The sequence below is a fragment of the Streptomyces tauricus genome, assembly GCF_014650955.1.
Classification (GTDB): domain Bacteria; phylum Actinomycetota; class Actinomycetes; order Streptomycetales; family Streptomycetaceae; genus Streptomyces; species Streptomyces tauricus.
Window position 1 is genome coordinate 1 of the sequence record NZ_BMVY01000035.1, and the last position, 57470, is coordinate 57470.

General features: G+C 71.9%; 48 protein-coding genes, 1 other RNA gene and 6 pseudogenes (1 of these 55 running past the window's edge). 29 read left to right on the forward strand and 26 right to left on the reverse strand.

Annotated elements, in window-relative coordinates; translation table 11 throughout:
* The 3 genes from efeB to IE278_RS34360 form a co-directional block, all read left to right on the forward strand.
* A partial coding sequence (efeB, locus tag IE278_RS34350; protein ID WP_189778246.1) for an iron uptake transporter deferrochelatase/peroxidase subunit occupies positions 1–1183 on the forward strand: 1183 nt, incomplete at its 5' end.
* Between the two features lie 3 nt (positions 1184–1186).
* Complete coding sequence (gene efeU, locus IE278_RS34355) at positions 1187–2035, forward strand: iron uptake transporter permease EfeU (RefSeq protein ID WP_189778248.1); 849 nt, start codon at positions 1187–1189, stop codon at positions 2033–2035.
* 126 nt (positions 2036–2161) lie between these two features.
* Positions 2162–3184, forward strand: a complete 1023-nt coding sequence (locus IE278_RS34360; protein ID WP_189778250.1) for an SCO2278 family lipoprotein — start codon at positions 2162–2164, stop codon at positions 3182–3184.
* A gap of 70 nt (positions 3185–3254) precedes the next feature.
* Here IE278_RS34360 and IE278_RS34365 read toward each other — a convergent pair whose 3' ends face one another.
* Positions 3255–3986 (reverse strand): bifunctional DNA primase/polymerase, encoded by a 732-nt coding sequence (locus tag IE278_RS34365; RefSeq protein WP_189778252.1) that lies wholly within the window; start codon positions 3984–3986, stop codon positions 3255–3257.
* 168 nt (positions 3987–4154) lie between these two features.
* Between IE278_RS34365 and IE278_RS34370 the strand changes: the two genes are divergently transcribed.
* On the forward strand, positions 4155–5039 hold the full coding sequence (locus IE278_RS34370) for a glycerophosphodiester phosphodiesterase (RefSeq protein WP_189778254.1): 885 nt from the start codon (positions 4155–4157) through the stop codon (positions 5037–5039).
* Here the strand turns inward: IE278_RS34370 and IE278_RS34375 are convergent.
* The 4 genes from IE278_RS34375 to IE278_RS34390 all read right to left on the reverse strand — a co-directional run bounded on the left by IE278_RS34375 (position 5018) and on the right by IE278_RS34390 (position 9421).
* Complete coding sequence (locus tag IE278_RS34375; protein ID WP_189778256.1) at positions 5018–5632, reverse strand: TetR/AcrR family transcriptional regulator; 615 nt, start codon at positions 5630–5632, stop codon at positions 5018–5020. The genes IE278_RS34370 and IE278_RS34375 overlap by 22 nt on opposite strands.
* Positions 5633–5890: 258 nt before the next feature.
* Positions 5891–6877 (reverse strand): small ribosomal subunit Rsm22 family protein, encoded by a 987-nt coding sequence (locus IE278_RS34380; RefSeq protein ID WP_189778258.1) that lies wholly within the window; start codon positions 6875–6877, stop codon positions 5891–5893.
* A 22-nt stretch (positions 6878–6899) separates the two neighbouring features.
* Entirely contained in the window at positions 6900–8018 is a 1119-nt protein-coding gene (locus IE278_RS34385; protein WP_373312171.1) for a serine hydrolase domain-containing protein, read from the reverse strand.
* 11 nt (positions 8019–8029) lie between these two features.
* A complete protein-coding gene (locus IE278_RS34390; protein WP_189778260.1) occupies positions 8030–9421 on the reverse strand; it encodes a multidrug effflux MFS transporter in 1392 nt (463 codons plus the stop codon).
* A 123-nt stretch (positions 9422–9544) separates the two neighbouring features.
* Between IE278_RS34390 and IE278_RS34395 the strand changes: the two genes are divergently transcribed.
* Positions 9545–10546, forward strand: a complete 1002-nt coding sequence (locus IE278_RS34395; protein WP_189778262.1) for a Gfo/Idh/MocA family protein — start codon at positions 9545–9547, stop codon at positions 10544–10546.
* Between the two features lie 126 nt (positions 10547–10672).
* On the opposite strand, the gene IE278_RS34400 is transcribed toward IE278_RS34395, so the two are convergent.
* Positions 10673–12319, reverse strand: a complete 1647-nt coding sequence (locus IE278_RS34400) for an alkaline phosphatase D family protein (protein WP_189778264.1) — start codon at positions 12317–12319, stop codon at positions 10673–10675.
* 152 nt (positions 12320–12471) lie between these two features.
* Here IE278_RS34400 and IE278_RS34405 point away from each other — a divergent pair, with 152 nt between their 5' ends.
* The 5 genes from IE278_RS34405 (at position 12472) to IE278_RS34425 (ending at position 16974) form a co-directional block, all read left to right on the forward strand.
* Positions 12472–13281, forward strand: a complete 810-nt coding sequence (locus tag IE278_RS34405) for an SDR family oxidoreductase (protein ID WP_189778267.1) — start codon at positions 12472–12474, stop codon at positions 13279–13281.
* Between the two features lie 206 nt (positions 13282–13487).
* On the forward strand, positions 13488–14975 hold the full coding sequence (locus IE278_RS34410; RefSeq protein WP_189778269.1) for an ABC transporter permease: 1488 nt from the start codon (positions 13488–13490) through the stop codon (positions 14973–14975).
* A 56-nt stretch (positions 14976–15031) separates the two neighbouring features.
* A complete protein-coding gene (locus IE278_RS34415) occupies positions 15032–15724 on the forward strand; it encodes an ABC transporter ATP-binding protein (RefSeq protein WP_189778270.1) in 693 nt (230 codons plus the stop codon).
* Between the two features lie 273 nt (positions 15725–15997).
* Positions 15998–16558: a DoxX family protein gene (locus IE278_RS34420; RefSeq protein WP_189778272.1), complete on the forward strand. Its 561-nt coding sequence runs from the start codon at positions 15998–16000 to the stop codon at positions 16556–16558.
* Positions 16559–16563: 5 nt separating this feature from the next.
* Positions 16564–16974 carry a MazG-like family protein gene (locus IE278_RS34425; protein WP_246571083.1) on the forward strand — a complete coding sequence of 137 codons (411 nt, stop codon included), beginning with the start codon at positions 16564–16566 and terminating at the stop codon, positions 16972–16974.
* A gap of 260 nt (positions 16975–17234) precedes the next feature.
* On the opposite strand, the gene IE278_RS34430 is transcribed toward IE278_RS34425, so the two are convergent.
* Entirely contained in the window at positions 17235–17762 is a 528-nt protein-coding gene (locus tag IE278_RS34430) for a YceI family protein (protein ID WP_189778275.1), read from the reverse strand.
* A 91-nt stretch (positions 17763–17853) separates the two neighbouring features.
* On the opposite strand from IE278_RS34430, the gene IE278_RS34435 reads away from it, so the two are divergent.
* The gene (locus IE278_RS34435) at positions 17854–18381 is read left to right on the forward strand and encodes a MarR family winged helix-turn-helix transcriptional regulator (protein ID WP_189778277.1); all 528 of its coding nucleotides are present in this window, start codon (positions 17854–17856) and stop codon (positions 18379–18381) included.
* 61 nt (positions 18382–18442) lie between these two features.
* Here the strand turns inward: IE278_RS34435 and IE278_RS34440 are convergent, their stop codons facing one another.
* Together IE278_RS34440 and IE278_RS34445 are read right to left on the reverse strand one after the other, a co-directional pair.
* The gene (locus IE278_RS34440; RefSeq protein WP_246571086.1) at positions 18443–19795 is read right to left on the reverse strand and encodes an SGNH/GDSL hydrolase family protein; all 1353 of its coding nucleotides are present in this window, start codon (positions 19793–19795) and stop codon (positions 18443–18445) included.
* Positions 19792–21126, reverse strand: coding sequence for an extracellular catalytic domain type 1 short-chain-length polyhydroxyalkanoate depolymerase (locus IE278_RS34445; protein WP_246571089.1), 1335 nt, complete (start codon positions 21124–21126; stop codon positions 19792–19794). Before IE278_RS34445 ends, IE278_RS34440 begins: the two co-directional genes overlap by 4 nt.
* 453 nt (positions 21127–21579) lie before the next feature.
* Between IE278_RS34445 and IE278_RS34450 the strand changes: the two genes are divergently transcribed.
* The gene (locus IE278_RS34450; protein ID WP_189778281.1) at positions 21580–22251 is read left to right on the forward strand and encodes an enoyl-CoA hydratase-related protein; all 672 of its coding nucleotides are present in this window, start codon (positions 21580–21582) and stop codon (positions 22249–22251) included.
* Positions 22252–22374: 123 nt separating this feature from the next.
* Here the strand turns inward: IE278_RS34450 and IE278_RS34455 are convergent, their stop codons facing one another.
* Positions 22375–23142 (reverse strand): SDR family NAD(P)-dependent oxidoreductase, encoded by a 768-nt coding sequence (locus tag IE278_RS34455; RefSeq protein WP_189778283.1) that lies wholly within the window; start codon positions 23140–23142, stop codon positions 22375–22377.
* A 151-nt stretch (positions 23143–23293) separates the two neighbouring features.
* Between IE278_RS34455 and IE278_RS42560 the strand changes: the two genes are divergently transcribed.
* From IE278_RS42560 to IE278_RS34470, 3 genes are all read left to right on the forward strand, one after another.
* A complete protein-coding gene (locus IE278_RS42560) occupies positions 23294–24091 on the forward strand; it encodes a TetR/AcrR family transcriptional regulator (RefSeq protein WP_189778285.1) in 798 nt (265 codons plus the stop codon).
* Positions 24092–24359: 268 nt separating this feature from the next.
* Entirely contained in the window at positions 24360–25031 is a 672-nt protein-coding gene (gene xynA, locus IE278_RS34465; RefSeq protein WP_189778287.1) for an endo-1,4-beta-xylanase XynA, read from the forward strand.
* On the forward strand, positions 25028–25744 hold the full coding sequence (locus IE278_RS34470) for a polysaccharide deacetylase family protein (RefSeq protein ID WP_189778289.1): 717 nt from the start codon (positions 25028–25030) through the stop codon (positions 25742–25744). The genes xynA and IE278_RS34470 overlap by 4 nt, the downstream gene beginning before the upstream one ends.
* An 80-nt stretch (positions 25745–25824) precedes the next feature.
* Here IE278_RS34470 and IE278_RS34475 read toward each other — a convergent pair.
* Positions 25825–25992: pseudogene (locus IE278_RS34475) on the reverse strand (dihydrofolate reductase family protein); the annotation flags it as partial.
* Between the two features lie 138 nt (positions 25993–26130).
* Here IE278_RS34475 and IE278_RS34480 point away from each other — a divergent pair.
* On the forward strand, positions 26131–26580 hold the full coding sequence (locus IE278_RS34480; RefSeq protein ID WP_189778291.1) for a spore-associated protein: 450 nt from the start codon (positions 26131–26133) through the stop codon (positions 26578–26580).
* 64 nt (positions 26581–26644) lie between these two features.
* On the opposite strand, the gene rnpB is transcribed toward IE278_RS34480, so the two are convergent.
* From rnpB to IE278_RS34495, 3 genes and pseudogenes are all read right to left on the reverse strand, one after another.
* Positions 26645–27051, reverse strand: an RNA gene (rnpB, locus tag IE278_RS34485) — RNase P RNA component class A.
* A 67-nt stretch (positions 27052–27118) separates the two neighbouring features.
* Positions 27119–27949: pseudogene (locus IE278_RS43300) on the reverse strand (DMT family transporter); the annotation flags it as partial.
* A gap of 19 nt (positions 27950–27968) precedes the next feature.
* The gene (locus IE278_RS34495; protein ID WP_189778293.1) at positions 27969–28937 is read right to left on the reverse strand and encodes an AraC family transcriptional regulator; all 969 of its coding nucleotides are present in this window, start codon (positions 28935–28937) and stop codon (positions 27969–27971) included.
* A 146-nt stretch (positions 28938–29083) separates the two neighbouring features.
* On the opposite strand from IE278_RS34495, the pseudogene IE278_RS34500 reads away from it, so the two are divergent.
* A pseudogene (locus IE278_RS34500) lies at positions 29084–29869 on the forward strand (MerR family transcriptional regulator); the annotation flags it as partial.
* 125 nt (positions 29870–29994) lie between these two features.
* Positions 29995–30660, forward strand: a complete 666-nt coding sequence (locus IE278_RS34505) for a hypothetical protein (RefSeq protein WP_189778296.1) — start codon at positions 29995–29997, stop codon at positions 30658–30660.
* On the opposite strand, the gene IE278_RS34510 is transcribed toward IE278_RS34505, so the two are convergent.
* Positions 30611–32194: an RNB domain-containing ribonuclease gene (locus IE278_RS34510; protein WP_189778299.1), complete on the reverse strand. Its 1584-nt coding sequence runs from the start codon at positions 32192–32194 to the stop codon at positions 30611–30613. The two genes, IE278_RS34505 and IE278_RS34510, sit on opposite strands and share 50 nt — an antisense overlap.
* A 90-nt stretch (positions 32195–32284) precedes the next feature.
* On the opposite strand from IE278_RS34510, the gene yaaA reads away from it, so the two are divergent.
* The gene (gene yaaA / locus IE278_RS34515; protein WP_189778301.1) at positions 32285–33103 is read left to right on the forward strand and encodes a peroxide stress protein YaaA; all 819 of its coding nucleotides are present in this window, start codon (positions 32285–32287) and stop codon (positions 33101–33103) included.
* Between the two features lie 80 nt (positions 33104–33183).
* On the forward strand, positions 33184–33864 hold the full coding sequence (gene eda, locus IE278_RS34520) for a bifunctional 4-hydroxy-2-oxoglutarate aldolase/2-dehydro-3-deoxy-phosphogluconate aldolase (RefSeq protein ID WP_373312168.1): 681 nt from the start codon (positions 33184–33186) through the stop codon (positions 33862–33864).
* A gap of 172 nt (positions 33865–34036) precedes the next feature.
* On the opposite strand, the pseudogene IE278_RS34525 reads toward eda, so the two are convergent.
* The 3 genes and pseudogenes from IE278_RS34525 to IE278_RS34535 form a co-directional block, all read right to left on the reverse strand.
* Positions 34037–34708: pseudogene (locus IE278_RS34525) on the reverse strand (histidine phosphatase family protein); the annotation flags it as partial.
* Between the two features lie 312 nt (positions 34709–35020).
* Complete coding sequence (locus IE278_RS34530; protein WP_189778397.1) at positions 35021–35764, reverse strand: zinc ribbon domain-containing protein; 744 nt, start codon at positions 35762–35764, stop codon at positions 35021–35023.
* Entirely contained in the window at positions 35761–36600 is an 840-nt protein-coding gene (locus tag IE278_RS34535) for a Nif3-like dinuclear metal center hexameric protein (RefSeq protein ID WP_189778310.1), read from the reverse strand. Before IE278_RS34535 ends, IE278_RS34530 begins: the two co-directional genes overlap by 4 nt.
* 429 nt (positions 36601–37029) lie before the next feature.
* Between IE278_RS34535 and IE278_RS42565 the strand changes: the two are divergent.
* Positions 37030–38208 (forward strand): annotated as a pseudogene (locus tag IE278_RS42565) (hypothetical protein); the annotation flags it as partial.
* Between the two features lie 1569 nt (positions 38209–39777).
* Complete coding sequence (locus IE278_RS34540; protein WP_189778419.1) at positions 39778–39954, forward strand: hypothetical protein; 177 nt, start codon at positions 39778–39780, stop codon at positions 39952–39954.
* Positions 39955–40056: 102 nt separating this feature from the next.
* On the opposite strand, the gene IE278_RS34545 is transcribed toward IE278_RS34540, so the two are convergent.
* The 3 genes from IE278_RS34545 to chsH3 all read right to left on the reverse strand — a co-directional run bounded on the left by IE278_RS34545 (position 40057) and on the right by chsH3 (position 43062).
* Positions 40057–41031, reverse strand: a complete 975-nt coding sequence (locus IE278_RS34545; protein WP_189778312.1) for a 3-oxoacyl-ACP reductase — start codon at positions 41029–41031, stop codon at positions 40057–40059.
* A gap of 10 nt (positions 41032–41041) precedes the next feature.
* Positions 41042–42118 (reverse strand): Zn-dependent alcohol dehydrogenase, encoded by a 1077-nt coding sequence (locus IE278_RS34550; protein WP_189778315.1) that lies wholly within the window; start codon positions 42116–42118, stop codon positions 41042–41044.
* A gap of 68 nt (positions 42119–42186) precedes the next feature.
* On the reverse strand, positions 42187–43062 hold the full coding sequence (chsH3, locus tag IE278_RS34555) for an enoyl-CoA hydratase ChsH3 (RefSeq protein WP_189778317.1): 876 nt from the start codon (positions 43060–43062) through the stop codon (positions 42187–42189).
* Positions 43063–43509: 447 nt separating this feature from the next.
* Here chsH3 and IE278_RS42570 point away from each other — a divergent pair.
* Positions 43510–43879 (forward strand): annotated as a pseudogene (locus IE278_RS42570) (ATP-binding protein); the annotation flags it as partial.
* A 104-nt stretch (positions 43880–43983) separates the two neighbouring features.
* A complete protein-coding gene (locus IE278_RS34560; RefSeq protein ID WP_189778400.1) occupies positions 43984–44616 on the forward strand; it encodes a response regulator transcription factor in 633 nt (210 codons plus the stop codon).
* Positions 44617–44942: 326 nt separating this feature from the next.
* Here the strand turns inward: IE278_RS34560 and IE278_RS34565 are convergent, their stop codons facing one another.
* Positions 44943–46472, reverse strand: a complete 1530-nt coding sequence (locus tag IE278_RS34565; protein WP_189778319.1) for a DHA2 family efflux MFS transporter permease subunit — start codon at positions 46470–46472, stop codon at positions 44943–44945.
* A 120-nt stretch (positions 46473–46592) separates the two neighbouring features.
* The gene (locus IE278_RS34570; protein WP_189778321.1) at positions 46593–47849 is read right to left on the reverse strand and encodes a lipid-transfer protein; all 1257 of its coding nucleotides are present in this window, start codon (positions 47847–47849) and stop codon (positions 46593–46595) included.
* Between the two features lie 224 nt (positions 47850–48073).
* Between IE278_RS34570 and IE278_RS34575 the strand changes: the two genes are divergently transcribed.
* The 5 genes from IE278_RS34575 to IE278_RS34595 all read left to right on the forward strand — a co-directional run bounded on the left by IE278_RS34575 (position 48074) and on the right by IE278_RS34595 (position 54168).
* A complete protein-coding gene (locus IE278_RS34575) occupies positions 48074–49831 on the forward strand; it encodes an MFS transporter (protein ID WP_189778323.1) in 1758 nt (585 codons plus the stop codon).
* Between the two features lie 493 nt (positions 49832–50324).
* Positions 50325–50969: a class I SAM-dependent methyltransferase gene (locus IE278_RS34580; RefSeq protein WP_189778325.1), complete on the forward strand. Its 645-nt coding sequence runs from the start codon at positions 50325–50327 to the stop codon at positions 50967–50969.
* Positions 50970–51030: 61 nt separating this feature from the next.
* Positions 51031–52008 (forward strand): N-acetylmuramoyl-L-alanine amidase, encoded by a 978-nt coding sequence (locus IE278_RS34585; protein WP_189778327.1) that lies wholly within the window; start codon positions 51031–51033, stop codon positions 52006–52008.
* Positions 52009–52166: 158 nt separating this feature from the next.
* A complete protein-coding gene (locus IE278_RS34590; protein WP_189778329.1) occupies positions 52167–53021 on the forward strand; it encodes a hypothetical protein in 855 nt (284 codons plus the stop codon).
* Positions 53022–53148: 127 nt separating this feature from the next.
* Entirely contained in the window at positions 53149–54168 is a 1020-nt protein-coding gene (locus tag IE278_RS34595; RefSeq protein ID WP_189778331.1) for an LLM class F420-dependent oxidoreductase, read from the forward strand.
* 418 nt (positions 54169–54586) lie between these two features.
* Here the strand turns inward: IE278_RS34595 and IE278_RS34600 are convergent, their stop codons facing one another.
* The 3 genes in view from IE278_RS34600 to IE278_RS34610 are tightly spaced (each overlapping or abutting the next) and all read right to left on the reverse strand, a layout consistent with a single transcriptional unit that may run on beyond the window.
* Positions 54587–55366: a hypothetical protein gene (locus IE278_RS34600; RefSeq protein ID WP_189778333.1), complete on the reverse strand. Its 780-nt coding sequence runs from the start codon at positions 55364–55366 to the stop codon at positions 54587–54589.
* Positions 55353–56936: a VWA domain-containing protein gene (locus IE278_RS34605; RefSeq protein ID WP_246571111.1), complete on the reverse strand. Its 1584-nt coding sequence runs from the start codon at positions 56934–56936 to the stop codon at positions 55353–55355. The genes IE278_RS34600 and IE278_RS34605 overlap by 14 nt, the downstream gene beginning before the upstream one ends.
* A protein-coding gene (locus IE278_RS34610) for a hypothetical protein (protein WP_246571115.1) crosses the window boundary here: on the reverse strand, positions 56933–57470 show its final stretch. 752 nt of this gene lie beyond the right edge of the window; 538 of the gene's 1290 nt are visible here — the last part of the coding sequence; its start codon lies beyond the right edge, outside the window; it ends in the stop codon at positions 56933–56935. The genes IE278_RS34605 and IE278_RS34610 overlap by 4 nt, the downstream gene beginning before the upstream one ends.

The following is a 57470-nucleotide window of genomic DNA, read 5'->3' on the forward strand; positions in this document are numbered from 1 at the left end:
GGCCGGGGGCGAGGTGGCCGTGGCCCGCGCGGGCGACGACGCCGGACCGGCCGCCGCCGGGGCGGGCGGCGAGGTCCCCTTCCACGGCAGCCATCAGGCGGGTATCGCCACCCCCGTGCAGGACCGGCTGCACTTCGCCGCCTTCGACGTGAAGACCGACGACCGGGCCGCGTTCGTCCAGCTGCTGAAGGACTGGACCGAGGCGGCCCAGCGGATGACCGCCGGACGGGCGGTCGGCGAGGGCGCGTACGGCGGTCTCGCCGAGGCGCCGCCCGACGACACCGGGGAGGCGCTGGGCCTCACACCGTCACGGCTGACCCTCACCCTCGGCTTCGGCCCCTCCCTCTTCGAGAGGTTCGACCTCGCCGGCCGGCGGCCCGAAGCCCTCGTCGACCTGCCGAAGTTCGCCGGCGACAACCTCGACAGGACCCGCAGCGGCGGCGACCTGTGCGTCCAGGCGTGCGCCGACGACCCGCAGATAGCCGTCCACGCCATCCGCAACCTCGCCAGGATCGGCTTCGGCAAGGTCGTCATCCGCTGGTCGCAGCTGGGCTTCGGCAAGACCTCCTCGACGACCCCGGACGCCCAGACCCCACGTAACCTCATGGGGTTCAAGGACGGCACCCGCAACATCGCCGGGACCGAGACGGACCGGCTGAAGAAGTTCGTGTGGGTGGAGGAGAAGGACACCGACGCGGACTCGGCCTGGATGGCCGGGGGTTCGTACCTGGTGGCCCGGCGCATCCGGATGAACATCGAGACCTGGGACCGCACCTCGCTGCAGGAGCAGGAGGACATCTTCGGCCGGGACAAGGGCGAGGGCGCGCCCGTCGGCAAGGCCAAGGAGCGCGACGAGCCGTTCCTGAAGGCGATGCTGCCCGACGCGCACGTGCGGCTCGCGCACCCCGACACGAACGCCGGGGCCACGCTCCTGCGCCGCGGCTACTCCTTCACCGACGGCACGGACGGGCTGGGCCGCCTGGACGCGGGCCTGTTCTTCCTCGCCTACCAGCGTGATGTGCGCCAGGGCTTCATCCCGGTACAGCGGAGCCTCGCGGCGGACGCCCTCAACGAGTACATCCAGCACGTGGGTTCAGCGGTGTTCGCGATCCCGCCCGGCGTCCGCGACGAGGACGACTGGTGGGGCCGCGCGCTGTTCTCGAAGAACCCCAAGGAGGCGTAGGCCGTGTTCGGCAACTATCTGATCGGCCTGCGCGAAGGCCTTGAGGCCAGCCTCGTGGTCTGCATCCTCATCGCCTATCTGGTGAAGACGGACCGCAGGGACGCCCTGAAGCCCATCTGGATCGGCATCGCGGTCGCCGTCGTCCTCGCCCTCGGCTTCGGTTTCGCGCTCGAATTCGGCTCCCAGGAGCTGACGTTCGAGGCGCAGGAGGCACTCGGCGGCTCCCTGTCGATCATCGCGGTCTGCCTGGTGACCTGGATGGTCTTCTGGATGCGGCGCACCGCCCGCCACCTGAAGGCCGAACTGCACGGCAAACTCGACACGGCCCTGCAGATGGGCACGGCCGCGCTGGTCGCCACCGCGTTCCTGGCCGTCGGGCGCGAGGGCCTGGAGACGGCCCTGTTCGTCTGGGCGTCCGTGCGCGCGTCGAACGACGGCACCCAGGGCCCGCTGATCGGTGTACTGCTGGGCATCCTGACCGCGGTCGTGCTCGGTTACCTCTTCTACCGGGGCGCGGTCCGCATCAACCTCGCCAAGTTCTTCACCTGGACCGGCGGCATGCTGGTCGTCGTCGCCGCGGGCGTCCTCGCCTACGGCGTGCACGACCTCCAGGAGGCCGACTTCCTGCCGGGCCTGACGAACAAGGCCTTCGACATCAGCGGGACCGTCCCCCCGGACAGCTGGTACGGGACCCTGCTGAAGGGCGTCTTCAACTTCCAGCCCGACCCGACCGTCGTCCAGGTCGTCGTGTGGGTCCTGTACCTGGTGCCGACGCTGGCGTTCTTCCTGGCGCCTTCACGCTCGGGCGGGAGCGGGGCCAAGTCGCCCGCCCCGGTGCGCGAAGAGGCGTGAGACCGGCTCGCGGCGGGCGCGGTACGTCGGCCCGCCGCTCGGGCGCCTTCCGGCCCCGGTAGGGTTCGCCTCCGGGAAACCGTCGAGCGGGAACCGGGATCGGGACGGGGAAGGTGAAGGGACTCGATGAGCAGGGATCGCAGCCCTCGTAAGTCTTCTGGGCCGCGCAGGCCTCGCGGACTCGGCCGGAGCGCGCTGACGGCGGCCTCCGTGACCGTGCTGTCGGTGACGGCGAGCGGGTGCGTGGTCGTGCACGGGGAACGCGAGGTTCTCCCCGGGGCCACGAAGAGCGAGGCCGCACGTGCCCTGCGGGACTTCACGGCCGCCTACAACAAGGCGAACGGCGCCAACGACCCGTCCCTGGACGCGGACCGGGTCACCGGCGCGCTCGGGGACATCGACGGGGCGAAGCTGAAGGCCGGCGGCAGGAACCAGCCGGGCGGCAACCCGAACTATGTGCCCCTCAAGCTGACCGACACCGAGTTCACGATCCCGCGGAAGGCCGGCTGGCCGCGCTGGTTCGTCACCGACTCGAAGGCCAACAAGGGCCGTGCCGAGGACCGTTGGCTGATGGTGTTCACGCGGAGCGACGCGGACGAGGTGTGGCAGGTCTCGTATCTGACGATCTCCTCCGCCGAGGAGATACCGGCGTTCAAGAAGAACGCGGACGGCTGGGCGGAGCCGGTCACGGCGAACGCGGCGGATCTGGCGGTCGCGCCCGGGAAACTCCCCCAGCAGTACGCGACCTACCTCAAGGACGGCGGCAGCACCTTCGCCGACGGCGCCCACACCACGAAGTGGCGTGCCGACCGGGCGAAGAGCGCGGCGCGTCCGGGGCTCGCCCAGCAGTACATCGACGAGCCGCTGACGTCCGGGGACTACGCCCCGGTCGGCCTGCGTACGGCGGACGGCGGCGCCCTCGTCTTCTTCACCACCCGCCACTACCAGAAGCAGACCGCGGCCCAGGGCGTCCCGATCAACATCAGCAACGCCGACGTCGAAGCGCTGATGACCGGCGACCCGAAACAGTCCCTGACCCTGGAGTCCGTCTCGAACCAGGCGGTCCTGGACCCCCCGAAGTCAGCATCGGACCAACGCATAAAGTTCCTGAGCAGAATCCAGGGCCTGACAGCCGCAAAGGGCGAGTAAGCCTTTTCGCTTTTAGGGGCGCGGGGAACGGCGCAACCAGCCCCCACTCACCCGCAGACAAAACCCGCCGTCACCCCCGGAGGGGCCACGCAGCAACCTGCTCCCGCTCGACCCCCGCATACCGCGCGCATTCATCCGTCAGCACTTCCAGCAAGGACAACGGATCCGGCAACGGATGCTCGGGCCCACGCACCCACTCCACCACCAGCTCCCCCGGCAACCGCGCCGGAGGCACCAGCACATACGACCCACGGCAGTGCCACCGCAGCCCCGGATGCTCGTCCATCGTCTCGGGATGGCAGTCCAGCTCGCACGGCCACCACTCGTCCTCGTCCTCGGGCGTCCCGCGCGTGGCCGTGAAGAAGAGCATCCGGTCGTCCCCGGACAGCGCGACCGGCCCGACCTCGATCCCGGCGCCGAGCAGCCGCTCCAGCGCCTCCTGCCCGGCCTCCACCGGCACGTCCAGCACGTCGTGCACCATGCCGGTCGCGGTGATGAAGTTGGCGAGCGGCTGATGCCGGGCCCACCGTTCGATCTGCGCCCGGTCGGTCGTGGACTGCGTCTGCCAGGCGAACGAGACGGGATGGCGCGCGGGGGTCGGACACCCGACACGGTCACAGGAACACCGGTACGCGGAGGGATGGGCGGCGGGCGCGAGCGGCAGCCCGGCTCCGGCGGCGGCCAGCAGCAGTTCCTCACGGCTCGCGGAGTCGTCCGCGGCGTCCGTTCGTGGGCGCCGACCGCGCAACCACTGGGAGATCCTGCCCTGCCCGCCGGAGCGGCGGCCCGTCTCTGCGCTCATATATGCCCTCGCCTGGCTGTTGTGCGGACAGCATGCCTCATCGTCCCATCATCCTGCGCTCCGGGGGGCCGGAGCCCACATCCGGGGTAGGTGGGGCGATGCCCGCCCGGGGCAGTGATCGAGTGTCATTGCGTACTTTGACACGATATGCCCGCCTACGGTGTCGGCATGGTCACACGGACTGCGCTGACGGGTATCGCCGGTCTCACGTCCCTGGCTCTGGTGGGACAGAGCGGGGCGATCACCCCGCTGGAATGGGACGCGGGCCCCCTGACGGTGGCGGCGCTGCCCCGCGTCGTCTACACGGCACACCGCGGCGGCGCCCGCGAGGTCCCGGAGAACAGCATGACGGGCCTGATGGCGGCGTACGAGCGCGGGACGGCCCAGGTGCTGGACCTGGACACCCGGATGCTGCGCGACGGGACGATGGTGGTCATGCACGACGCCACCCTGAACCGCACGACCTACATGGGCGGTCCCGTGCACGCGCTCGACCTGCGGGACTGGCAGGGGGTGCGGCTGCGCCCCAGGGACGCGCTGCCGGGGAGCTGGCGTTCGGAGCGGCCGCCGACGCTCGCCGAGGTGCTGGACCGTTTCGGCGGGCGGGTGGTGCTGATGCTGGAGGCCAAGGACCCGCGGAGCCTGACGGCCATCGCCGCCATGATCAGGGAACGCGGTCTGACCCGTTCGGTGCTGGTCAACTCCAACCGTCCCGCGGTGGCCCTGCGCACCCACCGCCTGGGGCTGCTCTCGCAGCTGTGGCGTTCGGCGCACCAGATGCGTACGGACCGGCCCCGGCGGTGGCGGCCGTTCGTGGACGTCCTGGACGTGGACCACAAGGCCCGCGACCGCGATCTCGTACGGGCCGTGCGGTCCGGCATCCCGCGGGTGTGGGCGCACACGGTGGTGACCCCGGCGCAGCGCGACCGCGCGCTGGCGCTCGGCTGCGACGGGATCATCACGGACGCGCCGGGACGGCTGGCCCGGGTACGGGTCCGGGCGTGGGCGGGGCCGGAGTCGGGGGCGGGGGGTCAGCGGGGGGCGATGCCGTAGAGGGCGTACTCGACGAGTCTGTTCGCGAAGGCGTGGTCGAGGGGGCCGGTGCCCTGGAGCCAGCGCTGGGCGAGGGGGGAGACGAACAGGTCGCGTGCGATGTACGGGTCCACGTCCGCGCGTACCTGGCCGGCGTCCTGGGCCGCGCGCAGGCGTCGTACGTACAGTTCCAGCGAGGGCAGGAGCAGGGTGGCGACGAACTCCTTCGCGAAGGCGGGGTTGGCCACGCCCTCCGCGGCGAGCGCGCGGGCCGGGGCCTCGTAGCGCGGGTCGTTCAGCTCGTCGACGGTGGCGCGCAGGACCGTCTTGAGGTCGGCCTCCAGGTCCCCGGTGTCGGGGATGCCGTCCTCCTCCGCCCAGTCCCCGTTGCCGGCCGCCTCCGCCGCCTGGGCGCCGAGGTCGACGAAGGCCTCCATGAGGACCTCGGCCTTCGACGACCACCAGCGGTAGATGGTCTGCTTGCCCACGCCCGCGCGGGCGGCGATGGCCTCGATGGTGGTTTTGGGGTAGCCGACCTCTGCGACGAGGGTGAGGGCGGCGGCGTAGATCGCGCGGCGGGACTTCTCGCTGCGGCGGCTGGAGTCGGGAGGCATACACCCGAAACTACCAGCACCACAAGACGCCCCGTCTCGCCAAGAACTTCCCTCGCCCCCGCCGCCCCTACCCTTCCCGTCACTGACTCGGGGGCCAGCCCCCGAACCCCCGCTCCTCAAACGCCGGAGGGGCTGAGATGTCGCCGGACCGGCGTATACCTCCAGCCCGTCCGGCGTTTGAGGACAAAGGGGGCGAGGGGGCGCAGCCCCCATGCGGGACGGGAACGGGTAGGGGCGGCGGGGGCGGAGAAAAAAGCCCTACCCCGCCGGCGGCCACCCGTCGCCCCATTCCGCGTCGCGCGCGGCCTTGTAGAGCAGGCCCTGCCGCTTCGTCACAGTGGAGCGGCGCAACCCACCCCCCACCTCGCACAGGTCCAGCAACACCTGCCCCTTCCGGATCTGCGGCCTCCGCACCACCCGAGAAGCCACCGGAGCGACCGGCTCCCGCGTCACGGCGACATAGCTGAACTTCTCGTCCTCGTACGCCAACGAACCCCCCTTGACCTGCCGGTGCAACGAGGACCGGCTCACCCGGGCGGAGAAGTGGCACCAGTCCTCCCCCGGCACGATCGGACAGGTGGCGCTGTGCGGACAGGGCGCCGCGACGGAGAACCCGGCGCCGATCAACCGGTCCCGCGCCGCGATGACGCGCGCGTACCCGTCCGGCGTCCCGGGCTCGATGATCACGACGGCCCGCCCGGCGGCCACCGCGGCGTCCACGACCGCGGCGCGGCCGTCCTCGGTCAGCTCGCCCAGGACGTACGACACCGTGACGAGGTCGGCCGCCGGCAGGGCGAGCTGCGCCCCGATCCGGGCGCGGCGCCATTCGGCGGACCGCAACTGCGGGCTGGCGGCGGCGAGTTCGCGGCCGAGGACGAGCGCGGGCTCGGCCCAGTCGAGCACGGTCACCGGCCGCTCCCCGGGCCAGGTGGCGTTCACGGCCCAGGTCGCCGCGCCCGTGCCACCGCCCACGTCCACATGGCTGCCCGGCGCCCACTCGGGCACGACGTCCGCGAAGGCGTCCAGCGCGGCCCGTACGGCCTCGAAGGTCGCGGGCATCCGGTACGCGGCGTACGCGGCCACGTCCGCGCGGTCGCGCAGGATCGGGGTGTCGGTCGGGGTGGTGCCCCGGTAGTTCGCGATCAGCCGGTCGACGGCCTGGGCGGCAGCCTTGGGCGGCAGTCCGTCGAGCAGGCCCGCGAGGGCCGCGCGCAGGGTCTCGGCTGGGGAAACGGGGGCGTTCACGAGCGAAGTCTACGAGCAGCGCTCAGGCCCCCCGGACCGCCCGGGCCAGCCGGGTGGCCGCCGTCGCGCGGGGCCCGTGGTCCGGTGGTCTGCGGCGCGGGTGGACCGTGTTCGCCAGGAGCACCAGGAACGTGTCCGTGGACGGGTCCATCACCAGCGACGTACCCGTGAAGCCCGTGTGGCCCGCCGCGCCGTGGCCGGCGAGGGCGCCCATGAACGACGGCTGGTCGAGGGCGAAGCCGAGGCCGGGCGGTGAGAGGAGCAGTTCGACGTAGTCGGGGCCGAGGATGCGGGCGGTGCCGTAGGAGCCGCCCGCGAGGAGGGTGCGGCAGAAGACGGCGAGGTCGGCCGCCGTCGAGAAGAGGCCGGCGTGGCCGGCGACCCCGCCGAGCGCCCAGGCGTTCTCGTCGTGGACCGCGCCCCGCAGCATGCCCCGGTCGGCCTTGGCCCAGGGCCGCCGCTGGTCCTCCGTGGCGGCCGCGGCCGGGCAGGGGCCGAAGGCGGTGTCGGTCATACCGAGCGGCCGGGTGATCCCGTCCCGGACGAGGGCGTCCAGCGGGCGCCGGGTGATCCGTTCCAGGACCTGCTGGAGGAGCAGCATGTTGAGGTCCGAGTAGCAGTACGCGGCGCCGGGCGCCGTCACCGGTTTCTCGGACCGCAGCAGGGCGAACCGTGCCCTGTCGTCCGGGCAGTCGTACAGCGGGAGTTCGGGCCGCAGCCCGGAGGTGTGGGTGAGCAGGTGCCGCACGGTGATGCCGTACTCGGCGGCGGCGGTGAAGCCCGGCAGGTACGCCCCGACGCGCGCGTCGATGCCCAGCGTGCCGCGCTCCAGCTGCTGCACGGCGGCGACGCTCGTGAAGAGCTTCGTGAGGGACGCCAGGTCGAAGGGGGTGCGGACGGTCATCGGCACGCGGTCGCCGCACGGCAGTTCCACGCCCGCGTCCGCGTCCTCGTCGTACCCGCGGTAACGCACCGCCCAGCCCGCCGCCTCCTCGACGGCGATCACGGGCCCGCGTCCGGCGACCAGTACGGCGCCCGCGGCCCAGGGCCGGTCCCCCGCGGTGATCGCGCGGAACTCCCGTACCAGGGCGTCGAGTTCCCCGGGGTCGAGCCCGGCACGTTCCGCCGTGCCGGGGCGCAGTCTCGGTGCGCTCAGTTCCCCGCTCCCTTCACGTTCGGCTGTGCGGTGGGCGGTGCGGTGGTCGGTGTGTTCGGCGGTACGTTCGGTTGTTTCCGCCAGGGACGGCACAGTGCCATGAAGCAGCCGACGGCCACCAGTGAACACGCGAGCTGGACGACGGCCATCGGGACGGCCGTGTGCTCGCCGGCGACGCCCACGAGAGGGGTCGCGACCGCGCCGACCAGGAACGAGGACGTGCCGAGCAGGGCGGACGCGGAGCCCGCGGAGTGCCGGGTGCGCATGAGGGCGAGCGCGTTGGTGTTGGGCATGCACAGGCTCATCGCCGACATGAGCACGAAGAGGCCGACGGCGATCGGGACCAGTCCCACCTCGCCGAACGCCCCGGCGGACATCAGGAGCAGCGCGGCCGAGGCGACGGTGACGACCGCGAGGCCGACCGCGAGCACCTTGTCGAGGCTGACCCGGCCGACGAGGACCTTGCCGTTGATCTGGCCGACGATCACGAGGCCGACGGAGTTCACGCCGAAGAGGATGCTGTACGTCTGCGGGGAGGCGCCGTAGATCTCCTGGATCACGAACGGCGACGCGGAGATGTACGCGAAGAGCGCCGCGAACGCGAAGCCGCCGGTGAGCATGTACCCGGTGAAGACGCGGTCGGCGAGCAGTCCGCGCATGGTGCGCAGGGCTTCGACGGTGCCGCCGTCATGGCGCTCGGCGGGCGGGAGCGTCTCGGGCAGCAGCCGCCAGACGACGACGGTGAGCCCGATCCCGATGGCGGTCAGGATGTAGAAGACGCCCCGCCAGTCGGTGATCCGCAGCACCTGGCCGCCGATGAGCGGCGCGATGATCGGCGCGACCCCGGAGATCAGCATCAGCGTGGAGAAGAACCGCGCCATGTCCACGCCGTCGTACAGGTCGCGTACGACGGCCCGGGCGATCACGATCCCGGCGGCGCCCGCGAGGCCCTGGAGCAGCCGGAAGGCGATGAGGAGTTCGATGGTGGGGGCGATCGCGCAGACGGCGGTGGCGAGGATGTACACGACGAGTCCGGTGATCAGCGGCCGTCTGCGGCCCCACTTGTCGCTCATCGGCCCGACGACCAGCTGCCCGAGCGCCATACCGGCGAGGCACGCGGTGAGCGTCAGCTGCACGGTGGCGGCGGAGGCGTGCAGCGCGTCGGTGACGTCCGGCAGGGCCGGGAGGTACATGTCCATGGACAGCGGCGGTACGGCCGTGAGTCCGCCGAGGATCAGCGTGACCAGGAGTCCCACGGAACGGCGGGCGACCGGTGGCGGTACCGGCGACGCCGAGGCGGCGAGCACGCTCTCCTCGGTCACCGCCGCGCTGGGTATGCGGGTCTCCGGGCTCTCCGGGTCCCGCGTCGTACGGCCGCGCTCGGGCATGCGCCCCTCCCTCTCCGTGTGATCCGCCACCTATGCTCTCAGCTCGTACAGGTGGTCTCGTACAGATGGTCGAAGCGGTCGAGGCCGTCGCGGTCGTCGACGGCACAAAGCGAGAGGTCGGGCATGACGGAGGAACGCGTGCGGTGGGGTGTGCTGGCGACCGGTGGGATCGCGGCGGCGTTCACCGCGGATCTGATCGATCTGCCCGACGCCGAGGTGGTGGCGGTGGCGTCGCGCACCGAGGAGTCGGCGAAGGGGTTCGCGGAGCGGTTCGGGATACCCCGGGCGTACGGCGACTGGGAGTCCCTCGCGGCGGACGAGGACGTCGACGTCGTGTACGTGGCGACTCCCCACTCGGCGCACCGGGCGGCGGCCGGGCTGTGTCTGGAGGCTGGGCGCAACGTGCTGTGCGAGAAGGCGTTCACGCTGAACGCGCGCGAGGCCGAGGAACTGGTCGGCCTGGCGAAGCAGCACGACAGCTTCCTGATGGAGGCCATGTGGATGTACTGCAACCCGCTGGTCCGGCAGCTGAAGGCGCTGGTCGACGACGGGGCGATCGGTGAGGTCCGCACGGTGCAGGCCGACTTCGGCCTCTCGGGCCCGTTCCCTCCCACCCACCGGCTGCGCGACCCGGCGCAGGGCGGCGGCGCGCTCCTCGACCTGGGCGTCTATCCGGTGTCGTTCGCACATCTGCTGCTCGGTGAGCCCTCCGGAGTGACGGCGAGAGCGGTGCTCTCGGAGGAGCGCGTCGATCTCCAGACGGGCATGCTGCTCTCGTACGACAGCGGCGCGCTCGCCTCGCTGCACTGCTCCCTGACCGGTGGCACGTCGACCTCCGCGTCGGTCACCGGCTCCGAGGGCCGCATCGACATCCCGTACGGCTTCTTCCACTCGGACCGCTTCGTCCTGCACCGCGACGGCCGTGACCCGCAGGAGTACACGGCGAACGCGGCGGACGGCACCCGCGCGAGCCTCAAGCACGAGGCGACAGAGGTGATGCGCTGCCTCCGAGCCGGCGAGAAGGAGTCCCCCCTGGTCCCCCTCGACGGCACCCTCGCGGTCATGCGCACCCTGGACACGGTCCGAGCAGAGGTAGGGGTCACCTACCCGGGCGAGGCCGCGTAGCGCCCCTAGGGGCGCGGGGAACGGCGCAATCTTTCGGTTCTTAAGGGCGCGGGGAACTGCGCGGCCAGCCACGTCCGGCCCGCAGCCGACGACCGACCGCCAGTCCCCCGCCCCACCTCCGCGGAGCTACACCGGCCGGAGCCCTTGGTCCCCGACCTCCGTCACGAACGACGCAGCGGTCGAGATCGCCGCCCCCGGCACGGTAACCGCCGGCACCGTCTTGAAGTCGGCCCGGGCGGACTCCCGCCCGAGCCGCACGGTCGTATAGCCCCGCCGCCCGTCGTAGAACTTCAGATGCGGATTCGCCGCCATGTACGTCTCCCAGTTGGCGGGCCGCTCCGCCCCGTCGCGCCCACTGCTGATCGAGGTCGTCACGATCTCCGTACCGAGCGTCCGCGACGAGGGATCGTCGAAGTCGTCCTTGATGTCGAAGGCGTACGCGACATGGACGTCCCCGGTGAGCACCATCAGGTTGTCGACCCCGGCGGACTTCGCTCCGGCCAGCACCCGCCCCCGCGAGGCCCGGTAGCCGTCCCACGCGTCCATGGAGACCCGGGACGGCGCGGTCAGGTCGAAGTTCCGCTGGGAGAAGATGACCTGCTGCGGGACGACGTTCCACAGCGCCTGCGAGGCCCGCCACCCGTCCAGCAGCCACCGCTCCTGCGCCGCGCCGGTGATCGTGCGCGCCGGATCGTCCGTCTCGGGCCCGGGCACGTCCGCCCCGTCCCCGTACGCCTGGTCGGAGCGGTACTGCCGGGTGTCGAGGATGTCGAACTGCGCGAGCCGGCCCCAGTTCATCCGGCGGTACAGCCGCATGTCGGGGCCCTCGGGCCGCTGCGGGCGGCGCAGCGGCAGGTTCTCCCAGTAGGCGCGGTACCCGGCGGCGCGCCGCAGCAGGAACTCCTCCGGCGGTACGGCGTTCTCGGGTATGTCGTCCGCGTAGTTGTTCTCTACCTCGTGGTCGTCCCAGGTGACCACGAAGGGGTGGGCGGCGTGCGCGGCCCGCAGATCGGGGTCGGTCTTGTAGAGGGCGTACCGCAGGCGGTAGTCCTCCAGCGTGATGGTCTCGCGGTTGAACAGGTCGGGCAGCACGCGGTCGGTGTAGTTGCGGGCGCCGCCCACGGAGCTGACCGCGTACTCGTAGAGGTAGTCGCCGACGTGGAAGACCACGTCGACGTCGTCCTCGGCGAGATGGCCGTACGCGGTGAAGTACCCGTCGTGGTACGCCTGGCAGGAGACCGCGGCCAGCCGCAGTTCGTCGACGCGCGCACGGGACGAGGGCGCGGTGCGGGTACGCCCGGTCTCGCTGATCCAGCTGCCGGTCCTGAAGCGGTAGTAGAAGACCCGGTCGGAGTCGAGGTGGCCGACCTCGACGTGCACGGAGTGGTGGAACTCGGGGTGGGCGAAGGTCGCCCCGCGTCTGACGACGTGGCGGAACCGTTCGTCGCGGGCCAGTTCCCAGTGCACGGTGACGCGTTCCGCGGGCAGTCCGGAGTCCGCCTGGTACGGGGTGGGGGCGAGCCGGGTCCACAGCAGCACGGAGGTGGCCTGCGGGTCGCCGGAGGCGACGCCGAGGGTGAAGGGGTTGTCGGTGATCTTCGCCGCGTCGAACTCGGCGGCGCCCGCCACGCCCGCGGTCGGCAGGTTGGTGGCGAACGCCAGCACGGCGGCCGCGCCGGTGACGGTGAAGAGCCGGCGGCGCCCGAGGTGACGGGCGGCGGCGCGGAGTTCGGGGGCGTGCTGCGACGGTTGCTGGTGGCCGGTGGATGTCATCTGGCCCTCCCCTGACGGTTGTTGTACAAGGCATTGGAGTGGCCAGAGTCAACGGTGGACTGTCACGTACACAACACTCAGATGTCGGACGCATGAGTTCCACATGGCGGATATGGCGGACCGTCGACCCTCCTCCCGTACGCTGCGGGGCCATGGACGACCATCGAACGAAGATCGCGATCGTGACAGGCGCGGGCTCGGGAATCGGCCGGGCCGTGGCCGTCGAGCTGCTGCGCACCGGCTGGTCGGTGACGCTCGCGGGCCGCCGCGCGGAGCGCCTGGAGGAGACGGCGGCGCTCGCGCGGGCGGCCCTCGCGGACGCGTCACCCGGTGCCGTCGAGGAGCCGGCCGGGAAAGAGCGCACGTCGTTGTGCGTGCGCACCGATGTCTCGCGGCCCGAGGAGGTGGCCGCGCTCTTCGCCGCCACGCGGAACCACTTCGGCCGCTTGGACCTGCTCTTCAACAACGCCGGTACGTTCGGACCCGGCGGCGTGCCGTTCGAGGAACTCCCGTACGAGGCCTGGCGGCACGTGGTCGGCACGAACCTCGACGGGGCGTTCCTGTGCGCGCAGGCGGCCTACCGGCAGATGAAGGAGCAGGATCCGCAGGGCGGCAGGATCATCAACAATGGCTCGATCTCGGCGCACACGCCCCGGCCGCGGTCGGCGGCGTACACGGCCACGAAGCACGCGCTGACCGGCCTCACGAAGTCGCTGTCGCTGGACGGGCGGCCGTACCGGATCGTCTGCGGGCAGATCGACATCGGGAACGCGGCCACCGACATGACCTCACCGATGACGACCGGGGCGTTGCAGGCGAACGGGGAGGTGGCCGCGGAGCCGGTGATGGATGTGGAGGACGTGGCGCGGACGGTCCGGCACATGGCCGAACTGCCGTTGGAGGCCAACGTGCAGTTCGCGACGGTGCTTGCCAGCGGCATGCCGTATGTGGGGCGGGGGTAGCTTCATCGGCGGGGCTCGCCAGGGGACCCTAGCGGGCGAAGCTGGGAAGTGGCCCTCAATCGGCCCGGAACCAGCTGTCTTACGGGATTCTGATTTCCCAGGGCACATTCTCAGGTCTCACACATTCCTTACTCAGGGTGTCTCAAAGGTTCGTCCATAGCTTGTGGCAGCGCCCACAGCGGGCGCCAAGAACCTTAGGGACAGGGATGTTTGGCATCTATCTCAAGCGTGAGCTGAGCCGGCGCAAGAAGTCGGCTCTGGTCATCGCCATGGGTCTGGCGCTCGGAATCGCGCTGGTCATCACCGTCAACTCGGTGTCGGCCGGCATGTCACAGGCACAGGACAAGGTCCTTCAGTCGCTCTACGGACTCGGCACCGACATGACGGTGACCAAGGCCAGGGAGGCCCCTTCCGCCGGCAACAACCAGTCGGGCAGACCGAATTTCGAATTCGACGCCGGTTCCGACGACGACGAGGAGCAGAGTTCCGACCGGGTGATGACTCAGGGCGGTCAGACGCTCAAGTCCTCGCTCGTCGAAAAGGTCGCCGCGCAGAAGAACGTGGCGAGTGCGGTGGGCGCCCTGACCCTGAACGTGACGAAGGTCGACGGCAGTTTCACCCAGGGCAAGGCCCGGACCGACACCTCCTCGCAGGGCTCCCAGGGCCAGGGTGGCGGCCCCGGCGGTGCGGGCGGCGGCGGTTCGACCGGCCAGCCGCAGGTGCAGGGCGGCGGCGCCTCCTTCGACGTGAACTCGTACTCCGTCTCGGGTGTCGACGTCACGAACCAGGATCTTGGCCCGCTCGCCACCACGAAGATCAGCAAGGGCAAGACGTTCACGGCGGCGCAGACCGACGCGAAGGTCGCGGTGCTCAGTACGTCGTACGCCAAGGAGAACAAGTACACCGTCGGCGAGAGCATCAAGATCTCCGGCACGAAGTACGAGGTCATCGGGATCGCGACCCCGGACAGCAGCGAGTCGACGACCGACGTCTATCTGCCGCTCAAGCAGGCCCAGACGCTCGGTGACTCCAAGGACAAGGTCTCCACGATCTATGTGAAGGCGTCCGACTCGCAGCGGATCGACGCGGTCAAGGCGGCCATCCAGAAGAACATCGACGGTACGACGGTCACGACCTCCGCCGATCTCGCGGACACCGTCTCCGGCTCGCTGTCGACGGCCTCCGACCTCGCGACCAGCGTGGGCAAGTGGCTCTCCGTCGCGGTGCTGGCGGCCGCGTTCCTCGTCGCCGCGCTGCTCACCTCGTCGGCGGTCAGCCGCCGGGTGCGGGAGTTCGGCACGCTGAAGGCGCTCGGCTGGCCGAGCCGCAAGGTCACCCGGCAGGTCGTCGGCGAGTCGGTCGTGAACGGCCTGCTCGGCGGAGCCCTCGGTATCGCCCTCGGCCTGGCGGCGGCGTACGCGGTCACGGCCGTCAGCCCCACCCTCACCGCCGAACTCGGTGCCACGGGCGGCGGCCAGGGCGGCCCCGGCGGCGGCGGACCGGGCGGCGGGGGCGGCCCCGGCGGGCAGAGCGCGTCGAGCACCCTCGACATCGCGCTGTCCGCGCCGGTCTCCGTCACCACCATCGCGCTCGCCGTGGGCCTCGCGGTCGCGGGCGGCCTGATCGCCGGTGCGATGGGCGGCTGGCGCGCCTCCCGGATGCGCCCGGCGGACGCGCTGCGCAGCGTGTCGTAACCCGCGCCACCCACATGACGGCACGCCCACACCACGGCACGGTACGGAGAAGACGTATGTACAAGCTCACCGGCGTCACCAAGAACTACACGAGAGGCAAGGAGACGGTGGAGGCGCTGCGCGGCGTCGACCTCACCATCGAGGACGGCGACCAGCTCGTCATCCAGGGCCCCACCGGCGGCGGCAAGTCGACCCTGCTGCAGATGATCGGCGGCCTGGACCGCCCGTCCGCCGGCAGCGTCGAACTGGACGGCGTGGACCTCGCGTCCATCAGCGAGGCCCGGCTGACCCGGGTGCGCGCCGAAAAGATCGGCATCATCTTCCAGTCGTTCAACCTCATCCCCACGCTCACCGCGCAGGAGAACGTCGAGACCGCGCTCGTACCGCTCGGGGTCAAGCCGGCCGAGCGGCGCGCGAAGGCCGCCGAGGCGCTGGACTCGGTCGGCCTCGGCGACCGCCTCAGCCATGCGCCCAGCGAGTTGTCCGGCGGTCAGCAGCAGCGGGTCGCGATCGCCCGCGCGCTGGTCAAGAACCCGAAGGTGTTGCTCGCCGACGAGCCCACGGGCAACCTCGACGAGGGCACCCGCGACGACATCATGGCCCTGCTGGAGGGGCTGTGGCGCGAGCACGGGCTGACGTTCGTCATGGTCACGCACGACTCGTCGATCGCCCGGCGCGCGCCGCGGCTCGCGACGATCAGAAAGGGCCTCATCACCCTGACCGAGCAGCAGCCACAGCCCGCGCTCTGACCGGTCGTCCACCCGTACGGTGCCGTCGAGGCCGCTCACCCACCGGTGAGCGGCCTCTCACGGTCACGGCGGCCCCGACGGTCGCGTCGGTCCGGCGGTCGCGTCGGTCCGGCGGTCGCGTCGGTCCGGCGGTCGCGTCGGTCCGGCGATCACCCGAACGGCGGCGCGAACCGGGGCCGGACCACGGTTCGGTGCGACGGTGGGCGTGCGCGTCCGCATACGCGCACGTCAGAAGAACCGTTCGAGCGTGACATACGAGGAGTGACGGGAACCGTGACCTGTTTCGACCGACGCGATCTGGGACTGCTGCTGCTCCGCCTCGGTACGGGCGGGGTGCTGGCGGCGCACGGGGCGCAGAAGCTCTTCGGCTGGTTCGGCGGGGGCGGCCTCTCCGGGACCGGCGCGTTCATGGAGTCCGTGGGGTACGCGCCCGGCAGGGCGAGCGCCGCCGCGGCGGGCCTGGCGGAGACGGGCGGCGGCACGCTGCTCGCGCTGGGCCTCGCCACCCCGGCGGCTGGAGCGGCCGCGGCCGGGGCGATGGCGGGCGCCTCCGCGGTGCACGCGCCGAACGGCTTCTTCGCGCAGAGCGGCGGCTACGAGTACGCGGCGTACCTGGGATTCGCGGCGGCGGGGCTCGCCGTCACCGGCCCCGGCCGGATCTCCCTCGACCACGCCATGGGCCACACGGCCGACCGGAACTGGATGGTGCCGGTCGCCCTCGCGGGGACGGCCGCGGCGACCCTGGCGGTGATCGGAGCGCGGTACGCGCGGGTGCGGCGCCAGGAGGAGGGCGAGCAGGGCGAGTTGTTCGACGAGGAGGGCGTGGCAGTCTGAGCGTCATGAGCGATGAGCGCGACGCGAGCGCCGACGACGATCTCTGGGAGTCCGTCGAGCACCTCCAGGACTGGCTGGCTCGGACCCAACCGGAGCGTCCTGCCCAGGAGACCCTGCTCCTGCGGATGCTGAAGCTCTCGGAGGAGGTCGGCGAGGTCGCCGAGGCGGTCATCGGCGCCACCGGCCAGAACCCCCGCAAGGGCGTGTCACACACCTGGGACGACGTGCGGTCGGAACTCTGCGACGTGATCATCACCGCCGCGGTGGCCCTGCGAACGCTCACCCCGGAAGCCCGCGAGGTCTTCACCACACACCTGACCCACGTAACAACCCGCACCCGCCAGGGACACAAGGACCCGCGCACCCAGCCCTCACCAACCCCGCAACCGAAACCCCGCAGCCCCCAAGCCCCCTAAGGGGCGCGGGGAACTGCGCACCCAGCCCCCACCGCCCCGCAGCCAAAACCCCGCCACCCCCAAGCCCCCTCAGGGGCGCGGGGAACTGCGCACTCCGCCTCTATCGGCCCGCAGCCAAAACCCCGCAGCCCCCAGACCCCCCAAGGGGCGCGGGGAACGGCGCAACAGCCCCCACCGACCCGCAGCCGAAATCCCGCAGCCCTCAGCCCCCAAGGGGCGCGGGGAACGGCGCAACAGCCCCCACCGCCCCGCAGCCGAAACTACACACCCTCGCCGGAGGCGCTCCGCGTGAACCGGAGCGTAGACGTCACAGTCGTCAGCCCCCGGATCATGCCCAACTGGTTCCACCCCAGATTGAACTGCTCCCGATCCACCGTGAACTCAGCGGCGAGCGTAACCGCGTCGGCACTCGACTCGGTGACCGTGGCGGTCACGGCCTGCGGCCGGCTGACCCCACGCACGGTCAGCTCCCCGTCGATCACGACGCTGTCGTCCGCACGGACCACCGCGTCCCGGACGGCGAAGACGAGCGTCGGATGCCGCTCGGCATCGAAGAAGTCGGCCCCGCGCAGATGCTCGTCCCGCTTGCCGTTCTTCGTGTCGAGCGACCCCGCGTCCACCGTGACGGTGCCGCGCGCGGTCCCGTCGGGCAGGACCTCGCCCTCACCGACGACCCCACCGAAGGTGCCCTTCACGGTGACCAGTCCCCACATCGTCTTGTGCTTGATGGCGACGGCGGAGCGAACGGCGTCGAGCTGCCACAGGCCGGTTTCCACAGCGACGGTCATGGGTCTTCTCCTGAGTGATCGGTTATCCAAATTTGGATGACTCCACGCTAGCGGGTCATCCAAAAATGGACAACCAGTAGACTGTGACACCATGGCCGACTCCCCCGCCCCCGCCAACCAGCCCGCATCCGTCCCGCCGGGCGACGAAGACGCCGACGGCATACCGGCGGACGGCCTGCTGCCGGCCGAACTCCGTTCCTGGATGCGCCTGCTGGCGGCGGCCGGGGCCATCGAGCAACAGCTGCGTTCGCGCGTGAAGGACGCCATGGGGGTCTCGCACGACGAGTTCCTGGTGCTGTGCCTGCTGGCCGACCAGCCGGGCTCCAGCCTGCGGATGACCCGTATCGCGGAGCTGCTGGGCCGCCCGAAGACCCGGCTGACCTACCAGGTCGCCTGTCTGCAGCACGCGGGACTGATCACCAAGAGCTCCGCGTGCGGCGACCGGCGCGGTATCGAGGTGGCCCTCACGGACAAGGCCCGCCGGCTGCTGAGCGAGTCCACGGGCCCGCTGGCCGACGCCGTCTCGCAGGCCATCGCCCGGACGGCCTGCGCCCAGCGGTACACACAGCTCCACGACCTGCTGCCCCTGCCCGCCGACCCCACGGAGAAGACGGCCTGACCCGGCCGGAGAGTCAGCCGGTCATCAGTCGGGTCGGCGGGCAGGTCGGTCAGCGGGCAGCTCAGCCGACCCGGACCCGGAACAGCCGCAGAGGCACCGCGGCGGCCAGCGTCCGGTACCCCTCCGGGTTGAGGTGCAGCCAGTCCCCGTCGTGCAGCGCGGACCGCAGCCGCCGCGGGTCCTCCGGGTCACGGACTGCCCGGTCGAAATCGACGACCGCGTCGAACCGTCCACTCGTACGGATCCAGGAGTTGACCTCCTGCCTGGCCGCCTCCCGGTGCCCGCCGGGGTCGTCGTACAGCGCGTTGCCGCCGAACGGCGTCAGCGTGGCCCCGTACACGCGGATGCCCTGCGCGTGCGCCCGGACGACGATCTGCTCGTACGCGGCGAGCAGTTCGGTCGTGACGCCTCGCTGGGCGGCGGGTGTGGCGGCGGCGGTTCCGAGGTCGTTGACCCCCTCGAAGACGACCAGCCAGGAGACTCCGCTGCGGGACAGGACGTCCCGGTCCAGGCGGGCGAGGACGTTGGGGCCCAGCCCGTCGTTGAGGACGCGGTTGCCGCCGGCGGCCTGGTTGAGCACCGCGACCCCGCCGGTCGCGGGGTGCGCGCGGAGCCGCTCCAGCAGGCGGTCGGTCCAGCGGTCGTTGCCGTTGGTGGTGGAGCCGCGCCCGTCGGTCAGCGAGTCACCGACGACGGCGACCGCCGCCGCGCCGGGACCGGAGAGCACCTCGACGTCACTGAGCAGATACCAGTGGTTGACGGCGGTCGCCTCCGATAGATCCTCGTCCAGGGTGTGATCGGCCTTCTGGAGGTACGAGGTGGTGCGCGACCCGGGGTGCGAGGTGAGCGCGGTGGACGGCTGGCCCTCGGCGAGGTAGGCGGTCACGGACAGGTTGGAGCCGGGTGTCAGCCGGAAGTCGAGTGGGTCGGAGACCAGTTGGGCCCCGACGGGCACGGTCGCCGAGGCGCGTCCGGCGAAGGTCACCCGCCGCTGCGAGCCCGGTTGGACGGCACTGACCCCGGCCCGTCCACCGAGCGGAAGCGCCACGCTCACGGCGGTGAGAGGCAACGCCGTGTCGCCGAACGCGTTGGAGAACCGCAGCCGGACGCGCTCGCCGCCGGTCGAGACCCGTACGGTCTGCCGCAGGGTGGTGTCGACCAGGACGGCACGCTCCTCGGTGAACGGCGGGGGCGGCATGTTGCCCGGCTCGGTGAGCTGCGGCATCGCGGTCCAGGTGTTGACCCACTGCCGGGCGGAGGACCCGGCGGGTGCGGCGGCGGCCTCTCTGCCGTCGGCGTCCCGGGGCCCCTCGGCCAGGGCCACCACGGCGGACGCGGTCACGGCGAGGCCCAGCAGGAGGGCCCGTACGACCTTCAAGGCCCCGACGACGTCGACCGTCCTGACGGCTTTCACGAGCCGCACGCCGTCCCGTTGAGCGTGAAGGCGGCCGGCGCCGAACTGTTCCCCGTATGACTCGCCTGATAGCCGATGCTGACGCTCGCGTTCGGCGCGAGCGTGCCGTTGTACGTGGCGTTCGTGGCCGTCACCGCGCCGCTCGCCGGGGCGTACGCGGCACCCCAGCCGTTGGTGATGCTCTGCCCGGACGGCAGGGTGAAGCCCAGCCGCCAGCCCTCGATACGGGAGGTGCCGGTGTTGGTGATCGTCACGGAGCCGGTCAGCCCCGTACTCCAGGCGCTGGTCGTGGCGGTCACCTCGCAGGCGCCCGGCTGGGGCTGGGGGCCGGGTCCCGAGCTGTCCAGGCCGAAGAACGTGAGGACGCGGGCCGCCATGCCCCAGGCGTACAGGTTGTGGCCCACTCCCTGGAGGCTGATGGCCTCGACGGGGGCCTGGTCACCGGTGGCGCCGTAGCGGGTACGGGTCCAGCCGGACTGCGGCGAGTCGGTGGCGGCCGGGGTCTGGCTGACGCCCAGGACGTTCGTCCACTGCTTGATCTCCTCCCCGAAGTTGGGGTAGCGCAGCACGTCGTCCTCGGTGCCGTGCCACACCTGCATACGCGGCCGCGGGCCGGTGTAGCCGGGGTAGGCGTTGCGGACCTGGTTGCCCCACTCCTGCGGAGTGCGGATCACGGTGCCGCCGGAGCAGGCGCTGTTCCACTCGGAGCCGTCGGTGGTGGCGAAGCAGCCGAACGGTACGCCCGCGAACGCGGCGCCCGCCGCGAACACGTCCGGGTAGTCGCCGAGCAGGACGTTCGTCATCATCGCGCCGGAGGAGATACCGGTGGCGAAGATGCGGTCGGTGTCGGCGGAGTAGGTGCGCGTCACCCAGTCGACCATCGACTTGATGCCGACCGGGTCACTGCCCCCGCCGCGCGTCAGCGCCTGCGGCGAGGAGACGTCGAAGCACTTGCTGGCGCGGGTGACCGACGGGTACACGACGATGAACCCGTACTGGTCGGCGAGGGAGGCGTATTCGGTGCCGGAGTACATCGCCGGGCCTGAACCCGTGCAGTAGTGGACGGCCACCACCACGGCGGGGTTCGCGGTGACGCTGTCCGGCACGTAGAGGTACATCTGGAGGTTGCTGGGGTTGCTGCCGAAGCCGGTGACCTCGGTGAGGGCCGCGGTGGGCGCGGCGGCGCCCTTCGCGACGGTCCCCTGCTCGACCGGCTCGCGGGCGACGGCCCCGGGTGCGCTCAGAAGCGTCGTCGCGAGCAGGGAGACCAGCGCGGCGAGGAGCAGCGCGAGCCGTGAACGCGGGCGTCTGCGCGCGGTGTTGCCGGGCACGGCGTGATGGCCGGCAGTACACCTGTGAGTGCGTACGGTGCGGCTGCGCGCGGTGCGACTGTGTGCGGGACGGCTGCGCGTGGTGCGGCTGTGTGCGGTGTTGCGTCCAGTGGCGGACATGTCCGTCCCTTCCGGAGCACGACTGTGAGGATTGCGGGGCATGCGGGCATGGGGGCATGCAGGGATGGCGCGACGGAGCGATGAAGCGGTGGCGCGATGGAGCAATGGAGCGACACCAGGAGACGGGGCCAGCCGCATGGCATGCGCATGACTGCGCTGTCGTCGCCCTGCCATGGAAGCGCTCCCACAGGGGCGGGGTGGAGACCGAAACCGGCCACTGGGGACGAATGATTTCGACGGGACGATCGGCGATGGACGATCGGCCGTATCCATTGCACGACCCACACGTCACGGATTAAGTTACTCGCAAGTAGCTACCGGTGAGGAGTCACCATGCCGACGCTCGACCGCCAGGACGACGTTTTCGTTCTCGACCTCGGAGACGGCGAGAACCGTTTCCATCCCGACTGGCTCGCCTCCGTCAACGCCGCGCTGGACGAGGTCGAGAAGGCGGAGGGGCCGCGCGCCCTGGTGACCGCCGCCACCGGCAAGTTCTACTCCAACGGCCTCGACCTGGACTGGCTGTTCGCCCACGCCGACCAGCAGGAGGACTACGTCTCCGGTGTCCAGGAACTGCTCGCGCGGACGCTGTCCCTGCCCGTGATCACCGTGGCCGCACTGCAGGGGCACACCTTCGCGGCCGGCGCGATGCTCTCCCTGGCCCACGACTTCCGCGTGATGCGGGCCGACCGTGGTTACTGGTGTCTGCCCGAGGCCGAGATCAACATCCCCTTCACCCCGGGCATGTCCGCGCTGATCCAGGCCCGGCTGCACCCGCGTACCGCCCACGAGGCCATGCTCACCGCCCGCCGCTACGGAGGCGGCGACGCCCTCGACGCCGGGCTCGTCGACCACGCGGTGGCCGAGGACTCCGTACGCGCGAAGGCCGTGGAACTCGCCGGGGCGCAGACGGGCAAGGCCGGACCGACCCTCGGCACGATCAAGTCCCGTATGTACGCGCCCGTCCTGGACACCCTGCGCACCAAGGGCAACCCCCTCGGCTGACCCGGCACGGCGGCTCGCGGGGCCCGAGGGTTCGCGGTCCCGGGGCCCGCAGGTCCCGGGGCTCGCAGTCCCAGGGCTCGCAGTCCCGGGGCTCTCGGTCCCGGGGCTCTCGGTCCCGGCGTCTCAGACGGCGGACCAGCCGTTGTCCACCGGGAGGAGGACCCCGTTGATGTTGCTCGCGGCGTCGGAGGCCAGGAAGACGATGGCGGCGGCCTGTTCGTCCGCGGTCGCCGTACGGCCGATGTTGCCCATGTAGCCCATCAGCACGGACGGCCCGTGCGCGTCCGCGTCCACGTCGACCCGGATGCCCGTCACCGTGCCGCCGGGGGCGATCGCGTTCGTACGCACCCCCTTGTCGCGGTACATGACGGCGAGGGACTTGGCGAGGCCGGCCACGCCGTGCTTGGAGACCGTGTACGCGGTACCGGCGGCGCTCCCCCGCAGGGACGCCTCGGAGGCGGTGAACACGATCGCCGCGTTGCCGCTCGCGAGGAGGTGGGGCAGCGCGGCCCGGCTGAGCAGGAACGGCGCGGTCAGGTTGATCCGCAGGACGCGTTCCCACTCCTCGTCGGCGGTGTCGGCCGCGGCCGACATCCTGTCCATGACGCCCGCGTTATTGACCAGTACATCGATGCCTCCGAAGGCGTCCACGGCGGTGGCGACGACCCGGTCGACGACCTGCTGGTCGCCGAGATCCCCGGTCACGGCGACGGCGGCGCCCCCGGCCTCGGAGATCTTCTCGGCGACCGCCTTCGTGGCGTCGGCGTCGATGTCGGCGAGGACGACGCGGGCGCCCTCCGCCGCGAAACGCAGAGCGGCGGCGCGGCCGATCCCGGAGCCGGCCCCGGTGACGACGACCGACCTGCCGGACAGTCCTGTGGTGGAGCTCATCGCTGGTCCTCCCTGGAGGTCCGCACGGGCGCGGCGTCGGCCCGTGCTCGGCTGATCCTGCTGTCCTCGGTGCGGTCCGGAGACGAGGCCACGCCCACTATCCAGCACATGTCGGTTATCCGACAAGTGCTGGAAAGGATAGGCTCGGACCATGCCCGCGCGCTCCATGGACCCCCGCACCCGCCGCTCCCGCTCCGCCCTGGAGACGGCTCTGCGGGAGCTCATCGCCGAGCGCGACCTCAGCCAGATCTCGGTCTCCGACATCACCAAGCGCGCGGGCGTCAACCGGTCGACGTTCTACGAGCACTACGCCGACGTGCACGATCTGGCCGCCGCCGCGTGCACGACGGTCTTCGACGAGCTGGTGGCGGCCAGCCCGACGGCGGTTCCGCCGCTCAACGCCGAGGGCAGTCCCACGGTCGACCTGCTGCCGGAACTGTTCGCGCACGTCGCCGAACACGCCCCGCTCTACCGGGCCCTGCTCGGCGACGACGGCAGCGCCCGCGTCATCAACCACTTGCTGCACCGCATGGCGATCGCGGCACACGTGCGCCGCGTCCCGGCCGAGACGGCTGAGGCGACCGAGGCGACCGAGCCGACCGAGGCGACCGAGACCGCTGGGGCGACTGGCGCGACCGAGGTGGCCGAGACCCTCGTACGGCCCGCCGCCGGGTCTTCACCCGTCCCCGCCGGCGGGGACCCGGCGGACATCCCGCACGACCCGGCTGCCACGTTCGTGGCGGGCGCGGTGCTCGGCACGGTCATCGACTGGCTCCGCCGCGGGTGCCCCGGTACACCCGAGACGATGGCCGCAGCGCTCTGGCCACTGCTCACGGGCACGGCGAGGGCGGCGGGGTGGGGAACGGAAGGGCCAGAGACCCCGACCCCAACCCCGACTCCGGCCGCAACCTCGACCTCGACCTCGACGCCGCCTCCGTCCGCCGGATAAAGCCAAGGGCTCCATTCCGTTCATTCCGTAAGTGCTTCGAAACATTCGAAGGTCCGACCTCTCTCATCTGATCTCCTCCGGACGCACATCACGCAAGCGAGGCCGCAAGGCCGCTCCATGGCACTCTCCACCAGGCAATAAGTCGCCCCACCACACCCCACGTCACGCGAATGTTTCGTAATCATGGGCGAAACTGTTGACGCTTGACGGGTCCAGGTCAACACTGTTCGACCAAACCCGCCCCGTGGAAGACGGAGGGAACCCGCACATGAACCTCACACCCGCACAGCCGAGCCGCAGGCAGGCCTGCGCCCTGCTGCTGGGCGCCGCGACCGCGCTCACGCTCCCCGGCACGGCCCACGCCGACACGGTCGTGACCACGAACCAGACCGGCACCAACAACGGCTACTACTACTCGTTCTGGACCGATGCGCAGGGCACGGTCTCCATGAACCTGGGCTCCGGCGGCAGTTACGGCACCACCTGGAGGAACACCGGCAACTTCGTCGCGGGCAAGGGCTGGAGCAACGGCAGCCGCAGGACCGTGACCTACTCCGGCGCCTTCAACCCGTCCGGCAACGCCTACCTGTGCCTCTACGGGTGGACGGCCAACCCGCTCGTCGAGTACTACATCGTCGACAACTGGGGCACGTACCGGCCCACGGGCACGTACAAGGGCACGGTCACCAGCGACGGCGGCACGTACGACATCTACCAGACGACGCGGTACAACGCCCCGTCCGTCGAAGGCACGAAGACCTTCAACCAGTACTGGAGCGTCCGGCAGTCGAAGAGGACCGGCGGCAGCATCACCACCGGCAACCACTTCGACGCCTGGGCGCGAGCCGGGATGCCCCTCGGCAGCTTCAGGTACTACATGATCCTGGCGACCGAGGGCTACCAGAGCAGCGGCAGCTCAAGCATCACGGTGGCGCCGTGAGCACCGGCGTCCGGACGCGTCCCCTGACGACAGCGCTGACCACGCTGACGGCGGTCGCGCTGACGGCCGCGGGCACTCTGACCGTCAACGCGGCCCCGGCGCAGGCCGACGCCGGTGCTGCCGACGCCGGTGCCGCCGCCTGCAACGGCTACGTCGGGCTGACCTTCGACGACGGCCCGTCCAACAGCACTCCGGCCCTGCTCAACGCGCTCACGCAGAACGGGCTGCGGGCCACGATGTTCAACCAGGGCCAGTACGCCGCCGCCAACCCGTCCCGCGTACAGGCCCAGGTCAACGCCGGTATGTGGGTCGGCAACCACAGCTACACCCACCCGCATCTGACCCAGCTCGGCCAGTCGCAGATCGACTCGGAGATCTCGCGGACCCAGCAGGCGATCGCGGCGGCGGGCGGTGGTACGCCGAAACTGTTCCGGCCGCCGTACGGCGAGACCAACTCGACGGTCCGGGCGGTCGAGGCCAAGTACGGGCTGACCGAGATCCTCTGGAACGTGGACTCGCAGGACTGGAACGGGGCGAGTACGGACGCCATCGTGCAGGCCGCTGCCCGGCTCGGCAACGGGCAGGTCATCCTCATGCACGACTGGTCCGCCAACTCGCTCGCCGCGATCCCGCGTATCGCACAGGGCCTGACGGCACGCGGCCTGTGCGCGGGCCGGATCTCCCCGCAGACCGGCCAGGCGGTGGCTCCCTGACACACCGCCAGACGCGGTGCACCACCTGTAGGACCTGCTCACGGCGACGGCCGACCAAGCGTCGGCCGTCGCCTGTGCTGCATCGTCTCGTACAGCCGTCGCCCCAGCAGATGGACGTCGACCTCTCGGATCTCATCGATCCAGGAGCGAAAGACCTCCTCGTCGGGCCCCGGCCAGTCGAGACCGCCGTCCGGCCCGACGATGCAACCGTCGAGCGAGACGTTCATCGAACAGGTCACGCTGCGCATCAGGACTTCTCCTCGGCAACAGGCAACTATTCGCCCCTCGTTGAAAGCTTTGCAGCACATCTCTCCGGAGACAGAAACTGTTCTCAGCTCGCAGAGCACAGATCTCGGACCAGAGATCTCAGACCACACGGGGGAAACATGAGATTCAACCGTTCCGTCCTGACCGCTGCCGCGTTCGCCGCCCTGGCGGTGGGGACCACGACCGCGCTGGCGGCGCCCGCCTCGGCCGCGCCCAACACCACACCGCAGAAGGTCTGCGGAAGCGCCTACAAGACCGTGAACTCGGCGGCCGTCGGCACCCTTGGCACCGTCTACCTGACGTACAACGCCTCGAACGGCCAGAACTGCGTGGCGACCATCCGCACCAACCCGGGCACCGCGGTGAACATGTCCGCGTACGTCTACGTCCCGGAAACCCAGGAAGGCGCCGGCGACGACGGCGCGTACACGTCGTACGCGGGCCCGGCATACGTGTACGGCAAGGGCCACTGCATCGACTGGGGCGGCAGCATCAACAACGTCTACGTACAGATCACGGGCTCGAACTGCGCGGCCTTGAAGGAACACAGGGCCACTTCCACCCGCTGACCGACCGCTCCTGTCCGCTCCTGTCCGCAGAGCCGTCCAGCTGACCTGCGGACACTTGGAGCGGCAGACGAGTCGGGCTGTACGCCGGGTTCTGTCGCCCGGCTGCCTCGCGGCGGCCGGGGAGACGGCCATCCATCTAGGGCCGGCGTTGCCGCCGGCCTCGTGCGGTCTACCCGCGGACTCGGGCGGGCAGCCCTCGGACGTCCGCGCAGAGCGCCTTTTACAGCGCTCCTTTTGACCTTGCTCCGGGTGGGGTTTACCTAGCCGCCTGAGTCACCTCAGGCGCTGGTGGTCTCTTACACCACCGTTTCACCCTTACCCGGGACCGAGGTCCCGGGCGGTTTGTTTTCTGTGGCACTGTCCCGCGGGTCACCCCGGGTGGCCGTTAGCCACCACCCTGCCCTGTGGAGCCCGGACGTTCCTCGGGAAGCGCCCCCGAAGGGGACTCCACGCGGCCGTCCGCCCGGCTCGTCTGCCGTGTCGACCATGCTACCGGGCGTTCGCCCCGCCGCCGTCCCGAGGCCGTCGCCAGGAACGAACCCAGCAGGATCAGGGTGAAGGCCGCCACCACGCCCGCCGTCAGTTTCTCGTCCAGGAACAGGACGCCCGCCGTCACCGCCACCGCCGGGTTGACGTAGGTGAAGACCAGCGCCCGGGTGGGGCCCGCCTCTCTGATCAGTTCCAGGAAGGCTACGAAGGCGAGCGCCGTGCAGATCACGCCCAGGCCCGCGAGGGAGGCCAGGACCGGGAGGGAGGGCGGGGTGGAGGGCCATTGCAGGGCCGCCGCCGGGGCGTACACCAGGGCTGACAGGAGCAGGCAGGGGGCTATCAGTTGCAGGGTCGGGACCTGGCGGAGGTAGCGGGCCATGATCAAGGGGGCCGTCGCATAGCCCACCACCGTGATCAGCATCTCCGTGAGTGAGCGGGCGTCGCCGCCCGTCAGGTGCGGGATCGTGAGGGTCGCGACGCCCGCCAGGCCCAGTCCCAGGCCTGCCGTGCGGCGGGCGCCGAGGCGTTCCGTGTCGCCGAAGAACCGGGCCAGGAGGACGCCGACTATCGGTACGCCCGCGATCAGCAGGCCCGCCGTCGAGCTGGAGAGGTGGCGTTCCGCGTCGGTCAGGGTCCACCAGGGGCCGATGATCTCTATGCACGCGAAGGCCAGCATGGGGCGCCAGTGTGCTCGTACGACGTGGGTCAGGTTTCCCTGGCGGACGGCGAACGGGAGGAGCAGCGCCGCGCCCAGCGCACAGCGCGCGAACACCACCATGGACGCGGACAACCCGCCGTCCACCGCCACTTTGATCATCAGATAGGGGATGCCCCAGAGCACTCCCATGAGGGAGAAGAGAAACCAGCCGCGTGCAGTCATGCGCGCAGTCTCGGCCGGGTCAGCGGCGGGCGTCTTGAACGCTGTTGCGGTACGCGGACGACGCGACGCTGTTGCGGTACGCCGCCGGCGTCACCCCCAGCACCCGTCTGAACCAGCGCGTCAGGTGCGCCTGGTCCGCGAAGCCCACCAGCGCGGCCGTCTCTGCGGGGCGGTGGCCCGACTCCAGCAGGCACCGGGCGCGGTTCACCCGGTACTGCGCCAGCCACGCGTACGGCGGCATCCCCATGCTCGTACGGAAGGCTCGCAGGAGTTGGTAGCGGGAGAGGCCCAGGTCCGCGGCGAGGGCCGCGAGGGAGGGTGGGGACAGGAGTTCGTCGGCCAGGCGGTCGCGTACCGCCTCGGCGATGTGGCCCGCGCCGGGGATCGTGTCGCACACGTGGCGGGCCGTGGAATGGCGGCGGGCCAGGGCCGTGAGCAGCCACGGTATGCGGGACTCCGTCTCCAGGGCGTCCGGGCACGCGCTGAGTTCGGCGTGCGTACGGCGCAGGGCCGCGGCCAGTTCGGGGTCGTCGAGGAGCGGTTCGCGGAAGTCGGGGATGCCCAGGGTGCCCTCGGTGAGGAGGGGGACCTCCGCGTACAGGGCGCGGTAGGCGTAGCCGTCGTCGGTCGCGGCCGGGCCGCCCGTGTGCGCCTCGCCGGGGCCCAGCACCACGATCGAGCCGGGGCCCGGCCGGATCCGGCCGCCGCGGTAGTCGATGACCTCCGCGCCGGCGACGCAGACGCCGATGGTGAACTCGTCGTGCGCGTGAGGCGCGTACCGGTGGCGGTCGAACCTGGCCGTCAGCAGGTCGAGCGGCCTGTCGGTGCCGCCGAGGGTCGCCCTCGTCCAGACGGCCTGCTCACGCCCGCCCGCGCGTCCCGGGCCGCCACCCCCGACCCCCTGGTCCCACGTGTCCGCGCCGGCCCACTTGTCCGCCCCGTCCCACGCGTCGCCCGTGCCCGCACGTCGTCCGTCCGGCTCCCTCATGGGCCCACCCCCTCGGACCTGCAACATCCGCGGGCTCCGTTTCCATGCCCGGATTCGTGCCCCCGCGCCGTCGCTCGGTCTCCCGGCGGCGCGTCGCGGTGCGGCTCGCTTGACCTTGCCGCAACGTCAACGTTTCTACTGAGGGCATGCGGATCGGAGAACTCGCCGCGGCCGTCGGCGTCACGACGCGGACCGTGCGGCACTACCACCAGCTCGGGCTGCTGCCCGAGCCCGAGCGGCGGCCCAACGGCTACCGCGACTACGGACTGCGGCACGCCGTCGCCCTCGCCCGGATCAGGCGGCTGACCGAGCTGGGGCTCGGTCTCCCCGAGGTACGGGACGTCCTCGCGGACGACGCCGGCCGCGACCTCGCCGAGGTGCTCGCCGAACTCGACGACGACCTGGCGCGCCAGGAGGCGGCGATCCGGGCCAGGCGGCTGCGGCTGCGCGCCCTGCTCGACGGGGGCCGGATGCCCGTCGAAGGTCCTGTGTCCCCCGAACTCGCCGCCATCTTCGGCGAGTTGACCCGGCACCCGGAACCGGCCATCGCCGCCAAGGACCGCGAGATGATCGCCCTCCTCGAAACGGTCGCGGCCCCGAAGGACCGGGAGCGTCTGCTGTCCGCGCTGCGCGCCACCGCCGATGTGCCGGGCGCCGCGGAACGGACGCACGCGGCGTACGCGCTGCTCGACGCGCTCGCGGACGCCGACCCGGCCGACCCGCGCGTCGAGGAGGCCGCCCACGCCCTCGCCGAGTGCCTCCCGGACGAGGCGCTGGCCGACATGGGCCTGGCCGACCTCGACCCGGCCGACTTCGGCCCGGACGGGCCCGAGGCGAACGGCGGCGGCGGCTTCCTGAGTGCCTTCCTCGACGACTTCCCGCCCGCGCAGTCCGCCGCGGTCCTGCACACGATCCGGCTGCTGGTGCGGCGGGCGCGGCGAGCGCCCGGACACGTAGGGCCGGGACACGTAGACCCCGGACACGTAGGGCCGGGACACGTAGGGCCGGGACACGTAGAGCCCGCACATGGGGAGTCCGCACATGGGGAGCGTGGGCTATGAGGGTCGTACGGCGGCTCGTCGTGCACGAGGTGCGGCTGCTGACGAGCATCGTCCGGTGGGTGGCCCGGCGCCCGCACGGCCTCGGGCCGGGGCCGGGGGCGGGATCTGCGCGGGGGCGGGCCTTCGGGTACGCCCGGGGGCAGGGCGCGATGATGTTCGGGTTCGGGTTCGTGTGCGTCCTGGAGAGCGCCTGTATGGCGGTGCTGCTGCGCAACCATCCCGCCGTGCACCGCGTCGTGTTCGCCCTAGACATCTACACGCTGCTGCTCGTCGTCGGTATGTACGCGGCGTCCGTGACCCGTCCGCACGTCCTCGGAGACACGGTCCTGCGGGTGCGCCGCGCCGCCCATGTCGATCTGCGCGTCCCGCTCTCCGCGATCGCCTCCGTACGGCGGGAGTTGGTCACCACGCACGAGCGGACCGAGGGCCGGCTGGATCTGGCGGTGGCCGCGCAGACCACGATCACCCTCGAACTGGCCACCCCGGTACGGCACTTCACCTTCCTTGGCCGCCCCCGGGACGTACGGCTGATCCGTTTCCACGCCGACGAGTCCGACGTGCTGGTCCGCGCGATACGCGACCTCACGCCCACGCCCACGCCCACGCCCACGCTCACGCGGGAGCGAACAGCACCTTCGCCGTCCCCGGGTCGGCCCGGGTGAGCCGCACCCGCAGCCGCTCCCCCAGCGGCAGCGGCGTCCCGTTGCCGTCCCCGTCCCGGCTCTCGATGCGGGCGACGACCGCGGGGTTCTCCAACTGGACCGTTCCGACGCCGGGTTCGCGTTCCTGTACGTCCACAACGGTGCCGTCGAAGAGTTCGCCGACGCGGTCCCTGAGCAGGGCCGCCTCCACGATGTCCACGCAGCCGCGCTCGGCCTGGCCCGCCCTGCGGGTGCCCTCGGCCATCCGCGCGGGCAGTTCGTCGAGAGCGGCGAGCACCCACTCGGGCGGGGCGGCGCCCGCGTCGGCGGCCAGGGCCAGTTCGCAGGCGTACCGGTCGACGAGGCGGCGCAGCGGGGCCGTGCAGTGGGTGTAGGGCGCGGCGACGGCGGCGTGCGTGGTGAGGGCGGGGACGGCTCCGTCCCGGAAGACCGTGTAGCCGGCGCCCCGCAGCAACGTCGTGCACTCCTGGAGGAAGGCCGCGTGGTGCGGGCGGTGCGGGTCGAGGGAGCGGATGAGGCTCGCGTACGAGACGTGGTGCGGCCAGTCGATGCGCAGCGCGTACGCGGTACGCCGCAGTCGGCCGACCGCGCCGTCGGGGGCGGCGGGGAGGGTCCGGAGGATGCCGGCGCCCACTCCGGTTCCGGTGCCCGTGCCCGTGCCGGTGCCGGTGCCGACTCCGGTCCCGGATCCCGTTCCGGTGGCGTGCGCGAGCATCAGCTCGGCGGCGGCCATGCCCGTGAGGAGGGAGATCTGCGCGTTCCAGCCTTCGGCGGGGAGGGGAGCGCGGTAGACGAGTTCGTACGTGCCGTCGCGTTCGACGATCTCCTGTTCGGGGACGTTGAGGGAGATGCCGCCGCGGTCCACCTCCCGCTGCTCGCGCAGCAGCCCGATCTCCTTGAGGAGGGCGAGGGGTTCCTCGGCCGTACCCGCGTCGATCTGCCTCTGTACGCCCTCGTAGTCGAGCTTGGCCCGGCTGCGGACCAGGGCACGGCGTACGTCGGTCGCGGTGGGATTGCCGTCCGCGTCCAGGTCGATCGTCCACAGGACGGCCGGGCGGGTCCCGTCCGGGAGCAGGCTCGCGGCGCCCTCGCTCAGCACCGGCGGGTGCAGCGGGATCTTCTCGTCGGGGAAGTAGAGCGTGGTGACCCGCCGGTGGGCCTCGGCGTCCAGGGCGGAGCCGGGTACGACGAACGCGGCGACGTCGGCGATCGCGTACCGCACCCGGTAGCCGTGCGGGCGGCGCGAGAGGTGCATCGCCTGGTCGAGGTCGGTGGATGTGGGCGGGTCGACCGTGAAGAAGGGGATGTCCGTGGCGTCGTGGGGCGGGCCGCCCGCACGCCTCGGTTCGCGGGCGGCGCGCTCCGCCTCGGCGAGCACCTCCGGCGGGAACTCCTCGGGTACGCCGAGCTCGTTGCGCAATGTGCGCAGCGCGGCCCGCAGCAGGGCCGGGGTCGGGGTCCGCGGCGCGGTCAGGGGTGGGGTCCGCAGCGGGGGCTCGGCTGCGCCGGTCACGCGTATCTGGCGGCGGGGCACACGACGAGCGTAGGACGGGGTGGGGCGGGCGGCACCCCGTAGGCTGGCGGATGCTCTACGTACGTACCGAAAGCCCCAGGGAGATCCGCCGTGCTCGTGTTGTTGCCGCCGTCCGAAGGAAAGGCTCCCTCCGGGCGGGGCGCGCCGTTGAAGCCGGAGTCGCTGTCGCTGCCGGGGCTCGCCGAGGCGCGGCAGGCGGTACTCGACGAACTGGTCGAGCTGTGCGCGGCCGACGAGGAGAAGGCGCGCGAGGTGCTCGGGCTGAGCGAGGGTCTGCGCGGTGAGGTCGCCAAGAACACGGAGCTGCCGACCTCGGGCGCCCGGCCGGCCGGGGAGATCTACACGGGTGTGCTGTACGACGCCCTGGACCTGGCGTCGCTCGACACGGCGGGCAAGCGGCGGGCGGCGCGTTCGCTGCTCGTCTTCTCGGGGCTGTGGGGTGCGGTCCGGGTGACGGACAGGATTCCCTCGTACCGCTGCTCGATGGGGGTCAAGCTGCCCGGCCTCGGGGCGCTGGGCGCGCACTGGCGTGCGCCGATGGCCGCCGTGCTGCCCGAGGCCGCCGGGAGTGGACTGGTACTGGACCTGCGGTCGGCGGCGTACGCGGCGGCGTGGAAGCCGAAGGGGGAGGTCGCGGCGCGTACGGCGAGCGTACGGGTGCTGCACGCGCCGACCCGGAAGGTGGTCAGCCACTTCAACAAGGCGACCAAGGGGCGGATCGTGCGGAGCCTCATGGAGACGGGGGCCGTGCCGTCGGGTCCGGCGGAGCTGGTGGAGGCGTTGCGGGACCTCGGGTACGTGGTGGAGGTGGCGGGGGCGAGCGGTACGGCCGGGGCAAGCGGTACGGCGGGGGCGGTCGGCGCGGGCAAGCCGTGGATGCTGGATGTGTTGGTGGACGAGGTCCACTGAGCACTGAAGGGACGGCTCCGGCAGCCCGGCACGTGCTGCCGGAGTGAGTGGCATTGCAGCATGTGCAATGACCTTTGCGCATGCTGCGTACTGAGGGCAGGATGACGGGCATGTCGCCCTCGTCGCTGCCCTCCTCTCCGTCGCCCTCTTCCGTGCTCGAACTCGCGCCCGTCGTGCCCGTGGTCGTCGTCGAGGACGTCTCGGACGCCGTTCCGCTGGCGCGGGCGCTCGTCGCGGGCGGGCTGCCCGCGATCGAGGTGACCCTGCGGACGCCCGTCGCGCTCGACGCGATACGGGCGATCGCGGACGGGGTACCGGGCGCGGTGGTCGGTGCGGGAACGGTCATCTCCCCCGCCCAGGTGACGGACTCCGTGGCCGCCGGGGCGCGCTTCCTCGTCAGCCCCGGCTGGACGGACGCGCTGCTCGACGCGATGAAGGCGTCCGGGGTGCCGTTCCTGCCGGGGGTGTCGACGACGTCGGAGGTCGTGGCGCTGCTGGAGCGCGGGGTGCGCGAGATGAAGTTCTTCCCGGCTCAGGCGGCCGGCGGCACGGCGTACCTCAAGTCGCTGGCCGGGCCGCTTCCGCAGGCCCGCTTCTGCCCGACGGGCGGCATCGGCCCGGCCGTCGCACCGGAGTACCTGGCGCTACCGAACGTCCTCTGCGTGGGCGGAAGCTGGATGCTTCCTCCTGACGCGATCGCCGCCGGCGACTGGGCCCGGGTGGAAGGTCTGGCGCGGGAGGCGGCGGGGTTGCGGGGGTAGGGGGCGCGGCGAGGGAGGGGGTGGGGGGTGCGGGGACCGCGCGCCCGGCCCCCACAGGCCCCGTAAGGGGCGCGGGGAACTGCGCGGCCAGCCCCCACCGGCCCGCAGCTGACAAACGCCGGTCCCCATTAAGGGGCGCGGGGAACTGCGCGAACGGCCCGCGGACGACCGCTCAGCGCGACGCGGACCCGTTCAGCAACCGCACACTCGCGTTCCCGTCCGCGTAGTACGCCACCTCCGACAACGACGCCGCCGCCAGTTCCATCCGGAACAGCGACTCCGGCGGGGCGCCCAGCGCCAGCCGGACCAGCGTCTTGATGGGCGTCACGTGCGAGACGACCAGCACGGTGCGCCCCGCGTACGCCGCGAGCAGTCTGTCGCGCGCAGCCGTCACCCGCCGGGCGACCGCCTCGAAACTCTCGCCGCCGCCGGTCGGTGCGGCGTCCGGTGACGCCAGCCAGGCGTTCATGTCGGCCGGGTGACGCTCCCGTACCTCCGCGAAGGTCAGGCCTTCCCAGGCGCCGAAGTCCGTCTCGCGAAGGCCGTCCTCGATCCGCACGTCCAGGTCCAGCCGGGTGGCTGCGAACTCTGCGGTCTCGCGGCAGCGGGTCAGAGGGGAGGACACGATGGCCTCGACGGCCTGGATGGCCTGTACGGTGCCGCGCGCGGCGAGGGCGGTGGCGACGCGCTCCGCCTGGTGCCGGCCGGTGTCCGACAGGGGCGGGTCGCTCGCGGCGGCGCCGCCGCTTCCGCTGCCGCTTCCGGAGAAGCGCTTCTGCGGGGTGAGGGGGGTTTCGCCGTGGCGGAGGAGTACGAAGGTGGTGGGGGTGCCTAGGTCTGGGGGGCGGGTCATGGGGCCTTCGCTTCGGCGGCGGGGTCGGTGCGGGGGGTGTCGTTCGGCTGACGGCCCGTTGTGGCTGGGTGCGCCGTTCCCCGCGCCCCTTACGGGGCCCTGCCTGGGCCGCGATCGTCTGCGGCCCGAGACGCTGGGCCGACCCCAGCGCCGCGGAAGCGCGGGGTGTCGATCAGCTGACCGCCCGCCGTGGCTGGGCGCGCCGTTCCCCGCGCCCCTCACGGGGCCGGGGTGCGGTCGGCGGTCCTTGCGCGGACGGGGTGCGTCGGACTTCGGGGGCGGCCTATGTCGGCGTCCAGGTACCTACAGGCCCGACTCCGACGTGCGGATCAGGATGCGGCGGCAGTTCTCGCAGCGGAGGACCGTGTCCGGGGCCGCCGCCTTCACCTCGTTGACCTCGGTGATGTTGAGCTCCAGGCGGCAGCCCTCGCAGCGGCGCTGGTAGAGGCGGGCCGCGCCGACGCCGCCCTGCTGCTCGCGGAGCTTCTCGTAGAGCTTGAGGAGGTCGGCCGGGACGGAGCCCGCGACGACCTCGCGCTCCTTCGTCAGCGTCGCGCTCTCGGCGTCGAAGGACTCGTAGGACGCGTCCCGGCGGCTCGTCGCGTCGTCGATCTTCGACTGGACGGACGAGACCCGCCCGGTCAGCTCGGCGACCCGCTCCTGCGCGGACTCGCGGCGTTCCATGATCTCCAGGACGACGTCCTCGAGATCACCCTGCCGCTTGGCCAGCGAGGTGATCTCGCGCTGGAGGTTCTCCAGGTCCTTCGGGGACGTGACGGCACCGGAGTCCAGCCGCTGCTGGTCGCGCGAGGCACGCTGGCGCACCTGGTCGACGTCCTGCTCCGCCTTGGTCTGCTCGCGCGAGCAGTCGCTCTCCTCGGTCTGGGCGGCGACGAGCAGGTCGCGCAGCTGCGTGAGGTCCTTGGTCAGCGACTCGATCTCGTCGTGCTCCGGCAGCGAACGCCGCTTGTGGGCGAGCTGCTGGAGGCGGGCGTCGAGGGACTGGACGTCGAGAAGTCGGATCTGGTCGGCGGGCGCGGCGTTCAGTTGGGGGCTCCAGGTGAAGGGGAGTGGGAGTTCCACGGGTCGGTGACCGTCTTCGAGACATGGACCCGCAGGTCCCAGCCGTGACGGTCGGAAATCTCGTCGAGCTGGGCTGCGGCCAGCTCGCACCAGGGCCACTCGGTGGCCCAGTGCGCCGCGTCGAGCAGCGCGAGAGGACTGTGGGCGCGGGCCTCCGACGCCGGGTGGTGGCGCAGGTCCGCGGTGAGGAAGGCGTCCACGCCGGCGGCGCGTACGTCCTCGAAGAGGCTGTCGCCGGAGCCGCCGCTGACCGCGACGGTCCGCACGAGCGCGTCCGGGTCGCCCGCCACCCGGATGCCCTGCGCGGTGGCGGGCAGCCGCTCCGCCGCACGCGCGGCGAACTCGCGGACGGTGACGGGGTGGTCCAGCTCGCAGACGCGCCCGAGGCCGCGGCGGCCCTCCGGGTCGGCGGGGTCCGGCACCAGGGGACGTACGACCCGCAGGTCCAGCGCGCCCGCGAGGGCGTCGCTCACCCCCGGGTCGGCGCGGTCGGCGTTCGTGTGGGCGACGTGCAGCGCGATGTCGTTCTTGATGAGCGTGTGCACGACCCGGCCCTTGAAGGTCGAGGCCGCGACCGTCGTCGTACCGCGCAGATAGAGCGGGTGGTGGGTGACCAGCAGGTCCGCGCCCAGCTTCACCGCCTCGTCCACGATCTCCTGGACCGGGTCGACGGCGAACAGGACACGGGAGACCTCCTGGTCGGGGTCTCCGCAGACCGTCCCGACGGCGTCCCATGCCTCCGCGCTCCCGGGGGGCCAGAGGGCGTCGAGCGCGGCGATTGCTTCAGACAGACGGGGCACGAACAAAAGGCTACCTGCCTTGTGTCCGTGCCCTACCGGTCGCGGGTTACTTGACCAGCCGCGACCGCGGGACACCGTGCCGCCCGCCGGTACCACGGCCTGCTCGGCGAGTGGTCCCGGACTACTCGCCGAGCAGGCCGTGGTACCAGGTCTCGTCCGGTACGTCCTCGGCCCGTCCCCTCCCGACCGCGCCGAGCTTCTTGCGGAGCGGGTTGTCCTCATCAGCCACACTCCGGTGATCACTCAGTGGGGGCGCAGGCCGTACTCAGGCGGCCCTCACCACAAGCACCTCTCCTCCCGTCGAGCACACCCGCCCTCGTTCCCTCAGGTGAATCGGAAGGTGGCCACTCTTATGTGTGAAGGGGCTGCCCGCAGGTCCCACGTCTGTGCGTGCGAAAACTAAGTTTCGTGGCCGGAGGTGACCGAACGATGGCGGCCTGTGCGATCGAGTCCGCGGCGTCCGACAACGAAAGGGCCACGCGGGCGGGGTGCGTGATCACCGTCGACGGGGCGTACGCGGCCCGGCTGGCCCGCAGCGGCGAGTCCTGGTTCCCTGAGCGCTGGACGCTGGACGGCCCTGAGCCCTATGCCGTGCCACTGCCGGGCAACCAGCCGGAGGAGCCCGGTACGGAGGTGCTGCCGATGGCGGACGGGCGGGTGCTCATCCATCGGTTCACCGACGGGCGGCACGCGTTCTCCCTGCTGTACCCGACGGGCCCCGGGACGGGCGAGGTGCCCCTCGGCGCGGTGGAGTGCCCCGAACCGGGCACGCGGCTACGGCTGCTGCCACCCGCTCCGGGCGGCACACGGGCGTACGCCCTTGCCGTGGGCCCGGGTTCGACCGCCGTGTGGCTGGTGGCGGGCGGCGCCTTCGGGCCCGAGCATCTCGCGGAGGTGCCGGGCCGCTGCTCGGGCGGGGTGTGGCTGGGCGGCGGGGACCGGCTGCTCGCGCTGGACCGGGAGTCGCAGGGCAGGACCAAGACGGTGGTGGTCGATCTGGAGCGCGGGGGTGAGGTGTCGCCGCTGCTGCAGATCTCCGAGGAGAGCAATGACCGGCTGCTGCTCGCGGACGCGGACAGCGGGCTGCTCCTGATCCGCTCGGACGCGCCCTCTCCCGGGCAGGAGCGGCTCGGCTGGGGTGTGCTGGGGAGCACGCTGCCGGTCCGCTTCCCGGAGTGCCTCCAGCCGGCCGGCTGCACGGTCACGCCGTTCGCGATCCAGCCGGGTCTGGTGCTGACGCCGGAGAGCTGCGGGGTCGCGCTGCGGATCGACGGCGATGGCAACAGGGGTGGCGGTAGTGGTGGCGACGGTTCCGGCAGCTGGCTCGGAGTGTGGCGCCCGACGGAACGCCACCTCCACCAGCTCCCGCCCCCGGAGGGGTGGCTGACCGGCGCCGGCCGGTGGACCAGGGACGGGGTGCTGCAACTGCCGTACGCGACGGGGTCGGTGCCGTGCGGGGTGGCACGGGTCGTGCCTCCCCCGTGCGGGACGGAGGACCCGTCCCGCACGGGGGAGGCACCGCAGGGACTGTCGACTCCACAGCCTCAGCCGGAATCAGAGCCGGAGCCGGGGGTGGCCCGCCCGGTCCCCCTCCAACAGGCACCCCTGACAGCCCGAATGGTCGCCAACGCCTTCGCAGGCCGCCGAGCGGCGCAGGCGGCGGGGAGGGGGCGGGAGCCGGACGGGGGGCCACACCGGGCGCCGGACCCGGTTCCGGACCGGCCGTTGCACGGGGCGCCGAGTGGGTCTCCGGTCCGGACGCCGGATCGGCCGTTGGACCGGCCAGTTGACGGAGCACCGGATCGGGCTCCGGACCAGACGTCCGACCGGGGCCCGTCGAGCACTCGGGGCAGGGCTCCGGATGCGGTCCCGGGGGGAGGTCGGGGCGCGGCTGCGGGCGTCGCTCCCGGCTGGACGCCGGACGAAGCTGCGGGCAGGGCTCCCGACTGGGAGCCACAGGAAAGCCGGGGTGGGCCGCCGCACGCAGCTCGCGGTGCGGCGTCAGGCGTAGCTCGCAGCGCGGCTCCGGAGGGTAATGCGGGCGGCGCGGCGCGCTCGGCCCGCGGCAGGACACCGTACGAGACCTTGAGCGGGATTCCGAGCGGGACGCCCGAAGGGAGTCTGGGCGGGGCGACGGGCCGAGTCCCTGCCAGGACTCCCCACTGGGCGCCTGACGGAGGCCGAGGCGCGGCTCCGGGGCCCGCCCGCGGCGAGGCAGCTGATGCCGTCCCGAGCAGAACTCCCAGCGGGACGCCGGAGGGAAGTCGGGGCGGCTGGACGCTCGACGGGGCCCAGGGCGGAGCTCTCGATTGGGCATCGGCGGGAGCGAGCGTGACTCCCGACGGAACTCTCGGTGCGACTCCGGGCCCAGCCCGCGGCGAGACGCCGGACGAGGCTCCGGACGGAACCTACGGCAGGGCTCCCGAGGGAGGCCGGGGCGTGACTCCTGACATGGCTCGCGGCCCGGCTCCGGGCCTGGCCACCGACAGGACACCGGACGAGCCCCCAGGCGGAACCCCTGGCGGGACGCCGGAGGGAAGTCGGGGTGGGGCGTCGGGCGAGGCCCAGGGCGGGACGCCCGGAGGGAATCCGGGCAGGATGGCGGGCGTAGCCCACGGCAGGACGCCGGGCGAGCCCCCAGGCGGAACTCCGGACTGGACGCCAGACGGAGCCCCCGGCGGGACTCCCGACTGGACGCCGGAGGGTGGACGGTCCGTGGTGACGGGCGTCGCCCGCAGCGGGGTAGCGGACGAGGCCCCGGGCAGGGGCGCCGGTTCCGGCTTTGCGTCCGGCTCCGGGGCCGGGCCAGGCCCCGCGCCCAGCTTCGGGCCTCACCCCTCCCCCTCCCCCAGCCCGGGCCCCGGCCCCGCAGGCACACCCCGTGCACCCAGCGCGCCCAGCGCACCCCGTACGCAACCCAGCCCCCCTCCCCCCTTCTCCGAACGCGTCCGGCAGCACGCCGCCCCCGGGGCCGTGCAGCCGTTGTGTGTGGAGCGGGTCAGTTGTGAGGCGCCGGCGGACTTGCGTGCGCTTCGGGTGGGTGCCGGGGGTGCCCCGTCTCTCGGGCCCCGCGAAGTGACCAGCGAGTAGGCCCGACCACCCCTCGGGTCGGTCACAAGCGACCGTTAGAATCTCCGGCGCTGTACCGAAGGATCTTGCTGACGGGGTGAATTCCAGATGAGCGAAACGAACACCATGGAGACGGCGGCCGCCGACCTGCGGGGGACGTCGGCGCAGGCCGGCGACGACGGTGGCCAGGGCCGGCACCGGGGGCCCGTCTCCGCGCAGGAGGACGGGGCGATCCCCCGTGGCCGGCATCGCAGGCCGGCCGAGCAGCACGACACAGGGGCCTGACCACACCACGGGCCGCGACACGACACGGCCCCGTCCGACACTCGTCGGGCGGGGCCGTTCCGCATGGGGGATCAGGATCGGAATCGGGATCGGGTCCGTGTCTCACTCGTGCTGCAACGCCAGTACCTCCGCCGCCGCGAACGTCTCCCTCCGTGGCCGGTCCGCGTAGTGCGGAGTGAGCAGCGCGTCCAGTTCGTCGTAGGTGAAGGCGTCCTGCTTGGTGTCGAACTTCGCCGCCACCCGCGGCCGTTCGACCACGGCGACCATCCCGCCGTGCACGACGAGCAACTGGCCGTTGACGTGCGCCGCGGCCGGCGAGGCCAAGTAGCCGACCAGCGGTGCGACATGCTCGGGGGCGAGCGGGTCGAGCCGCCCCTCGGCCTCCTGGCCCTCACCCCGGTCCTCTCCCTGACCCGGTTCCTGGAAGCCCGCGAACACGTCCGCCGTCATACGCGTACGGGCCCGCGGGCAGATCACGTTCGCCGTGACGCCGTACTTGGCCAGTGCCAGTGCCGTCGAGGTCGTCAGCCCGACGATCCCGCCCTTCGCGGCGGCGTAGTTGGGCTGTCCCGCGGAACCCGCGAGGAACGCCTCCGAGGACGTGTTCACGATCCGCCCGTACACCGGCGCGTCCGCCGCCTTGGACCGTGCCCGCCAGTGCGCGGAGGCGAAGTGGGTCGTGTTGAAGTGGCCCTTCAGATGGACGCGGATCACCGAGTCCCACTCGTCCTCGGACATGGAGAAGACCATCCGGTCCCGCAGGATGCCCGCGTTGTTGACGAGGATGTCCAACTGTCCGAACTCCGTGATCGCCAACTCCACGAGTTCCCGGGCCTGTTCGTGGTCGGACACGTCGCCGGTGTGCGCGAGCGCGCGGCCGCCCGCAGCTCGGATCTCCGCGGCGACCTCCTCGGCGGGTCCGGCCGACGCCTCGCCTGAGCCGTCCCGGCCGGGCTGTCCGTAGTCGTTGACGACGACGGCGGCCCCGAGCCGGGCGAGTTCCAGCGCCTCCGCCCGGCCGAGCCCGCGCCCGGCGCCCGTGACGACCGCGGCCCGTCCCTCAAGTGGCAGTGACATCGAAGTCCCTTCAGATCTCGATGCACGTACGCAGCGAAACACCCGTACGCATCTGGTCGAGCGCCTCGTTGATGTCGCCGAGAGGCACCCGGTGCGTGATCAGGCCCTCCAGGTCGATGCGCCCGGCGCGCCACAGCGCGATGGTCCGCTCGTAGGACCGCAGGACGTCCCCTCCGCCGTACATGGACGGCAGGATCCGCTTCTCGTCGAAGAACAGCTCGAACATGTTGAGCTGGAGGAAGTCGTCCATGGCGCCCGCGCCCACGACGACCAGGGTGCCGCCGCGGCGGGTGTTCTCGTACGCCGTGCGGGCGGTGGCGGAGCGGCCGACGACCTCGAAGACGTAGTCGAAGCCCTCGCCCGCGGTCACCGACTGCTTGGCGTCGGGGAGTTCGTCGGGCGAGACGGCCTTGGTGGCGCCGAACCGCAGCGCGGCCTCGCGGCGCGAGAGCACGGGGTCGACGGCGACGATCTCCGCGGCGCCACGGAGCCTGGCGCCCTGGATCGCGGAGACCCCGACGCCTCCGCAGCCGATGACGGCGACCGACGAACCGGCCTCCACATCGGCGGTGTTGAGGGCGGCGCCGAGTCCCGTGGTGACCCCGCAGCCGATGAGGGCGGCGATGTCGAAGGGCACGTCGTCCGGGATCGGCACGGCGCAGCCCGCGTCGACGACGACCTCTTCCGTGAAGGTCCCGGTGCCCGCGAAGCCGAACACATCGCCGCCGGGGCGCTTGAAGTTGGCGGTGCCGGCGTTCATGAACCCGGCGAGACACAGCTCGGTCTGGCCGCGTTTGCAGGCGGGACACGCGCCGCACGCGGGCAGCCAGCAGACGACGACCCGGTCCCCGGCCTTGGCGTTGGTGACGCCCTCGCCGACCTCCAGGACCTCGCCCGCTCCCTCGTGCCCGGGGATGAACGGCGCGGGCTGCGGCAGCACCCCGGCCATCGCCGAGAGGTCCGAGTGGCACAGGCCGGTGGCCCGCACCCGGATCCGTACCCGGCCCGGTCCGAAGCCCGTCGCCTCGACGTCGTCGAATACCTCCAGCTTGTCCTGGCCGATCTCCTGCAGTACGGCTGCGCGCATGGTGCGGCTCCCCTCGGAAACGTACGTACGACACTCAGGTGTGCTCGGCACCCAGGCGTGTTCGGCACTCAGGTGTGTTCGACGACGGTGTCGGTGAGGACCGGCGCGTCGTCGCGTTCGGCCGCGACCGCCGTCACCCGGACCCGGCCGTCCTCCTCCCACATGCGGATGCGCAGGGTCTCGCCCGGGTACACCACCCCGGCGAAGCGCGTGGCGAAGGAGCGGACCCGGGCGACATCGCCGCCGAGCACGGTGTCCACGACCGCCTTCAGCGTCATCCCGTACGTGCACAGCCCGTGCAGGATCGGCCGGTCGAAGCCGGCCAGCTTGGCGAACTCGGGGTCGGCGTGCAGCGGGTTCCAGTCGCCGGAGAGCCGGTACAGGAGCGCCTGGTCCTCGCGGATCGGGCGTTCGACCGTCCGGTCCGGCGCGCCTGTCGGCGGTTCGGGGCGGGTGGAGGGGCCCCGGTCGCCGCCGAAACCGCCTTCGCCGCGTACGAAGATCTGGGCGTCGTTGGTCCACAGCGGCCCGGCCGCGTCGACGACCTCGGTGCGTACGACGAGGACGGCGGCCTTGCCCTTGTCGTACACGGCGGCGATCCGGGCGGTGGCGACCGCCTCGCCCGCGACCGGGATCGGCCGGTGCAGCGTGACGGTCTGGCCGCCGTGCAGGACGTGGGCGAGGTTGACGTCGACGCCCGGCATGGAGAGTCCGCTGATCACGCCCGGGGAGCCCGCGCCCGCGACGGTCGCGAAGCTCGGCAGGACGTGCAGTCTGGACTCCAGGGTGTAGCGCAGTTCGTCGGGGTCGGTCGCGGGGGTGTCCCGGTCGGGGTTCGCACCGGCGCCGAGGCCGAGGTGGTAGAGCTGGACGTCCTTGTGATCCCAGGCGATCCCGGCGGACCGGGGCTCGGCCGCGAGTGCCTGGGCAACGTCGATGGGCATGGGGCTCCTGACTGCCGCACGGAAAACACCGGAGGACAAGGACGAGGGGAGGGCGAGGGCGGGTACGGACGGGTATGAGCGGGTACGGACGGGTACGGGAAGACCCCGGCGCGGCCGTCCGCACCGTCGGCCGCACCGAGGTCGACTCTGGGCCGGGAACCCGGAACCCGCCTGTTCTAGAACGCGTTCCAGTACCGGCGATCCCCTGTATAGCCGAGCCCCGGGCACATGTGAAGACTCCTGACGCCATGTCAGATGATGGCGGGGTGCGCGCCCACCCTGGCCCCGGCGGTGACATTTGTCCTGCCCGAGTCCGTACACGCACATCTGCCGCGCCCCGCCGCCGCTCGTAGCGTCGTACCCATGACGAAGACAGGGACGGGTGCAGTACGGACATGGGTGCGGGGGCGGCTGTCTCCCTCGCCGGGGTGGTGAAAGCCTTCGGCGCGGTGCGGGCCGTGGACGGTGTCCGCGCGGGCCGAGGCGTTGCTGGGGTGGGTCGTGCGGGAGGCCGTCACCAATGCCGTGCGGCACAGTGGCGCTCGCCGCTGTTCGATCACGGTGGACGGGGGTCGGAACGGGTTCGGGTGCGGGTCTCGGACGACGGCGCGGGGGTGTCCGGCGGGCGGTCGTCGGTCGTGCGGCCGTCGTCCGTTCTGCCGGGTGTCGGTGGGACCGGGGTGAGTTGAAGGGGCTGACCGAGCGGCTCGCGGCGGCGGGAGGTTCGTTGGAGGCGGGGCCGGGGGCGCGGGGTGGGTTCGTGGTGACGGCAGAGCTTCCGGGGGAGGTGGTGGGGGTGGGGGTGGCTGCGGTGTGAGGGGGTGGGGGTGTGTGCGCCGTTCCCCGCGTCCCTTAAGACGGGTGGGTCGTCGTGGACAGGTGTGTCGTTTCGGGGCGGCCTAGAGTTGGGGTGTGAACGAGATGCCTCAGGATCATCGGCCTGCCAAGTCCATTCGTGTGCTGCTCGCCGAGGATCAGGGGATGATGCGGGGCGCGTTGGCCCTGCTCCTCGGTCTTGAGGCGGACATCGAGGTGGTGGCGCAGGTCGGGACGGGCGACGCCATCGTGGGGGCGGCCCTGGAGTCCCGGCCCGATGTCGCCCTGCTGGACATCGAACTGCCCGGCATCAGCGGTCTCGACGCCGCCACGCTGCTGCGGGACGAGGCGCCCGACTGCCGGGTGCTGATCCTCACCACCTTCGGCCGGCCCGGTTATCTGCGGCGGGCCATGGAGGCGGGCGCGGCGGGGTTTCTCGTCAAGGACGGGCCCGTGGAGGAGTTGGCGCGGGCGATCCGTCGAGTGCTGACCGGGGAGACTGTGATCGATCCGGCGCTCGCGGCGGCCGCGTTGGGGGCCGGGCCCAATCCGCTCACTGCTCGTGAGTGCGATGTGCTGAAGGCGTCTGTGGATGGTGCGACGGTTGCGGACATCGCGTCCAAGCTGAGTCTTTCCGAGTCGACTGTTCGCAACTACCTCAGCTCGGCGATCGGTAAGACGGCGACCCGTAATCGCATGGAGGCCATGCGGGAGGCTCGGCACCAGGGGTGGTTGTAGGCCTTTCGCGGGCCCGCGTGGGCGCGGCGGGGCGTCAGGCGTTGTCGGCTGCGGTCCGTCGGTGCTGGTCGCGCCGATCCCCGCGCCCCTTAGAGCGGCGGGTGGGTCTACGGCTGCGGGCCCGTCGTGGCGGAGTGCGCAGTTCCCCGCGCCCCTAAAGACGGGCCGGTCTACGGTTGCGGGCCCGTCGTAGCTGACTGCGCAGTTCCCCGCGCCCCCCCAAAAGCGGGCCGGTTGACGGCTGCACGCCCGTCGCCGCGGAGTGCGCCGTTCCCCGCGCCCCCAAGAAGCGGCGCTGCCGCAGGGGTGCCCCTTTGGGGGCGTGGTCAATGTCGCGCCCCAACCCCCCGCGGCAGCCACACCCACATCAGCACCGCCCCGCCGAGCAGCACCCCGCACCCCGTGCGGAAGACCAGCGCGTACCCCTCGGTGAGCGCCACAGGCGATCCCTCTCCCCCGTTCCCACTTCCGGTCCGCGCCGCGGCGATCGTGGCCATCACGGAGAGACCGAGCGAACCCCCCATCGTGCGCGAGGTGTTCACCAGCCCGGAGACCAGCCCCGCGTCCCCCGGCCCCGTCCCCGACGTGGCCAGCGCGGCGAGCGGCGTCGTGGCGAGCCCGGCCCCGAGCATCATGAGGACGCCGGGGAACATGACGTCGGTGAGGTACGCCCCCTCGGCGCCCATCCGGGACTGCCACCCGAACCCCACCGCCGCCACCAGTACCCCGAGCACCGCGACCTTGCGCGCCCCGATCACCGGCATGAACCTGGGCGCCGCCTTCGAGCCCAGGATCACCGCGAGCGAGCTGGGCACGAGCGCGAGTCCGGCTTCCAGGGGCGAGTAGCCGAGCACGTTCTGCGCGTACAGCGTCATGAAGAACCACATGCAGAACATCGCCGAACCGCACAGGAACATCGACACGTTCGCCGAGGAGACCGACCTCAGCCGGAACAGCTTCAGCGGCATCAGCGGCGCCTTCGTGCGTGCCTCGACGAGCAGGAAGAGTCCGATCAGTGCGGCCCCGGCGGCCAGCGGGACCAGTGTCGCGGCCGACGCCCACCCCTCGGCCTCGGTCTGCACGATCCCGTACGCGAGGGTCGCGAGGCCCGATGTCACCAGTACGGCACCCGGCAGGTCGAGCCGCCTGCTGCCGCCGACCCGGCTCTCGGCGAGCCAGAACAGTGCGCCGGCCAGCACCACCGCACCGACCGGCACGTTGATCAGCAGGACCCAGCGCCAGTTCAGCGCGTCGACGAGGAGTCCGCCGACGAGCCCGCCCGCCGCGCCGCCGCCTCCGCCGACCGCGGTCCAGGTCGCTATGGCACGGGCGCGCGGGGGCCCTTCCGGGACGGCCGAGGTCAGGATCGTCAGTGTGGAGGGGGCGAGTACGGCCGCGCCAAGACCCTGTACAGCCCGCGCCGCCAGCAACTGCCACTCCGCCTGCGCGAGTCCGCCCGCCAGCGAGGCCAGCGTGAACAGGGCCAGCCCGACCAGGAACATCCGCTTGCGCCCGAACAAGTCGCCCGCCCGGCCGCCGAGCAGCATGAAGCCGGCAAAGGCGATCGTGTACGCGTTGACGACCCATTGGAGTCCCGGCGCGCTCAGTCCCAGGTCGGCCCGCATCGACGGCAGCGCCACGTTGACGACCGACACGTCGAGGACGACGAGGAACTGGCCCGCGCAGGCCAGCGCTACCACCACCCAGGTGGGCGGCGCGGGACGACGGGACGCGGGTATCCCCTCGGACGCGGACGCGGACGCAGGTGCAGGCACGGCCGCGGCTTCGGCTGCGGAGGCGGATTCGGAGGCGGAGGCGGATTCGGAGGCGGATTCGGAGGCTCTGGGCGGAGGCATAGGAGTCATGGTCGCAGCGGCCCACTGCCCCGTACATCAGAATTTCGCCGCACGGCCGATCCACCGCAGGACCTAGGTCGGTCGTGTCCGCGAAGTCCCGCCGCAGGTCCGGGTGCCCAGTCAGGCGGCGGCGTGCCTGAGGAGTGTCACCACCGCCGCTCCCCCGAGCCCGATGTTGTGCGCGAGCCCCACCCGGGCGCCGGCCACCTGCCGTGCCCCCGCCTCACCCCGCAGCTGCCAGGTCAGCTCGGCGATCTGCGCGATACCGGTGGCCCCCAGCGGATGCCCCTTCGAGATGAGCCCTCCCGAGGGGTTCACGACCCACCGGCCGCCGTACGTCGTGGCGCCCGACTCGACGAGTTCGCCGGACTCCCCGGGCTCGCACATGCCGAGCGCCTCGTAGGTCAGCAGTTCGTTGACGGAGAAGCAGTCGTGCAGTTCCACGACGTCGACGTCCTCGATGCCGAGCCCGGCGCTGTCGTACACCTGCCGGGCGGCGGCCCGTGACATCGGCTGCCCGACGACGTCGACGCACGACCCGGAGGCGAACGACTCCTCCGTGTCCGTGGTCATCGCCTGCGCGACGATCTCCACGGCCCGCTCCCCCAGCCCGTGCCGCTCGACGAAACGCTCCGACACGACGACGGCGGCCGCCGCCCCGTCCGAGGTGGGCGAGCACTGGAGTTTGGTCAGCGGGGAGTGCACGGTCCGCGCGGCGAGGATCTCGTCGAGCGAGTACTCGTCCTGGAACTGGGCGTACGGATTGTTCACCGAGTGCCGGTGGTTCTTGGCGCCCACGGCCGCGAGCTGCGCCTGCGTGGTGCCGTACTTCTCCATGTGCTCGCGCGCCGCGTTCCCGAAGATCTGGGCGGTGGGCGGTGTCATCTCGAAGCCGTGCCGGGCCGCCATGACGGCGTAATGGCGAGCGACCGGTGACGTCTTGAAGTCACCGCCGTCGGACCCGCCGCCCAAAGCCCCGCGCGTCATCTTCTCGAAGCCCAGCGCCAGTACGCAGTCGCTCGCGCCGCCCTCGACGAACTGCCGCGCGAGCATCAGCGCGGTGGCGCCGGTCGCGCAGTTGTTGTTGACGTTGTAGACGGGCACACCGCTGAGGCCGAGTTCGTACGCGGCCCGCTGTCCGGCCGTGGAGGCCTGGAAGCAGTACCCGACGGGGACCTGCTCCACCGCGTCGTACGGGATCCCGGCGTCGGTGAGGGCGCCGGTGCCCGCCTCCCGTGCCATGTCCCAGTACTGCCAGTCGCGCGTCTCCGGCTTCTCGAACCTGGTCATGCCCACACCGACGACGTACGCCTTCGTGTTCGTCGCAGGTCTCGCCCTCGTGCTCGCCTTCGTGCTCGCCTTTGCCTTCGTGCTCATGGCTCGCTCTCCCACGGTCCACGGTCCACGGTCCGGTAGGGCGGGAGACTAGAACACGTTCCATTCCTAGGGAAGGTCCGGGACGTCCGGGAGGAGGCGGACGTAGGGGTGGATGCAATGAGAAGGTCAAGAATTCGTTAGCGGCCCGAAGCAACGGAATAGTTGCCTGGGCGCACGGGGTTCACCCTGCGCCTACCCCTCTCATGCCTCTGGAGGCCGCACGAATGACCCGGACAACGACGGACCCGCGCACCCGAAGGCCGAGCGGCAGCGGAATCGTCCCGGTACTGGCCTTCGCGGGCATCGTTGTCGCGGTGATGCAGACCCTGCTCGTGCCGGTCATCAAGGACCTGCCGGAGCTGCTGGGCACCTCCCCCGGCAACGCCACCTGGGTCATGACCTCGACCCTGCTCGCGGGCGCCGTGTCCACGCCGATCATGGGCCGCCTCGGTGACCTCTACGGCAAGCGGCGCATGCTGATAGCCAGCCTCGCTGTCATGGTCGTGGGCTCGCTCGTCGCCGGGTTCACCAGCGAACTGCTCGTGATGATCGTCGGCCGCGCCCTCCAGGGCTTCGCGATGGGCGCCATCCCGCTCGGCATCGGTCTGATGCGCGACGGGCTGCCGCGGGAGAAGCTCGGCTCGGCGATGGCCCTGATGAGCTCCTCGATCGGCGTCGGCGGCGGACTCGCGCTGCCGGTCGCGGCGCTGGTGGCGCAGCACGCCGACTGGCACGCGCTGTTCTTCGGCTCGGCGGGCCTCGGCGTCCTCTCGATCGTGCTCACCCTGGTCTTCGTACCCGAGTCGCCGATGCGTGCCGTGGGCACCTTCGACATCCTGGGCGCACTCGGACTCTCCGCCGGTCTTGTCCTCTTCCTCCTGCCGATCACCAAGGGCAGCGACTGGGGCTGGACGTCCGGCACGACGCTCGGCCTGTTCGGCGCGGCGGTGGCCGTCCTCCTGCTGTGGGGTGTGATGGAGCTGCGCGTGAAGGCTCCGCTGGTCGACCTGCGCACCACGGCCCGCCCGGCCGTCCTCTTCACGAACCTCGCCTCGATCATGGTCGGGGTCGCCTTCTACGCCGTCTCCCTCGTCCTGCCACAGCTGCTCCAGCTGCCCGCGTCGACCGGTTACGGCCTCGGCCAGTCCATGGTCGTGGCGGGTCTGTGCGTGGCGCCCCTCGGGCTGACGATGATGTTCACGGCGCCGGTGTACGCCCGTATCTCCGCCAAGTACGGCCCCAAGGTCACCCTGATGATCGGCATGCTGATCATCGCGGTCGGGTACGGTGCCGGGCTCGGCCTGATGAGTGCCGCCTGGCAGACCATCGTGATCGCGGTGGTGCTGGGCGCGGGTATCGGACTCGCTTACTCCTCGCTGCCCGCGCTGATCATCGGCGCGGTGCCGGCGTCGGAGACGGGTGCGGCGAACGGGCTCAACACGTTGATGCGTTCGATCGGTACGTCCGTGTCGAGCGCCGTGATCGGGATGGTGCTGGCGAACACCGCGGACCAGGTGGGTGGGGTCGCCGTTCCCACGATGCACGGGTTCCGAGTGTCGTTCATGATCGCTACGGGTGCGGTGCTGCTGGGGCTGGTGTTCGCGGCGTTCCTGCCGGGGCGGCGGGCGGCGGCCGATCCGGCGAAGCCGCATCTCGTCGCTTCCAGCGAGGACCCGATACCGATGCCGATGTCTGCGCTCGACACGAACCCGGGCGGGTTCCGTGGGCGTGTCCTCACCTCCGACGGTGCGCCGGTCGCGCGGGCCAAGGTCACGCTGATCGACCGGCGAGGGCGGCAGGCGGGGGCGACGCTGTCCTCCGCGGACGGCGGGTACGCGCTCGCCGTGCCGGCGGAGGGGGCGTACGTCCTTGCCGTCACGGCGGGTGGGCATGGGCCGCTGGCCTCCGGGGCGAGTCACCCCGGTGGGGAGCGGTCGGTCGAGGTGGACCTCGCGCTTCCGGGCGCGACGGTATTGGCGTAGCGCGCCGCCGCCCGGGCACGCGCCCGGCCACGACGCCCCGGCGGGCAGCCCGAAGGGCGCCCGTCAGGGGCGCGGGGAACTGCGCGGCCAGCCACAGCAGACCCGCACCCGTATGCCCCGGCTGGGCAGCCCGAAGGGCGCCCTTAAGGGGCGCGGGGAACTGCGCGCTCAGCAACGACTGACCCGCAGAAGGATCCGACGCTCGCCCGCAGGGGGCAGACGGCCGGCTGCGGGCCCGTCGTGGTTGGCCGCGCAGTTCCCCGCGCCCCTAGGGGCCGGGAGCTGACGTACGTCGTCAGGTGCGGGCACCTCAGGGCTGGGCGCGCCGTTCCCCGCGCCCCTGGAAGCCGGGGGCTGGCGTGCGTCGTCAGGTGCGGGCACCTCGGGGCTGGGCGCGTGGTTCCCCGCGTCCCTGTACGTGGGGCCCCGTGGGGCGCCCGCGGTCGGGTGGGGGAGCATGGCCGGACACGTACGTCCGACCTGGAGGGACTCCATGGCACCCGCGTCCGAAGTGCTCGCCGCGTTCGAGGGGGCGAAGGGGTTCATGCCCGTGGGGGAAGGGCTCGCCCTGTACGAGGCCGCCGTCGAGGCGGGACGGCTCGGGCTGCCGCTGCTGGAGGTCGGCACGTACTGCGGGCGGTCGACGATCCTGCTCGCCGACGCCGCGCGCACGGCCGGTGTCACGGCGATCACCGTCGACCACCACCGCGGCAGCGAGGAGCAGCAGCCCGGCTGGGAGTACCACGACCCCGCCACGGTCGACCCGGAGCTGGGCCGCATGGACACCCTGCCGACCTTCCGCCGTACGCTCCACCGGGCCGGCCTGGAGGACCACGTGGTCGCGGTCGTCGGCCGATCCCCGCAGATCGCCGCCTTCTGGAACTCCCCCCTCGGACTCGTCTTCATCGACGGCGGCCACACCGACGAGCACGCGAGCGGCGACTACGAGGGCTGGGCGCCCCATGTGGCCGAGGGCGGACTGCTGCTCATCCATGACGTGTTCCCGGATCCGGTGGACGAGTTCACGGGGCAGGCGCCGTACCGCGTGTACCTGCGGGCGCTGGAGTCCGGCGCGTTCACGGAGGTCTCGGCGACGGACTCGCTGCGGGTGCTGCGGCGCACCGGCGAGGGGATCTGAGGGAGCCACCTGGCCCCCTCCTGCCCCGCACACCGACCGGCCGACCCGTAAGGTGTTGGCCGTGTCATACGTAGGCCCGGACTTCGAACCCCCACGCCCCCCGCGCCACCCCCTGCGCGGACCCCTGATCGTCGCCGTCGGTGCGCTCGTACCGGGAGCCCTGGTCGGCTGGCTGGTGTGGCAGGCGGTGGGCGACTCCGACGAGGGCAGGGACGGATCGGCGGCCGCACAGACCTCGGCGTCGGCGTCCGCGCCCTCGTCCGTATTGCCCGCCCCTTCCGACGACGGCAAGGAGCAGACCGGCGGCGGCGCCGGCCAGTCGGGCGGCGGCGAAGAGCCCGGCTCCTCCGCCCCCGCCGGGTCCGGGTCCCTCCAGGGCAAGGTCGTCGTCATCGACCCCGGGCACAACCCCGGCAACTTCCGGCACCCGTCCGACATCAACCGCAAGGTGAACATCGGTACGAACTGGAAGGAGTGCGACACGACGGGTACGTCGACCAACGCCGGTTACACGGAAGCCGAGTTCACCCTCGACGTCTCGCACCGGCTGCGCACGATCCTCAAGAAGGCGGGCGCCACGGTGAAGTTCACCCAGGACGGCGACCGGGCGTGGGGCCCCTGCGTGGACGAGCGGGCCGAGATCGGCAACAAGGCCGAGGCGGACGCCGTCGTGTCGATCCACGCGGACGGCTCGGCGGCCGGCAACCGCGGCTTCCATGTGATCCTGCCCGGCTCGGTGCACTCCGGCGCCGCCGACACCCGCCCCATCGTGGCCTCGTCCCGCGACCTCGGCGAACGCGTCGCCGGCGGTTTCCTGCGCACCACCGGCGGCCCGCCCTCCAACTACATCGGTGACGGCACCGGCCTCGATGTGCGCACGGACCTCGGCGGTCTCAATCTGTCAACGGTTCCGAAGGTGTTCATCGAGTGCGGCAACATGCGCGACACCAAGGACGTCTCGCGGCTGACCAGCGGGGCCTGGCGGCAGAAGGCGGCGCAGGGAATCTCTGAGGGAATCGTGAGTTTCCTGCGCGGGTAGCGATCAGAGGGGACATCCGGGCGGACACCCTTGTAGGGCGGGCGATAGTGTCGTCCCTACGATAAGGGGCCACCCCTGCGCCTCGCACCACGGCCCGACGACGACGTGGTGCCGGCGACGCCTCTACCGATGACGAGACGACCGACGAAGGACCTGAAGTGAATATCCGCTCCCTCACTAGGGGCGACGGCGTGGTGATCGGAGCAGCGGTTCTGCTGCTGATCGCGTCGTTCCTCGACATCTACTCGATCGACGGGGCCCCCGACAGCGCCGACATCCCGAACGCCTGGGGCAGTGGCCCGGTCCTCCTGAGCGTCACCCTGGCCGGCATCATCGGCGCCGCGCTGATCGTCGTCGCCCGCGGTCTGCCGCAGGCGCCGAAGGTCGCCGGTCTCGACCTCGGCCCGTTCGGTGTCGCCTTCACCGTGTTCGCCGCGTGGAGCGCCCTCGGGAACATCTTCGACCCGGCCGGCGGCTTCGACAACAACGGCGGAAGCGACGCCATCGGCAGTGGCACCGGCCTCATCCTCAGCTTCATCGCCACCCTGGTACTCGCCGGTGCCGCGATCGCCACCCCACTGGTCCCCGCGCTCAAGGGCGCGCTCCTGCCGCCGCCGAAGCCGGCCGCGCCGCAGCCCTACGGCGGTCAGCCGCAGGGTGGTTACGGCTACCCGGGCGCCCAGCAGCCCGGCCCGTCCTTCGGCGGTCAGCCCGGTCAGCCGCAGCAGGGCCAGCCGTTCGGCGGCCAGCCCGGCCAGCCGCAGCCGCAGCAGCCCCAGCAGGCGCACGCTCCGCAGGCGCAGCAGCCCGCCGGGGACTTCGCCCCGTTCTGGTTCGCGGTGCCGGTGGCCCGTCCGCTGTTCGCGGAGGACGGTTCGCCCACGCCGATCGCCGAACTGGCGCCGGGTACGTGGTACTTGGCCGTCGAGCAGCGCGGTCCGAGCCTGGTGGCCCAGACGCAGGACGGCCGCCGCGGTGTACTGCAGGACACGTCCGGGATCCAGCGCGGCTGACCCCGTCGCCGCCGGTCCGTCACGGCCCCCCGCCCAGGGTGCTCCTCGGAGCCCTTCCGGGCGGGGGGCCGTTCCCGTACAGTCGGCCCGGCCCGGATGGCATCTGACGTACCGTCAGGAGTGGTGTATGCGGCTCGGACTCGCCCTCGGTTACTGGGGCCGCGGCCCCTCGGCGGACCATGTGCCCCTCGCGCGGGAGGCGGAACGGCTCGGCTACGACTCGGTGTGGACCGCCGAGTCCTGGGGCTCCGACGCCTTCACCCCGCTGACCTGGATCGCTGCGCAGACCTCAAGGATCAAGCTGGGTACGGCGGTTGCCCAGATGGCGGCCCGCTCCCCCACCACGACGGCGATGCACGCGCTGACGCTCGACCATCTCTCGGGCGGGCGCGTGATGCTCGGCCTCGGGCTGTCCGGGCCGCAGGTCGTCGAGGGGTGGTACGGGCGCCCGTTCCCGAAGTCACCGCTGACGGCCACCCGGGAGTACGTCGACGTCGTACGGCAGGTGCTGCGGCGCGAGGGTCCGGTCGAACTGGACGGCCGCTTCCACCCGCACCCGTACCGGGGCGACGACGGCACGGGACTCGGCAAGGCCCTCAAGCCCATCACGCACCCGCTCCGGCCCGAACTGCCCGTCCTCCTGGGGGCCGAGGGGCCGAAGAACATCGCCCAGACCACGCGGATCGCCGACGGCTGGCTGCCGTTGTACTGGTCGCCCATGCGGACCGAGGTGTACGAGGCTTCCCTCGGCGCGGCTCCCGAGGGGTTCCTCGTCGCTCCGATGGCCCGGGCGAAGGTCTGCGACGACGTCGCCGAGGGGTTGTTGCCCGTGAAGGCGATGCTCGGCTTCTACATCGGCGGGATGGGGCACGCGGCGCGCAACTTCCATGCCGATCTGATGGGGCGGATGGGGTTCGGGGAGGAGGCCCGGCGGATTCAGGAGCTGTTTCTGGCGGGGCGGCGGGAGGAGGCGGTGCGGGCCGTGCCGGATGCGTTCGCGGATGAGATCTCCTTGGTCGGGCCGCGTGAACGGATCGCCGAGCGGCTGGAGTTGTGGCGCAAGGGTCCGGTGACGGACCTGCTGCTCCTGTCCCCGGACCGACACACGCTCCGCACACTGGCCGCCCTGAACGGACAGCTGCGCTGAGCTGGTCGGGGCGGGCAGTCGAGGTCACCCGCGCAGTTCCCCGCGCCCCTGGAAGCCGAGGGCTGACGTGCGTTATCAGGTGCGGGCACGCCGAGGTTGCCCGCGCCGTTCCCCGCGCCCCTAAAGACCCGGAGTCGACGTACATCGTCAGGTGCGGGCACGCCGAGGCTGGCCGCGCAGTTCCCCGCGCCCCTGGAAGGCGGGGGCCTGCCCCTTAGGGGCGCGGGGAACGGCGCGGGCAACCACGACTCACCCGCACCTGGCCTCCGAGCGGTACCCCCAACTCCCTAGGGGCGCGGGGAACTGCGCAGCCAACCACAGCTCACGCCCACCCGACCCCCGAGCGCAACCCCCACCCCCCAGGGGCGCGGGGAACTGCGCAGCCGGCCCCCGCTCGCCCGCACGGGCAATGCATCGGTCAGCGGAAAATCGCTATCGCTTCCAGCGTGACCTCTCGGGTGTCGGGGTGCCAGCCTGTCATCTTGCCCAGGCAGCGCGCCTGGAACGAGACGTTGTTGAAGCGTTCGTTGCGCAGACCGCCCGCCGCGCACGTGACGCGGACGTGCGCGGGCCGCTCGGGGTCGTCGCCGTAGGGAGCGCGCAGCACGATCTCCTGCGCCGACCCGGCGTCCGTCTCCGGCTCCACCAGGAAGCGCCCCCTCAGCGAGACGAACTCCTCGATGTCGCTGAGCGCGACCCCGCCGAGGCCGGCCCCCGGGCCGAGGGACTCGGCGAGGGCGCGGTTCGGGATCACGTCCCCGGTGCGCAGGTCCGCGTGGACGATGACATCGGCCCGCTCGAACGCGTCCAGCAGCATCCCGATGACGGAGATCGGCTCACTCTTGGCCACGTAGCTGCTGAACTTCTCCTGCGTGACATCCCGGTTGGCCTTGACGGTCCACGGCAACAGCCTGCCCCACAGCCCCACGCTGGTGTTGACGTTGGTGCGGTGTTCGACGGCCTGTTCCAGCGCCGCGCTGTAGTTGCCGATCCGGTAGAGGTCCATCACCGCCTTCTCGTCGAGGTAGAAGCAGACGCTGTACGCGGACCGCTGCCCCACGCTCCGCCGCCCGCGCCGGCGTTCGCGCACGTGCCGCACCAGTACGGCGCCGAGCGTCACCAGGCCGGCGGCGGTGACGAGCCACACCGTCATCCACGGCCACCACACACCCCACCACTGCGCGTCAACGACAGCCACGGATCTCCTTGAATGCCTCGGAAAGGGAAGAGCCCCGCGCGTCCGCGTCCACCATGCGCCCGCCCGTCCTCGCGGCGGCGCGACGAAGGGCCACGGCGTCCGCCTCCCCGAAGTGCACGGGGTAGGTGTGGACCGCGGTCCGGGTCCCGGCGGACCGCGCCTCGTAACGGCGTACGAACTCCTCGTACGCGATGCCCGCGTTGTTCTCGCCGTCGGTCATCAGCACGATGGACACGGACCGTTCGGGTTCGGCGGCCACCGCGGCGGACGCCGTGCGGTAGCCGTGGTCGAGCGCGGTCCAGACGGCGGTCGCGTCGCCGTAGCCGCCGCGCGCGACGACGTCGGCGAGGGTGCGGAGGTCCCGCCGCCCCCGGACGGTGACGGTCCGCTCCTCCAGGACGTGCCCGCCGAACCGTACGACGGTCAGCCGCTCACCCTGGTAGAAGCGGGCGAAGGCGCCCGTCGCCGAGGCGTCCGCGCCGCTGAGGTCGGCGAAGGCCTTGCGCAGCTCCGCCATGCGTGCGCCGCGCATCGAGCCGGAGAAGTCGAGCAGGAAGACGACCTGGTCGGCGACGCGGCGCCGGGGGTCGCCGTAGTCGTCGAGGAGGCGTTCCAGGACGCCCGGCCGGTCGGGGAAGAAGAGCGCGTTGCCGAGGGGTGCGCGCAGCGGCCCCTCGCGCGCGACCGACGGGTTCACCGGGCGCCGCTGTGCCGTCCGCATGATCTTCCGCTGTACGGAGTCCTGCCGGAGCCACGCCACGACCTTGTCGTAGGCGGCCCGCCGGTCCGGGTCGAGGAGGAGCAGCGGGAAGTCGGCGAGGACCGTGCCGTCCTTGGGGCGCACGATCTCCAGTTTCTCCTTGAGCCGGCCGCCGGAGTTGAGGGCGAGGAGGTCGGACTCGTAGGTGATGAGCGCGTTCGCGGTGCCGGGACGGTCGGTGAAGTCGTCGAGCAGGTCGCGGGTGGAGGCGGCGGTGATCCGCTGCCCGGAGCGGAAGCCTCGCAGCCGGTCGCAGGAGACGTCGGCCTCGCGCAGGGCCCCGCCGGTGCCGGCCGCCGCGGTGGCGACGCCGACGAGTGCGGCGAGGCCGGTCCCGGTCTGCCGGGGGTCGGCCATGCCGAAGCGTACGGTCCCGGTGGCGGCGGCGTCGGCGAGGTCGGCCCAACTCAACTCGTCGCCGGGGGACTTGGCGTGGAGTGCGCGTGCCGCGTCCGGGCGCAGGCCCACCACGACCGGCGAGAGCATGGTCGGGGTGCGCAGCAGCCCCCGGGCGGCGTCCTTGTGGCGCAGTTGGAAGGAGCGGTCGGTGGAGAGCCAGGCGGCCTCGTGGCGGCCACCGTCCTTTCCGGCGGCGGCCAGCGCCTCGCCGGTGTCGGCGTCGGCCTGGTAGTCCATCTCCAGCTCGACCCCGGTCTCGGACCGCAACTCGTCGAGCAGTGGCTCCAGTACGGCGAGGTCGGGACCGGCGAGGACGCGCAGGGTGGTCGGGTCCTCGTCGTCGCCCGAGCAGGCGGCGGTGGTCATGGCCAGGGTGAGGCACAGGGTCAGCGCGCCGAGGCGGCCCCTCACTTGGCGCCCTTCTGCGGGGGCGGGCACTCGCCGACGGCCTGGATCATGCGTTCCAGGAGGGACAGGCGCGGCAGGACGGCCTTGGTGTCGTCGGCCGAGGTGACCGGCACCTGGATGTCGCGCTCCGTCAGGAAGGCCGCCAGCTGGTCACTGGTGGAGCCACTGGTGGCGTCCCGGACGCGGAAGCCCAACTCCATGGCCTTGTGCTGGAGTTCGGGGTTCTTCGTGACCAGTTCGCCGAGCCGTTCGCCGTCCTTGGTGAGGGCGACGAGCTGGGGTTCGGTGACGAACCGGGTCGAGGGGTAGAGCAGGACGCGGCCGTGGTCCGGCGTGCCGTGCGTGGCCTCGTAGCGGATCTGGTGGGCCAGGAACTGGTGCTCGTAGATCACCGAGATCGGCGCGATGCTCTTGCCGTCCACGGACAGATAGGTCTCGGCTCGTTCGGAGCCCGGCAGGCCCTGTTCGATGAGCAGTTCCTTGATGTCCCGGGCGTATCTGTCGGCGTCCTTGGCGTTGCCGGGGGCATCGTTGCCG

Coding starts and splice junctions, on each gene's coding strand:
- IE278_RS34450 (WP_189778281.1), top strand. CDS start 21,580: ATGCCGACGCTCGACCGCCAGGACGACGTTTTCGTTCTCGACCTCGGA.
- IE278_RS34570 (WP_189778321.1), bottom strand. CDS start 47,849: ATGAGCACGAAGGCAAAGGCGAGCACGAAGGCGAGCACGAGGGCGAGA.
- IE278_RS34405 (WP_189778267.1), top strand. CDS start 12,472: ATGGACGACCATCGAACGAAGATCGCGATCGTGACAGGCGCGGGCTCG.
- IE278_RS34575 (WP_189778323.1), top strand. CDS start 48,074: ATGACCCGGACAACGACGGACCCGCGCACCCGAAGGCCGAGCGGCAGC.
- IE278_RS34415 (WP_189778270.1), top strand. CDS start 15,032: ATGTACAAGCTCACCGGCGTCACCAAGAACTACACGAGAGGCAAGGAG.
- IE278_RS34375 (WP_189778256.1), bottom strand. CDS start 5,632: ATGCCTCCCGACTCCAGCCGCCGCAGCGAGAAGTCCCGCCGCGCGATC.
- IE278_RS34390 (WP_189778260.1), bottom strand. CDS start 9,421: ATGCCCGAGCGCGGCCGTACGACGCGGGACCCGGAGAGCCCGGAGACC.
- IE278_RS34435 (WP_189778277.1), top strand. CDS start 17,854: ATGGCCGACTCCCCCGCCCCCGCCAACCAGCCCGCATCCGTCCCGCCG.
- IE278_RS34370 (WP_189778254.1), top strand. CDS start 4,155: ATGGTCACACGGACTGCGCTGACGGGTATCGCCGGTCTCACGTCCCTG.
- chsH3 (WP_189778317.1), bottom strand. CDS start 43,062: ATGCCCATCGACGTTGCCCAGGCACTCGCGGCCGAGCCCCGGTCCGCC.
- IE278_RS34560 (WP_189778400.1), top strand. CDS start 43,984: ATGCCTCAGGATCATCGGCCTGCCAAGTCCATTCGTGTGCTGCTCGCC.
- IE278_RS34360 (WP_189778250.1), top strand. CDS start 2,162: ATGAGCAGGGATCGCAGCCCTCGTAAGTCTTCTGGGCCGCGCAGGCCT.
- IE278_RS34430 (WP_189778275.1), bottom strand. CDS start 17,762: ATGACCGTCGCTGTGGAAACCGGCCTGTGGCAGCTCGACGCCGTTCGC.
- IE278_RS34395 (WP_189778262.1), top strand. CDS start 9,545: ATGACGGAGGAACGCGTGCGGTGGGGTGTGCTGGCGACCGGTGGGATC.
- IE278_RS34580 (WP_189778325.1), top strand. CDS start 50,325: ATGGCACCCGCGTCCGAAGTGCTCGCCGCGTTCGAGGGGGCGAAGGGG.
- IE278_RS34505 (WP_189778296.1), top strand. CDS start 29,995: ATGAGGGTCGTACGGCGGCTCGTCGTGCACGAGGTGCGGCTGCTGACG.
- IE278_RS34425 (WP_246571083.1), top strand. CDS start 16,564: ATGAGCGATGAGCGCGACGCGAGCGCCGACGACGATCTCTGGGAGTCC.
- IE278_RS34455 (WP_189778283.1), bottom strand. CDS start 23,142: ATGAGCTCCACCACAGGACTGTCCGGCAGGTCGGTCGTCGTCACCGGG.
- IE278_RS34595 (WP_189778331.1), top strand. CDS start 53,149: ATGCGGCTCGGACTCGCCCTCGGTTACTGGGGCCGCGGCCCCTCGGCG.
- IE278_RS34410 (WP_189778269.1), top strand. CDS start 13,488: ATGTTTGGCATCTATCTCAAGCGTGAGCTGAGCCGGCGCAAGAAGTCG.
- IE278_RS34550 (WP_189778315.1), bottom strand. CDS start 42,118: ATGCGCGCAGCCGTACTGCAGGAGATCGGCCAGGACAAGCTGGAGGTA.
- IE278_RS34400 (WP_189778264.1), bottom strand. CDS start 12,319: ATGACATCCACCGGCCACCAGCAACCGTCGCAGCACGCCCCCGAACTC.
- IE278_RS34480 (WP_189778291.1), top strand. CDS start 26,131: ATGAGATTCAACCGTTCCGTCCTGACCGCTGCCGCGTTCGCCGCCCTG.
- IE278_RS34545 (WP_189778312.1), bottom strand. CDS start 41,031: ATGTCACTGCCACTTGAGGGACGGGCCGCGGTCGTCACGGGCGCCGGG.
- IE278_RS34540 (WP_189778419.1), top strand. CDS start 39,778: ATGAGCGAAACGAACACCATGGAGACGGCGGCCGCCGACCTGCGGGGG.
- eda (WP_373312168.1), top strand. CDS start 33,184: ATGCTGCGTACTGAGGGCAGGATGACGGGCATGTCGCCCTCGTCGCTG.
- IE278_RS34565 (WP_189778319.1), bottom strand. CDS start 46,472: ATGCCTCCGCCCAGAGCCTCCGAATCCGCCTCCGAATCCGCCTCCGCC.
- IE278_RS34495 (WP_189778293.1), bottom strand. CDS start 28,937: ATGAGGGAGCCGGACGGACGACGTGCGGGCACGGGCGACGCGTGGGAC.
- IE278_RS42560 (WP_189778285.1), top strand. CDS start 23,294: ATGCCCGCGCGCTCCATGGACCCCCGCACCCGCCGCTCCCGCTCCGCC.
- IE278_RS34365 (WP_189778252.1), bottom strand. CDS start 3,986: ATGAGCGCAGAGACGGGCCGCCGCTCCGGCGGGCAGGGCAGGATCTCC.
- xynA (WP_189778287.1), top strand. CDS start 24,360: ATGAACCTCACACCCGCACAGCCGAGCCGCAGGCAGGCCTGCGCCCTG.